Genomic DNA, 56553 nt, shown 5'->3' with positions numbered 1-56553 from the left:
GGTGAAGGCCATGGTGCGCGCCATGTCGCTGTCGACCACTTTGCCGTCGTTGGCGCCCCACGGATTGAATGGACCTTGATCGGAACCGCCGAAGCGCGCGTCGTCCAGTTCCAGATGCCCGCAGATGGTGCGCGAGCACGGATTGTCGTTGCGGTCGAGATAGACGTCGTGATGGTCGGCGATCATCTCTTTAGCGAGTTCGACGTCGATCTTGCCGTGATGCATTTCTTCGAGCTGCATGAAGCGCAAGCGGCGCGCGCCGTTCCTGCGCACGTCCGTATAGTCTTCGCCTTCGCCGATGCATTCCTGGTTGCGGATCTTCAGATCGGTCGCGGTGTTGTAACCGCTATAAAAACCGTTTTTCGTACTCTCAAAACCGGAATAGTGCAGCCCCAGTTCGTAGCGCGCGATCTCACCGGTCTTGGTGTCGCCGAGCAGCCAGCTGTTCGCATAGCCGCCGTTATTGGCGACCGCGAACATCTCGCACCACTCGCCGATATTGTTGGCGTACTGCGACGCGCGCCGCGAGCGATAGAACTCCGGCGCACCCGCTGCGTTATAGCCGGCAAAGTTGGAGATGGTCGTTTCAGTGACCATCAGGCCGGCTTGGGTGACCCAGAAATCGGTGAGGCTGGAGATGCAGCCCGGCAAGCCCTGCATCAGGATGCGGTTGCCGTGATCCGGCACGATGTCGAACACGACGTTGAACGCGTCGCCCGCGGCGTAGCGGTCCCACGAGTTGTGCGCCATCACGATGCGGCCGTCCCGGGTGGCATTGCCGGTGGCGATGAACGCGCTGCAGTGATGGCCGCGGCGTCCGCGCCACGGTTTCAGGCCGAGCTGCGGTTGCAGGGCCGCTGCGTGGCTCGGCCACCAGCTTTGCAGCAGATCCATGTAACCGTTCCAGGCCAGTACTTCGGCGAACGGCAGCTTCGCGCCGTCGGCGATGCCCTGGATTTCGTCGGCGAATTCAGTGTCGAGTTTGTTGGCGAACTGGGATACGGCGGTATCGACGAAGGTATCGAAGTCTTCGCCGGTGTCCCATTTCGCAAGGTAGCGGGCGGTGCGGATCGCGTTCTGGATTTCAGTGGCGAGCAATTGACCGTGCTGCTCGCCGCGATCGTACGGCTCGCCTTCGATATGCAGAAAAATCCAGCCCGCCTGGTCGCGGCGTACGGCATCGAGGGACGGTTCGCTCATCTTCGCTCCGATCGAAGGGCGGGCGTCTCGGTGCGCCCGTCTTGGCGTAACGCGCGCTGCTCGCAATCGCGGCAGTGGTTTCCTCATTGTAGAGAATCCTCTGCGCTTTGCACGGGCTGAGGCGCAGGCGTAGGTGAGGTGCCGCACGATGGCTGCTCGGGGTCGATAGAGGACTTTGCGTAGAGGCGCTTGACCGCCAGAAAACCTGGCTGCGCGAATACTTGTCAGCAAGCAGCAAGCAGCAAGCAGCAAGCAGCAAGCAGCAAGCAGCAAGCAGCAAGCAGCAAGCAGCAAGCAGCAAGCAGCAAGCACCCAGCCCGACCGCCAGCCTCAGCGCGTCGGATTCATGCGGAAGTACGCGTCGAGCAGCGATGTCTTGTAGACCACTCCCGCAAGCTTCGGATCCGCAGCGCTTTCGATTACCGGCAGCCGTTCACCCTGAAACGCCATGAAGTGCTGCAACGCAACGCCGAGCGGCATATCCGGCGTGAGCACGTCGAAATGCGGCTGCAGATAATCCGCAGCGGTTTTCGCGGCGGTGTCGCGCTTGTCGAGCAGATCGGAGGTGATGTCCTTGAGCGCGACCACGCCGAGAAACGCGCCGGACTCGTTGGCGACGTACAGATACTTCACCGGATATTCGAGGAACACGCGCGTCATGTCCTGCACGGTCGCGTTCGGCTGCACGACGGTTTCGGCGGGACGAATCAGCTCGCGCATCTGCGTCGCACGCAGACGGGTGCGCTCCTGTTCCTCCTGGTTGCGGTGCAGCGTGATTTCGTACATCGAGGTCTTGCCGATCGCGCGCGACACGAAATACGCGACCACGCACGACAGCATCAGCGGCAGCACCACCTGATAGCTGAGCGTCATTTCGAAGATCATCAGGATCGCCATCAGCGGCGCCTGGGTGGCGCCGGCCAGAAACGCGCCCATGCCGACCATCGCATAAGCGAACGGCGCCGAGGTGCCGTGCGGCCACAACGCGTGCATGCCGAGGCCGAACAGCGAGCCGACCACTGCGCCGACGAAGAGCGTCGGCGTGAACACCCCGCCGATCGCGCCGGAACCCACAGTTGCCGACGTCGCGACGATCTTGAACACCAGCACGAGTACGAGCGCGGTCCACGTCCACGGCGAATGCAGAATGGAATTGACCACGCTGTAGCCGTTGCCCCACACCTCGGGCGTCCACACCGACAGAATACCGACGACCAGACCGCCCAACGCCAGCCGGATGGGCAGGGGCACGGGCAGCTTGCGAAAGTTTGCTTTCGAGAAGTCCATCAGCCGCAGAAACTGCGGCGCCGCCGCACCGCACAGCAGCCCAAGCCCGACGAACAGCAGGACTTCGGCACCCGCCACCGGCGGAAATACCGGCATTTCGTACGGCGGCCTGTAGCTGGTGAACTCGCGCATCGTGATGTTGGCGACCACCGCCGAGACCACCACGGGGCCGAAGCTTTCCATCACGATCGAGCCGAGCACGATTTCAGTGACAAAGAACGCGCCGGCAATCGGCGCACTGTACGCAGCGGTAATCCCGGCCGCCGCGCCGCAGGCGACGAGCAGGCGCAGACGCGGCGGATCGAAATGCACCCAGCGGCCGATCAGCGACGCGGCCAGCGCCGCCAGTTGCACCATCGGACCTTCGCGGCCGATCGAGCCGCCGCTCGAAATCGTGAACAGCGACGACACACTGCGCCAGAAGCTCAGCTTGACCGGCACCACGCCGTCGCCGATCGCGACTGCTTCCATGTAGTCGATGTGATTGCACTTGTCGACGTGACGCTGCGCGATCAGCAGAAAGAAGCCGGCGATCAGCCCGCCCGCGGCCGGCAGCCACACACGCACCGTCCACGGCAAGCCGCGCGCCATTTCGACGAAACTGCCGGACTTGCCGACAACCGCCAACTGCAGCAACGCGATGCCTTCGCGAAAGGCAATCGTCGCGAACGCGCCCGCGACGCCGACCACCACCGACCAGACCAGCATCGTATGGGCGTCGGACAGACGGAACAGGGTTTGGGCGCGGGTGCGCAGCTTCAGCAGGAATGAAAGCACGTCGGCAGGAGAGGGCGTGATGGGTGGATGGAATGCGCGTACGGTAACAGCATCGCGCCCGCTGTCGGAAGCGGGCGCGAGGCGGAGGGTTCGCGAAGGAGGGCGGCGTGGCTCAAGTCGCCGCCTTGTCGAGTTCCGGGTAGTGCCGGAAGATGCAGGCCTCGTTGTGCTCGATGCGCCGGTCGGACTGGAGATAGGCGGCGATGTTCGGCCGCTCGATCACCGCATCGTGCAACGCCGCGAGACGCGGATAGTGTTCGCCGAAACGCTTGAGCGCGCGCGGAAACGCGTACAGCAGACCGTCGATCAGCTGGAACATCGACAAGTCGACGTAAGTGAGCGCGTCGCCCACCATGAACGTGTCGCCGGCCGGGTTCTGTTTCAGCACGCGCTCGAAGTACTTCATGAACTTCGGAATCCGGTTGTCGATGAAGTCGTGCGCGCGCACTTTGGCGGCGTCTTTCTGGTCTTCGTAATACAGCGCACTGGCGAGCGGATGATGCGTGTCGTGCGCTTCGGTCACCATATCGGCGATCGTCAGTTGCAGCCCGTTGGCGACGTAGCGCAGGCTTTCAACCGACGGCGCGAGTTTGAGCTTCGGCCCGAGGTAGAACAGGATGTTGGCGGTCTGCGCGATCACCAGATCGCCGTCTTTCAGAAACGGCGGCGCGAACGGCGGGTAGGGCTCGTCCTTACTCTTCATCACGGCCATCATCGCGTTCGTGCCGAGGCCCTCCGAGGGCGCGCCGCGCGCCACTTCCACGTAGTCCGCGCCGGCTTCTTCCAGTGCCAGCCGCACGAATTCGCCGCGGCCTTGCAGGCCGTCCCAATAGTAAAGTTCCAGGCTCATCGATCGGTCCTCATTCCGGTTGCATGAATGGGTTTGCATGAACGGGCAGCGTCAGCAACCAGTATGCCGCGCATGTGTGCCGGATGGTTCTCCTGAACGCACAAAACCCCGCACGCGGCGGGGTTGGTGGGGAGGCGAGGCGGCTTTAGCCGAACAGGTGCTGGACGGTCCATGTGATACCCAGTCCGCCGGCAATCAACCACACATACAGGATGAAGCCGGTGGTCAATGCGCGGGGTCCAGCCTGACGGATCTGCGCGATGCGAGTTTCGATACCGAGCGCGGTCATGGCCATGGTGAGCGCGAACGTGTCGAGCATGTTCAGCGTGCTGGTCGTGCTTTCCGGCAGGACGTGCAGCGAGTTGATCACGACGAAGGCAAGGAAGCCGAGCGCAAACCAGGGAATCGCCAGCTTGCGCGGAGCGTGGTGCTTGCCGTCTTCGGCCGTTGCTGTCGTGGCCGCGCTGCGTGCCGGGCGGTTCACCCACATACCGACGACCAGCAGCACCGGCACCAGCAGCATCACGCGGGTCATCTTGACGATGGTCGCGATGTGGGTCGCTTCCGGGCTCACGTTGCTGGCCGCGCCGACCACCTGCGCCACTTCATGAATCGTGCCGCCGAAGAACAGGCCCGCGCCAACCGTGTCGAGATGCAGCCAGCCCGCCTTGAAGAGCACCGGGTAAAGGAACATCGACAGCGTGCCGAACAGCACCACGCTGCCCACTGCCATTGCGCTTTTATGCGGCTTCGATTGCAGCGTCGACTCGAACGCGAGCACGGCTGCCGCACCGCAGATCGCGCTGCCCGCGGCTGTGAGGAGCGCCGTGTCACGGTCGAGTTTCATGATCTTCATGCCGGCCCACGTGCCGATCACCAGCGTGCTCACGACGATCAGCACCGATTCAGCGAGACCGGGCAAGCCGACCTGAGCGATTTCCTGCAGGCTGACGCGCAACCCGAAAAACGCCACGGCGATGCGCAGGAGCTTGCGCGCCGAGAAGTTGACGCCTGCCGCCCAGCTTTCGGGCATGCCGTCGCGCAGCGCGTTGCCGTAAATGGCGCCCGCCACGATGCCGACGATCAGCGGGCTCAAACCCAGACCGGCGATGGCCGGGATCGAAGCGATGCGGGTCACGGCAGCGGCAAACAGTGCAACGAAGAGAATGCCATTGAGCTGGCCGCGGGTGGATGATCCCGAAGACCCGGCGGGCGTGGCAGAAGCAGTGAGATGAGCGGTGGACATGGCGTAATGCCTTCCTATGACTGTCTTGATTCGATAGCCCTAATCCTAAATTAGATATATCGATATGAAAAATCATGATTTGGGATGTAAAGTATCAGTTACGCAGATACTTCAGTAGCCATGACCCCGGACCAACTTATAACGTTTGCCGCCGTCGCCGAACATCGCAACATCAGCCGGGCGGCTGTGGCGCTGCATTTATCGCAGCCGGCCGTGTCCGGACAATTGCGTCAGTTACAGGACGAATTCGGCGAGCCGCTTTACCTGCGCGACGGGCGCGGCGTGCGCCTCACGCCCGCCGGTGAGCAACTCGCCAGCTATGCCACCCGGCTGCGCGATACGTGGCGGCAGGCGCATGCGTACCGCGACGCGTTGCGCGGCCTCGAGCAAGGCACCTTGCGCATCGGCGCAAGCACCACGCCGGCGAGCTATCTGCTGCCGTACCTGATCGCTGACTTTCATCGCCGCTATCCCGACGTGACACTGCATACGGCCGACGGCAACACCACGGAAATCGTCGGCGCGCTGGGGTCCGTCGATATCGCGATGATCGAAGGGCCGGTCGGTGCGGATCTGCCGCCGGACACCGCGGTGCATGCGTGGCGCGAGGATGAGATCGTCGCGATTATGCCGCGCACGCATCCGTTGGCGCAGGCGGTCAGCGCGGGCGGGTCCGGCATCGAGAGCGGGTCGGGCATCAACGGCGGGCGGGCGGAGCTGGCGGCATTCGGCCCGCATCCGCTGGTATTGCGCGAAGCCGGGTCGGGCGTGCGGCAGATCGTCGAGCGGGCCTTTGCCCGGGCCGGCGTGCCGATGCGCGTGGCGCTGGAGATTGCAGGGGTCGAAGGCGTCAAGGAGGCGGTGCGGGCGGGCATGGGCATCGGTTTCGTCTCGGCGATGTCGATGCGGCATGAGGACGGCGCGCTGTGCCTGTTTTCGTTGAGTCCCGAGCCGCTGACGCGGCGGCTGTCGATTCTGGTGCCTCACGCGAGTGCGCCGTCGCGCGTGGTTGAGCAGTTCCTCGCGCTGTGCCTTGTGGATGGAGCTTGAACACTGAGTTTCCCGAGCACGCCTGTGCCAGGCTCGCCTGGGGAATTCCACTATGGTGCATGACGCCGCGCTCGGCGCACTATTCGGGTATCGCAAGCGCCTCGGCGCTTTTTTTCGAAACGTGTTTGGAACCGGTTCCAAATGCCGATCCTGAGACAGGTTTAAGTAAATTCGACATGACTGACGCAGTGGACGTGGTGATCGTCGCAAGCGCATTCGGGATGGACGCGGTCCGCAAGGCCGGTCATCTGAAGTGGGCCGATGCGAGCAAACAGGCCGGCGCGGCGGCGTTCGAAGTGCGCCGCGAACTGTTCGCGGACGAATCCGATGTGGCGCCGCGGGCACTGAGCGCGCTCGGCAAGTCGATCGCGGAATTGGGCTTGTGGTCGGTGTATTCGACGCCCGCGTCGCTGTACACGTCCGACGGACACCTCGATGCCGACGCGCTGCGCCTCGCGCTCGACGAAGCGACGGCGTTCGGTGCGCGCTTCGTGAAGCTGCAACTCGGCGGATTCACTTCCGAGGCCTACAGCGCTGCGATTGCCGATCGCCTGCGCGGCGCGAACGTGCGGCTTGTCGTCGAAAACGGCCAACTGGCCGAAGGCGGCTCGCTCGCGCAGTTCGTCGGCCTGTTCGACGCGTTGGCGCGCGAAGGCCACGCCGATGTCCTCGGTATGACCTTCGACATCGGCAACTGGGCATGGCGCGGTGTCGCGCCGCTCGATGCCGCCGGGCCGCTGGCTGCACACGTCGAATACATCCATTGCAAGACGACGGTGGGCGAGGGCGCACGACGCTTTCCCGCTGCGCCGGCCGCAGGCGACACGCAGTTCGCCGCGGTGCTCGACAGGCTGCCGCGGCACGTGCCGCGCGGCATTGAATTTCCGTTCGATGCGAACCGTATCGATGCGGACGCGGCGCACTACGTCGCGTGGCTGGCCGCCGCGTAAGCGGCGCGTAGGACCTAAAAAAGGAACACGCAGGAGCGAAGCATGAGCAACACACACGCAGCACTCGACGTCATCACCTACGGCGAAGCGATGGCCATGTTCGTGGCCGCCGAAACCGGCGCGCTCGCCGGCGTCGGGCAATTCACCAAGCGTGTCGCGGGCGCCGATCTGAATGTGGCGATCGGTCTGTCGCGATTGGGTTTCAAGGTGGGCTGGATGAGCCGGGTCGGCAACGATTCGTTCGGCCAGTACGTGCGCGATACACTGACGAAAGAAGGCATCGACCAGCGCTGCGTCACCACCGACGAGCGCTACCCGACCGGTTTCCAGCTGAAGTCGAAGAATGACGACGGCAGCGATCCGGCAGTCGAGTACTTCCGCAAAGGGTCGGCGGCGAGCCACCTATCATTGGCCGACTACGCCGCCGATTACGTGCTGCTCGCGCGTCACCTTCACCTGACGGGCGTGGCGCCGGCAATCTCGGCGAGTTCGCGCGAACTTGCATTCCATCTGGCACGTGAAATGCGTGCCGCAGGCAAGACCATTTCGTTCGACCCGAATCTGCGCCCCACGCTGTGGCCCTCGCGCGCCGCGATGGTTGAAGGATTGAATGCGCTCGCCGCATTGGCCGACTGGGTGCTGCCCGGCATCGGCGAAGGCGAGATCCTGACCGGCCATACGCAGCCGGACGACATTGCAAAGTTTTATCTCGATCGGGGCGCGCGCGGCGTGATCATCAAGCTCGGCTCGCAAGGCGCGTACTTCCGCACCGCCGACGATGCCGCCGTGATCGCCGGTCAGCCGGTCGCGAAGGTGGTGGATACAGTTGGCGCGGGCGATGGCTTTGCCGTCGGCGTGGTTAGCGCGTTGCTCGAAGGCAAGACACTGCCGCAAGCGGTTGCGCGCGGCAACCGCATCGGCGCATTGGCGATCCAGGTGATCGGCGATTCGGAAGGCCTGCCGAGCCGCGCCGAACTCGACGCGCTCGAACTTGCCGATGTGCCGCACGTCGCAACTGGGGGCTGAGCGCGGGTGAGCTACGCACGACGCCGCATCCAGCCCGTTCAGCATTAGCTAGCTCGATAACAGCAAGAGCGCTCGCACAGCGCCCCATGACCGCCCATCATTGCTTCGGGAAGCCGTTAGCAACTATCTTGCATGGGACCCGAGGAAGTGCTTTGCACCAACTCTGGTCGACAAAGGAGACTCCCATGACCTCATCGCTCGCGATTCGCCGTTGGTGGACGATCATGCCGATCGTATTCATCACGTACAGCCTTGCTTATCTCGACCGCGCGAACTTCGGTTTCGCATCGGCCGCCGGCATCAACCAGGACCTTGGCATCAGCAAAGGGCTGTCGTCGCTGATCGGCGCGTTGTTCTTTCTCGGCTATTTCTTCTTCCAGCTTCCCGGCGCGATTTACGCAGAACGACGCAGCGTGAAAAAGCTCGTGTTCTGGAGCCTGATCCTGTGGGGCGGCTGCGCGTCGCTAACCGGCATGGTCAGCAATATCCCCTCGCTGATGGTGATCCGCTTCGTGCTCGGCGTCGTCGAAGCCGCGGTGATGCCCGCCATGCTGATTTTTATCAGCAACTGGTTCACGAAGAGCGAGCGCTCGCGGGCCAACACCTTCCTGATTCTCGGCAATCCGGTGACGGTGCTGTGGATGTCGGTGGTATCCGGCTATCTGGTGCACTCGTTCGGTTGGCGCCATATGTTCATCGCCGAAGGCGCGCCCGCGATCATCTGGGCCATCTGCTGGTGGTTCATCGTGCGGGACAAGCCGCAGCAGGTGTCGTGGCTCACGCAACAGCAAAAGGACGACCTCGCCGAAACCCTGCGCGCCGAACAGGCCGCGATCAAGCCGGTGCGCAATTACAGCGAAGCGTTCCGCACGCCCGCGGTCATCAAGCTGTGCGCGCAGTATTTCTGCTGGAGCATCGGCGTGTATGGCTTCGTGTTGTGGCTGCCGTCGATTTTGAAGAACGGTTCGACGCTTGGCATGGTCGAAACCGGCTGGCTCTCGGCGCTGCCGTATCTGGCCGCCACGATCGCCATGCTTGCGGCTTCGTGGGCATCGGATAAACTCAACCGCCGCAAAGTATTCGTGTGGCCGTTCCTGCTGGTCGGCGCGGTGGCGTTCGCCGCGTCGTATGCGCTCGGCTCCACGCACTTCTGGATTTCGTACGCGTTGCTGGTGATTGCCGGTGGCGCGATGTATGCGCCGTATGGGCCGTTCTTCGCGATCGTGCCGGAACTGCTGCCCAAGAACGTCGCGGGCGGTGCGATGGCGCTGATCAACAGCATGGGGGCGCTTGGTTCGTTCGTCGGCTCGTACGTGGTCGGCTATCTGAATGGCGCGACCGGTTCGCCCGCGGCATCCTATGCGTTCATGAGCGTGGCGTTGGTCGCCGCGGTGATTCTGACGTTGATCGTCAAACCGCAGCCACAAGCGCAGCCGCAGACCAAGGCCGCCACGCTCGCTACACCGTTGCAAGGAAAATAAGTGATGAAGAAGATCGTCGCCTGGAAGTCGCTGCCCGAGGATGTGCTCGCGTATCTGCAACAGCATGCGGAAGTCGTGCAGGTCGACCCCGCGCAGCACGACGCATTCGTCGCCGCGTTGAAGGACGCGGACGGCGGCATCGGTTCGAGCGTGAAAATCACGTCGGCGATGCTCGAAGGCGCAAACCGGCTGAAAGCGCTGTCAACCATCTCGGTGGGCTTCGACCAGTTCGATGTGGCCGACCTCACGCGTCGCGGCATCGTGCTCGCGCACACACCGGACGTGCTGACCGAATCCACGGCGGATACGGTGTTCTCGCTGATCCTCGCGTCGGCGCGGCGCGTGGTCGAACTCGCGGAGTGGGTAAAGGCGGGGCAGTGGAAGCAAAGCCTCGGACCCGCGCATTTCGGCGTCGACGTGCAGGGCAAGACGCTTGGCATCGTCGGCATGGGACGGATCGGCGGCGCGGTCGCACGGCGCGCGGCGCTCGGCTTCAACATGAAGGTGCTGTACACGAACCGCAGTGCGAACGCGCAGGCGGAACAGGCCTACGGTGCGCGCCGCGTTGAGTTGGCGGAGTTGCTTGCCACAGCTGACTTCGTCTGTCTGCAGGTGCCGCTCACGCCGGAGACGAAGCACATGATCGGCGCGGCGCAACTCAAGTCGATGAAGAAGAGCGCGATCCTGATCAACGCATCGCGCGGCGCCACGGTCGATGAACAGGCGCTGATCGAAGCGCTGCAAAACGGCACGATTCACGGCGCGGGTCTGGACGTGTTCGAGACCGAACCGCTGCCGGCCGATTCGCCGCTGCTGAAAATGGCGAACGTGGTCGCGCTGCCGCATATCGGTTCGGCGACGCACGAGACCCGCCATGCGATGGCGCGCAATGCGGCGGAAAACCTCGTCGCCGTGCTCGAGGGGACGCTCGCGACCAATATCGTCAACCGCGAAGTGTTGAAGACATGAGCGCGACGCCGCTTGCCGTCACCCGTCGCGCGACGATTACCGATGTCGCGCGCGAAGCCGGCACGGGCAAGACCAGCATCTCGCGCTATTTGAATGGCGAGATGAGCGTGCTGTCGCCGGAATTGCGCGCACGCATCGAGGCGGCCATCGAGCGTCTCGACTATCAGCCGAACCAGATGGCGCGCGGCCTGAAGCGTGGCCGCAATCGCTTGATCGGCATGCTGCTCGCCGACCTGACGAACCCGTATTCCGTCGAAGTGCTGCAAGGCGTGGAGGCCGCTTGCCATGCGCTCGGGTTGATGCCGCTGATCTGCCACGCGGCCAATGAAGTCGAAATGGAGCGGCGCTATCTGCAACTGCTGACCACGTATCGCGTGGAAGGCGTGATCGTCAACGCGCTCGGCGTACGCGAGGAAACTCTGCGGCCGGTGGGCGGTGGGGGGATCCCGGCGGTGCTGGTCGACCGTTCGGTGGATGGGCTCGTCGCCGACATGGTTGGACTGGACAACCGGGCGGCCGCTGAACTCGGCACGCGACATCTGCTCGACAATGGTTTCGACGAGATCTGGTTTGTCGTGCAGCCCTTCGAGCAAGTCAGTTCGCGGCAATTGCGCGAGGCGGCGTTTCGCGAGGTGATGAGCGGCGAGGGCGGCCAGCGTGGCGAGGGCAGAGCCGGCGAGGGCAGAACTGGCGAGGCAGGCGCAGGCGGTAAGGGCGGTGCGCGTGGGCATACGCTGGTGCTGAACCTTGCGGAGCCAGCAGCCGTGGAGCACGCCCTCGCCGAGCTGGACCGCGCGATCGATGCCGCTGGCGGTTCTGGCGGAGCCTTGACCAGCACGGAAAACGCTGCGCGCAGCGCCACAGATAACGCGACAGAAAACGCCACACGCAGCGCCTCAGATAACGCGACAGGCAACTCCATAGCCAACGCCGCAGATAACGCCACTGGTAAAGCCACAGATAACGCCACCTGCAAAGCCACAGATGGCGCCACCGGTAAAGCCAAACGCATCGCCTTGTTCGCCGCCAACGCGCCGGTTGCGCTGTGCCTCGCTCTCCATCTGAAAGCGCGCTATGGCGCGGATTGGCAGGCACGCGTCGCGCTGTTGTCGATCGACGATCCCGAATGGGCCGAATTAACCGGCGTCACTACGATCCGCCAGCCGACCTACGAGATCGGCTACCGCGCGGTCGAGTTCCTCCATGAGCGCATCGAAGGGGTTCAAACCACCGCGCGCGATTGCCTCCTGCCAGGCGAATTGATCGTCCGCGCGTCAACTTCGCGCTGATCTGCGATCATTCGGGCTGCGGCGCGCAGCGGGTGCGCGCCGGTCATCGCAAGGAAACTCATGGTTGTTGCACCGCTTACCCTCTCGAGCCTCGCCGTCGCGACGCTGTTCGTCGCCGCCTTACCGTTCCTGATCTACCGCCGTCTGAGCCGGCCGCTCGCGCTGAACCCGCGCGACGCAATCACCGGCGTCGCTGTGTTCGCGCTGTTCGCGATGGTGATCGAGCGCGCGCTGAATGACTACGTGCTGCATCGGAATGAAGCGACCGCCGCCTTCCTGTCCAATCCGCTCGCCTTCGTGGTGTACGGCGCGCTGGCCGCGGGTATCTGCGAGGAAGTGGGGCGTTTCATCGGGATGCGCCTGTTGCTCAAGCGCGCGGCAGCGAAGTCAGCGTCCGCCGCGGGCACGGGTGACGGCACAGCGCTGACCTACGGCCTCGGCCACGGCGGCGCGGAGGCCTGGCTGGTCGGTGTGCTGGTGCAGCTTCAATGGATCCTGTTTGCCGTCTTCGAAAACCGTGGCGAGCTGGACGGCTACCTGAGCAATCTGCCGACCGACTCGATAATGCGCATCCACCTGATCCTCGCCAGCCTGACGCCGCAGACGGCCGGCATTTTCGCGCTCGAACGGGTGGCCGCGCTGGTGTTCCAGATCGGCTTGTCGGTGCTGATGTGGCGCGGCGTGCGGGCGGGCTGGCGTGGCATCCTGCCGCTCGCGATTGCGCTGCATGCGCTGGTCGACGTGCCGGCTGCGTTGTTCCAGGCGCAACTCGTGCCGCTCGCCGCGGTGGACGGCGTGTATGCACTGGGGGCGGTGATTGTCGCGGGCTTGCTGTTCAGGGCGTTCCGTCGCCCGGCGGTTGCCGTGTGAGTCTGTTGTGAGCCGCTCGTTACACAGACCATCCGTGATTCTCTAACTTTCGGCGTACCCTTTCGGTACACCGTTCAAGCTCATCTTTTCGGCACACCTCATGGAAGAAGCTTACCAATACGACTGCGCGAATCCCGAGTTCGAGGAATTGGCGCGCGTCATCAGCGATCTGTTTCCCGAGCAGACCCAGTTCATCCAGCGTGCGGGTGAAGACGGCACGCCGACCCTGGCGATTCACTGGGTTGCCATGCGTTTCGGTGCGGCTGCGCGCCGTATCGTGATGACCGTGGTGATTGCGCCGACGGCGTTGGCACGTTATCGCGCGTTGCCGGCACGGCTGCGTGGCCGGAGTTTCGCGGTGCTGAGGGCGTATGTCGAAGCGAGCATCGGCTCGCTCGAAGAGCAGTATGCGAACGGCGAAGCGGTGCCGCGCGATGTGACGGTGGATCTCGGCGACGAGTTTGCGTAAATCAGTCCGCGAGCCGATAGACCTTCGCGAAGCGTGCGGCCTGCACCACACCGTAGTCGCCAGGGGCGTACTGCATGATCCAGTCACCGGCGGCGCCGTGCAGCACGTCGCCGCCACCCGCTGAGCGGGCCAGTGAAAACGCTTCATTCATCTGTTTGGCCAGCACGACGGCGGGACGGTTGCGGTATGCGCCCGGTTCGCCGTGAGCGAGGGCAGTGTCTTCCGGCAGGTATTTGGCGTCGAAGCGTTCGCGCGAGACGACCCAGCGGTCGCCGGTCGAGCCGGTGATCAGCGCGTCCCCGCGGGCATAGCGATTCGGGCCTTCCAGACTCATCAGTTCGCCTTCGGCGGCGGCGAATTCAACGCTCACGGTTTCGTTTTTGACGACGCGCTGGGCGTTGGCATCGTTACTCAGATCGAGATTTTTGAGTTCGGTCATGAAGCGAGTGGGTGTAGAGAGATTGACCGCCGCGCCGGAACTTTGCGTCTCGACGCCACGTACTCGCAATCATGCCAGATGCATTTGAAGATCGGCTTCTTTTGCCATTGGCAGGGAAGGCGGAGAACATGTAAGGCTCGATCCGGCGCTCGCCGACCGAACGGCAAGAAGACCTGCTTGGGACCGAGCGGTCTGGGTCGTTCGCCTGCGAAGCGCGCATCCAGACATAAAGCGCGGCGTGGCACGCTGATTAGCCGAAGACCGGCGCCATAAGCACCCGGACATATCCACCGCCAAAGGCAAAAGAACCGTGTGCGCAGCGCGGAAACCCGCGCCGCGCGCCGTCAACCGTGTAACTAATCTCTTACGGCTTCACAGTCGCATCACTCGGCAGCGGCCGGCGCCTTCTTGCCGCCGCTCTTACCATGGTGACGATGGCCGCCGTCAGGGCCGCCCTGATGGAACGTCACGTCGGCCAGCTTCTTCTGTTCCGGCGAGAAGCTGCTATACAGCGGATCGAATGCGTCGACCAGTTTCTTCATGCCGTCCGCATGCGCTTGCGCGATCGTCGCGTATTGCTTCATGTCGTCGAGCGCCGACAGATTCGTGTCGGCCTTGCGCTGCTGGAACAACTGCCCCATCGTCTGGCCATTGTTGCGCATGACATCCGCGAACGCGTTCCATTGCGATTCCTGCGCCGACGTGATCTTCAACTGCGTGTGCAGGTAGGCGATGCGGTCTTCGACATTGCGCTCGTGGCCAGCTTTCGCGGCGGGTGCCGAGGCCGAGGTGCCGGGCGCCGAAGCCGGAGCGGAAGTTTGTGCGAACGCGCCGCTCATGGTGACTGCGGTGGCCAGCATTACGAGTGCTTTTTTCATCGAAACTCCTGATGTCTGTTCGAATTAGGACGAGGCGAGCATGGCGAGCGGCCCAACACGCGTCGCCATAGCGACGCAAGGTGGCCGGCTGCCCACTACGCCGTCGCGCTATTTGTATCACGATATCCCTACAATGCGGCTCTTGTGCGACAAACGCTTACAACCGAAACGAACAGGAAATAGCGGGTGGACAAATTCGTCAGCATGGAAATCTTCGTCGCAGTGGTCGAGGCGGGCAGTCTCACGGCGGCGGCCGAGCGATTTGACATTTCGTCGGCGATGGTGGGCAAGCATATCCGCTCGCTCGAAACCCGGCTCGCAACGCGGCTGCTGACGCGCACCACGCGCCGTCAGAGCCTGACTGAAATCGGCCGGCACTATTACGAGCAGTGCAAGCGCATTCTGGCGGACGTCAGGCAGGCGGAGTCTCTGGCCGAAGCAATGGCCGCCACGCCGCGCGGGGTGCTGAAGGTGACGGTGCCGCTGACGTACGGCGTCGAAGTCTTTGCGCCGGCGATGACCGACTACCTGAGCACCTGGCCGGACGTGAGCCTCGAACTGGATCTGTCGAATCGCGTGATCGATCTGGTGGAAGAGGGCTTCGATGCGTCGGTGCGAATCGGCCATTTGCCGGATTCCAGTTTCGTGGCGCGGCCGTTGAAGCCTTACCGGATGCGCGCATGCGCGTCGCCGGCCTATCTGGAGCGGGCCGGCACACCGCGCACGCCGGCCGATCTCATGGAGCACGAATGCCTGGGTTTTCTGCATTGGGGTCGCGAAGGCTTGTGGCGGCTAGGCGGCGAGACCGCGGACGAAAACCAGTTGCGCGCCGGACGGTTCCGGGCGAACAACGGCCAGGCGCTCAAGGTTGCCGCATTGCGCGGCTTCGGGCTGGTGCTGCAGCCGGAGGCGCTGCTTGCGAGAGAGATCGCCAGCGGCGAACTCGTGTCGGTGCTGGAGGACTATTTGCCAGAAGGCGCGCCCGTCCATCTGGTCTACCCACGCGACCGCCGCGCCACACCGAAGCTCACTAGCTTCATCGATTTCGTGATCGAGCGGTTCGGGGTGTGATCTTGCCGCTTGCCTTCTTGTCTTGTCTGGTTCTGCTGCGTTTGCCGCTTCCCGATCGCTGTTAGCCGCTCACCATTGCGTTGCCGGTGATTCGGGGTTCTTCTGTTTGCCGCCCGATGCCCAAGACGCGCGATAATCGGCTCCACTGCTGACCAACTTCTTTCGCCCTCGATGAGACCTCCGCGCCTCGACCAACTCGACGACCTCGACCGCAACCTCGTTGCGCTGCTGCAAGCCAACGCCCGTGAGAGCGTTGCCAATCTCGCGCGTCAACTGGATGTGGCGCGCACCACCGTGATCGCCCGGATCGCCCGGCTCGAACGGAGCAACGTGATCGGCGGCTATAGCGTGCGGCTCGGCCAGGACGTACTCGACTCGAGTATCCAGGCGTACGTCGGCATCATCATCGCGCCGAAGTATGGGCCGTCCGTGCAGAAACGTCTCGGCAAGATGCCCGAGGTGCAACTGCTATGCGCCGTGAGCGGCGAGTTCGACTACGTTGCGTGGCTGCGCGCCGATTCGCCTGATCGCCTCAACGATCTGCTCGACGAGATCGGCGGCCTGGAAGGGGTGGAGCGAACCACCACGTCGATCATTCTTGCGCGCAAGATCGACCGCGGCATGGTGTGATCCCGCTGCTCAATTTTTACGCCGTTTTGACATGTTTTCGACATATCGACTGATCGTATCGTCATAACGTCGAAGTTCATGGTCATAGCGCAGCATTTTGCGCGTATGAACTGTTTTTGCTTCTCCCTAAACTGTGTCTCAAGGGTTCAGCCCGCCGGGCGCAGCGCCAAAGCGCCGCGCACTTCCAAGCTGGAGACAGCACACACAGAACAAGGAGAAGCGCATGAAAGTAGCCATCGTTGGCGCAGGTTTGATCGGTCACACCATCGCCCACATGTTGCGCGAAACTGGGGACTACGACGTCGTCGCGTTCGACCGCGATCAGCATGCGCTCGATAAGCTCGCTGCCCAGGGCATCCCGACCCGCCGCGTCGATTCCGCTGACGCCGCCGTGCTGCGCGCAGCCATTCAAGGCTTCGACGCGCTCATCAACGCGCTGCCGTATTACCTGGCGGTGAACGTGGCCTCGGCCGCCAAGGGCGCGGGCGTCCATTACTTCGATTTGACCGAAGACGTGCGCGCGACCAGCGCGATTCGTGCGATCGCCGACGACGCCGATCACGCCTTCATGCCGCAGTGCGGTCTGGCGCCGGGTTTCATCGGTATCGCCGCGCATGAACTGGCGAACCGTTTCACCGAAATCCGCGACGTCAAGATGCGCGTCGGCGCGCTGCCGGAGTTCCCGACCAACGCGCTGAAGTACAACCTGACATGGAGCGTCGACGGCCTGATCAACGAGTACTGCCAGCCGTGCGAAGCGATCCGCGACAGCCGCACGCAGTGGGTGCAGCCGCTCGAAGGCCTCGAACACTTCTCGCTCGACGGTACCGAATACGAAGCCTTCAATACGTCCGGCGGGTTGGGTACCCTATGCGAGACGCTGTCGGGCCGGGTCGAATCGCTCGACTATAAGTCGGTGCGCTATCCAGGCCACCGCAACCTGATGCAGTTCCTGCTGGAAGACCTGCGTCTTGCGAGCGACCGCGATACGCTCAAGACCATCATGCGCCGTTCGGTGCCCTCGACCGCGCAAGACGTTGTGCTGGTGTTCATCACGGTGAGCGGCATGCGCGACGGTCAACTGGTGCAGGAGGTATTTACCCGCAAGATATTCGCGAAGACGGTGTGCGGCGTGCCGATGAGCGCGATCCAGATCACCACGGCCGGCGCGATGTGCGCGGTGCTCGATCTGTTCCGCGAGCAGAAGCTGCCGCAAAGCGGTTTCGTGCGTCAGGAACAGGTGTCGCTGCGCGATTTTCTCGCGAACCGCTTTGGCCAGTTGTACGAAGGGCAGTCGCTGGACGCGATGGCAACCGTGTAAGCCGCGACTTTCGCGTTGAGGCTCAAAACCGAGGGCCGTGCGACGACGCGGCAGTGACTGCCGCGAGCAACGAAGAAAGCCTCGTAGAAGGCCGCCTTATGAACGCCCCGTCATGCGCGGGGCGTTTTGCGTTTGAAACGCCGGTGCTATGCAGGCAGTTGCACTGGCTGTGACATAGCCTGCTACACAGGCAGCGGCGGCAGCATCGCAGACGACGCATGCGGCTTGCCCACGATCCGTGCGAGCAACGCTTCGTAGTCGGCAGTAGTTGGCGCGGTGTTGTCGAACATCAACAGATCTTCACAAATCTCGCCACTCGGCACGAAGCGGCGCTGCCGATACTCGTCCCAATGCGCGAGTTTGTAGGCGTCGTTCGGATTGCCGCGATCGACGATACGCTGGCGCGCCGTCTCTTCCGATGTGTAGACCCACACCACCCGCAGCGCCACGTCCGCGCCGACGCCCAGCCAGGCGCGATCGAAGAGGCGCCGCTCGCGCACTTCACGTGACAGCGGCCCGACCACCAGCGCACTGATGCCGAGTTCGAGATTGTCGCGGGCGGTATCGAGCAGGCCGCGATACTCGGGATCGCGCAGGTGCTGCAGGAAAAGCGGGCTGTCGCGGTCGTCTGGATCGCCGGTCAGCATGGCCATGGCGGCCGCGCTGTAGCCGCCGAACAGCGTATCTTTATCGAGCAGGCAGAAGGGCGAGGCGCTTGCCTGCATGAGCGGGCCGATCAGTTTCTTCGCCAGGGTGGTCTTGCCGGTGCCTGCGTGACCGCAGAAGAAAACCAGATGCGTCACGAAGACGTGTCCTCGGGGGCGGCGGGCGGGGTGGCGGCGTGCTGCGGGTCGCGCGCGAACTTGCCGCCGGCTTCCAGCCACATCACATTGATGATGCCGAAGCCCAATGCCACGCCGATGCCGAGAATCCAGGTGAAATACCACATTGCAGTCTCCTTGATCGTATGTCCGGCGAGGCAGGCGATGAACCATTGCGCATAGCCGGTACGGGGAAGCAAACCTGCTGGCAGATAAAGGTAGCGCGCGGCGGCTCTGAGGGTAAATCCGCAGCGCGCGGCGCCCACAACGCGGCGCTTTGCAGCGATCATGAAGAAGAACGCGGTCCGGTGCAAGAGGGGCACGGACTCTGGCCGTTCGGGCAGGATGGCGCAATGCGCCTATAACAAGAGCAACACCACCAACCACACCGGAGACCCAGCATGCCGATGCGCCAGCACTTCCACTGCAAAGCCGCGCTGCTTGCGCTGGCGATCGCGTCGCTCGCCGGTTGCGCCTCGACACCTGCTGAACCCGTCCCGTTCAAGGAGGTGCCGCAAGCGCGCATCGTCCAGCCCGGTTACACGCAGCCGGGCACCGGCCTCGTTGCCGTGGACGTGCGGCGCGAACGTTCCCGCGACGTGATCGTCCGGCTCCGCGATGCCTTGGTGTATATCGACGGCGAGCAGGTCACCGATCTGATGAACGGCGAACATGTGGTCTTCTATCTGAGCCCGGGCGTGCATCGCATCGGTGTCTCCACGCAATTCGACCCGGTCGTGGAGATGCGCTTTACGGTCACGGCCGATACGCGTTATACGAACCGCGCGTCGGTCACCTTCGGCGACGATCGCAGCATCGCTTTGCGCAGAGTTGCCCGATAGCGCGGGGCAGAGCCTGACAAAGCCTGACAAAGCCCGATTGCGGCGGGCAGTCTTGAACTGCGCGGGACTGTGCGGGCCGCCGCCGCGCGCAAGCTTTAACAATTGGATACATGACGCTCACGCATAGCCCTTAACATGGCGGCTGTCGCGCATTCGTTTATGCAGATCCGCCACCGGGCTTACGCACAGTGCAACGCCGGCCGGTCTGTTCCGTTTTCAAGGTAATCCAACATGCTGATCAATTGCGCCGCCTATCAGGACGGCCGGAAGCTGGCTGACATCGATATCGATAGCATCAGCGACTACGTGGCGCGGCCCGAGTGCTTCGTCTGGGTCGCGCTGAAAGACCCGGGGCCGGACGAACTTGCCGTGATGAAGCACGAGTTCGGTCTGCACGAACTCGCGATCGAGGATGCGCAAAACGGCCATCAGCGCCCGAAAATCGAGGAGTACGGCGAGTCGTTATTCGCCGTCATGCATACCGTGGAAATGGACGAAGAGGGCGAACTGCTGATCGGCGAGGTCGACGTGTTCGTGGGGCACAACTATGTGTTGTCGGTGCGCCGCGGCACGCGCGCCGGCTTCCAGAACGTTCGCGCCCGTTGCGAGCGCGAGCCGCAATTGCTCAAGGAGGGCTCGGCGTTTGTGCTGTACGCGCTGGCCGACGACATCGTCGATCGTTATTTTCCGATCGTCGAGGCGATGAACACCGAGATCGAAGCGCTCGAAGACCGCATCTTCGAGCGCAATAATTCGGCCGCGTCGCGCGCGATCATCGAGGATCTGTACTCGTTGAAACGCCGTCTCGTGATCCTGCAGCACCATATAGCACCACTGCAGGAAGCGATCGGCAAATTGACCGGCGGCCGCATTCCGAGCATCTGCGAAGGCATGCAGGCTTACTTTCGCGACGTCTACGACCATCTCGAGCGGATCGTCAGAACCATCGACGGCCGGCGCGAAATGATCGTTACCGCGGTGCAGGTCAATCTGGGGATGATCTCGCTCGCCGAAAGCGAGGTGACCAAGCGGCTTGGCTCGTTCGCCGCATTGTTCGCGGTGCCGACCATGATCGCCGGCATCTACGGGATGAACTTCCAGAGCATCCCCGAGCTGCACTACAAGTTCGGCTATCCAATCTGTCTGGCCGTGATGCTGACCGTGGATCTGGTCCTGTACTGGCGCTTCCGCAAGGCCGGCTGGCTTTAACAGACCGTTAGCCGCCGAATAGCCGGAGAGGCGCATGCAGCACGTTCGGCGCGCCACGCCCCCATCGCCACGCGTTGTTCCCGCTTGCACCGTGCGCAATAAAAGTCCAGCATAGACGGCCCGCCGGCCGCTGAGCTTGCAGCTGGCGGCAAATCTGCCAACCGGTGCACCGCAACACCGCGAATCGTTGACAGTCCGAACCGGGCACGCTGAGAATAGGCCCCGCAAACGTTTGCTCACAACTAAAAATACGGCTCGACCGCGAGCCCGACAGACCCTGGAGATGTGCATGAGCCATCGCATTCGCCGCCGCATGCTGGCGGCCGCAGTTTTCGTCACCGCCGCCGCTTTGCCGTTTTCTTCCGCTTATGCGCAAAGCGGGGCCGCCCATAAGCCGAAGGTTGCGCTGGTCATGAAGTCGCTCGCGAACGAGTTCTTCCTCACCATGGAAACCGGTGCGAAGGACTACCAGAAACACAATTCCTCCCAGTTCGACCTGATCACCAACGGCATCAAGGACGAGACCGACACCGCGAACCAGATCCGTATCGTCGAACAGATGATCGTTTCGAAGGTCGATGCGATCGTGCTGGCCCCAGCTGATTCGAAGGCGCTGGTGCCGGTCGTCAAGAAGGCCGTCGACGCGGGCATCATTGTCGTGAACATCGACAACCGCCTCGACCCGGACGTGCTCAAGTCGAAAGACCTGAACGTGCCGTTCGTCGGCCCGGATAACCGCAAGGGCGCCCAGAAGGTCGGCGACTATCTGGCCAAAAAGCTGAAGGCGGGCGATGAAGTCGGCATCATCGAAGGCGTGTCGACTACCACCAACGCGCAACAACGCACCGCGGGCTTCAAGGATGCCATGCAGACCGTCGGCGCCAAGGTCGTGTCGGTGCAATCGGGCGAATGGGAAATCGACAAGGGCAACGCAGTGGCGTCGGCCATGCTCAATGAGTATCCGAACCTGAAGGCGCTTCTGGCCGGCAACGACAATATGGCAATCGGCGCGGTCTCGGCCGTGCGGGCGGCAGGCAAACAGGGCAAGGTGCTGGTGGTCGGCTACGACAACATCGGCGCAATCAGGCCGATGCTGAAGGATGGCCGTGTCCTCGCCACCGCCGACCAGTACGCCGCCAAGCAGGCTGTGTTCGGTATCGACACCGCGCTGAAGGCGATCAACGAGCACAAGAAGCAGTCGCAGTTGTCTGGCGTGGTGGAAACGCCGTGCGACCTCGTGACCAAGTAAGCGTCGGGCAGTCAGTACCGGAACACGCAAAGCAAGAAGCACTGCCAGAAGCACCGTAACAAGCCCAGGCACGCGGGTTCGCGCTCACGCCATTGCATGCTGAATGCGTGGAAAAAACACGCGAATCCGCGCCAATTCAATAAACGCTCAAGAAACCTGCTGCGCCGCCGTTAATTCCAGAGGTAAGCGCCATGCGATGGCGCAAGTCGGGCTCGATGCGATCGATCCGGCTACGCTGGGTCGGCGAACTCGGCATCGGGCATCGGGCATCAGCAGAGGGTGGAGATCGCGCGCAATCTGATCGACGACTGCCGGGTGCTGATCCTCGACGAGCCGACGCGCGGCATCGACGTCGGCGCGAAGTTCGACGTGTATGGATTGATGGGTGCGTTGGCTCGTGAAGGGCGCGCTTGTCGTGGTGTCGAGCGACCTGCGTAAGCTGATGCTGATCTGCGACCGGACGGCGTGATGTCCGCGGGAAGCATGACGGGTGTGTTCGAGCGCGACAACGGGGCGCAGGATGCGTTGCTGGCCGCGGCTTTCGCCAGCTACCGCAGCCGCGAAGCGCTGCTGCATCTCCCCGACACCCATGAAGCAGGGAGTCTGTCATGACCGATCAATCGGTGCGTGAAGGATCGAGTGGCACACCAGATGCAGCGCCGGCAGGGGCGACAGTCATGCCGCCCGCCGACCCGTCCGCGCCGCTGCTGCCGCAGGCAAGCGGCAAGCCGGCCGGCACGCGGCTCGGCTTTTCGAACTACCTGGGCCTCGCCGGTGCGTTGCTGGCGATGATCGTGCTGTTCTCGCTGCTGGCGCCAGGCGGCTCGCCGGCGTTCCTGATCGTGGTTGCGGTGGTGCTGGATACCTATCGCAGCCGCCGTAAGCGCGCAATGATGGCGGCGCCGGTCGCCGGTACTTTCGCGTATCAAGAGCAGTTGCAGCGGGAAGTGCGGTAAAAGCGGGAAGTGCGGTAAAGCGTAAGTATTCATGGGTTTGGTCTGTCTTCGATGAAGACGTCCGGTGGGTCGCCAGATGGCGTGGCCGGCGGGAACAACAGGCAGGAGAGCAACAGGTTATGGCGACGATCAAAGATGTAGCGGCCGTGGCAGGCGTGTCGTTCACGACGGTATCGCACGTGGTGAACAACTCACGGCCGGTGTCGGCCGACGTGCGCGCGAAGGTCGAACACGCGATCCGTCAGCTTCACTATGTGCCGTCGGCGGTGGCCCGCTCGCTCAAGGCGCGGGCGACGGCGACGATCGGTCTGGTGGTGCCGAACAGCACGAACCCGTATTTCGCGGAAATGGCGCGCGGTATCGAGGACGGTTGCTCGCGCAACGGCTACTGCCTGTTCTTCTGCAATTCTGACGACGATCCGGCCAAGCAGCGTAACTATCTGCGCGTACTGCAGGAAAAGCGTATCGACGGACTGATCGTCGCCTCCGCAGGCGATGACGCGGTGCTGGCGCAGACACTCGCTGACGCCCGCGAGCCGCTGGTCGTCGTGGATCGCAATATCGAAGGTATTAACGCGGATCTGGTGCAGATCGACCACGAGAAGGGCGGCTACCTCGCAACGCGTCATCTGCTCGAATTGGGGCACGTGCGGATCGGCTGCATCACCGGGCCGGTGAAGACGGCGGTGAGCGCCATGCGGGTACACGGCTTTATTCGCGCCATGACGGAGCGCGGCATCGAGATTCCGGCCGGTGCGATTGTCGAAAGCGACGCTTCGGGGACGGGCGGCCATCGCGCGGCTGGGCAACTGTTCGATACCGTAAAGCCGTCAGCGATATTTGCCGGCAACGACATGATGGGCATCGGCGCGCTGCGCGCCGCGGCGGAGCGCAATATCAGCGTGCCGCGCGATTGCTCGATCATCGGTTTCGACGATATCGAACTGGGACGATTCACTTATCCGTCGCTCTCGACCGTGGGGCAGTCGGTCCGCGCGCTCGGCGATATGGCTGCGCAGACGCTGATCGAACGCATCGCCGGGACGTCGTCGGGCAATCCGCGCGCGCCGGGGCGCCGGCGCGTTGTGTCGCCGCGCCTGATCGTGCGCGAATCGACCGCGACATGGGCCGGTGTGGCCAGGCGCGATCTGGCGGCCTGAGATCGGGCACTGCGTTGCCGGACGCGAGGCGAAAGGCTTCGCGTCCGGTTTTTCGTGCCGCCTGAAATCACTTCCCTGACTACCAAAAGCGCTGCGTGAGCTCCGCACACGCGCGGCCTGTCAGTTGTTTGTAATTTCTTCCAATTGCTTACAACGGTTTTCTTCATACCATATAAATCCTTCAAGTATGCATATGGAATGCCGTAAACGTGAGTATTAGAGCGCGGCTTCAAATCAGCGCCACGTAGGCAGACGCCACACGCTACCTCGCGCTGCGCACGCAGCCTCTCATTTGCTAAGTACAGGAACAAGCATGTTGAACAAAGGCATCACGATCAAGGCGCGGATTGGCCTCACGATGGCTTTTCTCGCCGCGCTGCTAGTCGCCATTGGCGTTTTCGGGTTGTTCGGCATGAGCCGTTCGAACGACGCTTATCAGGACACTTTCACCAATGCCATGCCGAGCGCTGTCGATATCGGCAACGCCGAGCTGTATGCCGCGCGCGAGCGGCTGACACTCGACCGGGCCGTGTTCATGATCGGCACGCCGGAAGCGGCGCCAACGATCGAGCGCGCGCGTGCGATGCGCGTCACATCCGACATGTGGTGGAAAAAGTATATGGACCTGCCGCGCGACGCCGAGGAAGACCGTCTCGCACAGGACGTCATCGCCAAACGCGATGCGCTGCATCAGCAGCTGGACGCTTTTGCGGCGATCGTTACGGCGAGCGACCAGAGCAAGATCGTCGACGGCGCCACGCGCTTGTCGGCGAAGTACAACGAGCTCGTCGACTCGGACGACGCGCTGCGCAAGTTCCAGTTCGTCTCGGCCAAGCAAGGCTACGACTCCGCGCAAAGCAATTTCGAATTGTTCCGCATGGTGAGCGCCGTTGCGCTGCTGGTTGGCGTGCTTGCCGCCGTGCTGTCCTATCTGACGCTCAGCCGTGCGATTGCCCGCCCGCTGGGCGAAGCCCTCGGTCATTTCGACGCGATCTCCGCAGGCGATCTGCGCCGCCCGGTCATGGTCACCTCGCGTGACGAAATGGGGCAGTTGCTTGAAGGCATCGCCAAAATGCAGCGCAGTCTCACCGAAACGGTGCGTACGGTGCGCGGCGGAAGTGAATCGATCGCGACGGCCACGCGCCAGATCGCGGCGGGCAATATCGACCTGTCCTCGCGCACGGAAGAGCAGGCGTCGGCACTGCAGGAAACCGCGTCGAGCATGGAAGAGCTGACCGGCACGGTCAAGCAGAACGCCGACAATGCCCGCCAGGCGAGCTCGCTCGCGGCCAATGCGTCGGAGATCGCCAACCGGGGCAGCGCGGTGGTCAGTCAGGTGGTCGGCACAATGGGCGACATCAATCAGAGCTCGGCGAAGATTGCCGACATCATTTCGATCATCGAAGGGATTGCGTTCCAGACCAACATCCTGGCCCTGAATGCGGCCGTGGAAGCGGCGCGGGCCGGCGAAGAAGGGCGCGGGTTCGCGGTGGTGGCAGGCGAAGTGCGCAGCCTCGCGCAGCGTTCGTCGGCGGCGGCCAAGGAAATCAAGGAGCTGATCGACACCTCGGTGGAGCGCGTACAGTCCGGCTCGGCGCTGGTCGACGATGCGGGCCGCACGATGACCGAGATCATCGGCGCGGTGCAGCGCGTGACCGACATCATGGGCGAGATCGCCGCGGCCTCGGAAGAGCAAAGCAGCGGCATCGACCAGGTGGCGCGCGCGGTCACCCAGATGGACGAGGTGACGCAGCAGAACGCCGCGCTGGTCGAAGAAGCCGCCGCGGCAGCATCTTCGCTCGAAGATCAGGCCGGCAAGCTGCGTGCCGCGGTCGCGGTGTTCCAGCTTGAAGAAAGCGGCTACAAGGCGCCGGTGAACGCTGCGCCGAAGCGCGCGGCCGCGCCGGTTCGCTCGGCGGCGGCACGCAAAGTGTCACACTCCATGTCACAAACTGGTGCGCAGCCCGTCACAGTAGCCAGGGCACCTGCCGTACCCGCAGCAGCGCCGACTGCCGCCGCGCCGACGAGGGCGCCGGCCAGGGCCGTGGCGAGCGCCGGCAGCGATCAGGATTGGGAAACTTTCTGATCGGGAACAAATGACTGGCGCGGCATGGGAGCGCGCGGCAATGTGCCAGGTCGTGCGCCGTCAGCGCCGCGTTTTGAACGCGACGCCAGGCGCTACGACCGGTCATGCGACGGCCACCGTGTTGCAACATTCGTTCCCGATGAAACATTAGACGGAATCACGCTTGTGCGGATCGGCCGCATGACGATAAAGACCGCGATTGCGCATGCAACCGCGGTCTTTTTTCATGGTCTGCGGACTAAGTAACGTTCACAAGCGTTGTCCACGCCCTGGCGAGCGTCGCGATCCGGTACATTGACGGGCGCGACTACGGCTTGCATCGGCAACATCGCCGTTTCAGGGAGTCAGCGCGCGGACCGTGAGCCCGCTATCCCAACTGCTGCAACTCAGCGCCGCAGCCCACCGCTCAACGCGCCAGCCCACCGCTCAACGCGCCAGCCATAAAGGACCGACATGACGCCACACGACCTCGCGCACCGCCTCGTCGAAGCTCGCAGGCAGCATCGCCCGATCGATGCGCCTCCACCCGACAGCCTGCCGCCTGACGCGGCAACCGCATACGCGATCCAGCAGGCTGTCATCGCAGGCCTCGGCGATTCGACGGGAGCGTGGAAGATCGGCGCCAGAGTGCCGGGCGGGGCTGCCGCCGGCGCGCCGATTCCGGCTTCGCTGGTGCTGCCGTCGCCCGCGCGGGTGGCCCACGCCGGCTTCTTCCGCGTGCTGGTGGAGCTGGAGATTGCCTTTCGTTTCGCCGAGGCCATCGAGCCGCGCGGCCGGGCTTATGCGCGTGACGAGGTGCTCTCGAAGGTCGGTGTCGTGCTGCCGGCCATCGAGATCGTCGATAGCCGCTTTGCCGACTGGCCCAACGTCGCGCCGCTCGCGCAACTGGCCGATGCACAGAACAACGGCGCATTGGTCACCGGTCATCCGGTCGCCTATGCAGGCCTCGCACGCGGCTTCGATTTCGTATCGCCCGAACTGGAGCTGAGTTTCGACGGCGACTCGCTGGTGCCGGACGCCACCGGTAATCCGGCTGGCGATCCGCGCGAACTGCTGGTGTGGTTCGTCAACCATTGCGCCGCCATGGGCATCACCATCGAGCCAGAATGGACGATCACGACCGGTTCGTACGTCGGCGCGCACAGTGTGGACAAGGCGGGCATTGTGCGCGGCCATATCGACGGTCTCGGGGAAGTGGAGATTGAACTGACCTGAGCGTGGCGGTGTACCGGGTGTACATGTAACGGTCCGCTTGTAACCGTCGGCTTGTAACTCTCCGCTTGTAATCTTCGCTTGTAATCTTCGCTTGTAACCCCGCTTGTAACCTCCGCTTGTAACCCTCATTACGAAGCATCAAGCAAACGGCTGCCCGCGGGCGGCCGTTTTACATTTGCCGCATCCGCACGGGGTGCTTTGCCGTATACACCTATGAAGCGACCCGTAGTGCGGCCGTGATCCAGTTATACGTTCGGCTAACCATGTTACTGACGCGGTTAATACGAGGGCCAGCATGAGCGGCTAGCGCGCGGCGATCTACTGCGCTCCATGTGAAATCTCATGGAACAAAACGGCCTGCGCGTTGACGAACCGCTAGACGATGCGCCGGTGAGCAGCGCTTCTGGTCAGCATGGCGAAGGAACATGTAACACAGCGCCTGTCGCTGTAGACCAAATGGCGATGCCGCGCGTTGATGAAACAAGTACGGGGGCACAGGAAAGCGCGTGACGTCCGCGTTCGATGCAACAAAGTGTGCGGGTGCAGACACGGTGTCCGGTGCAGCAGTGAGATCGTTCGATGAATGAGACGATTCGTGTAACGGAGCATAGCGAACTGTGCTGAGCAGCACGGCGAGCAGGCGGCTTTGGAGAGGCGGCAACGTGCGCCGGCGCAGTCGCTCCGCATTGGCTGCGCATTTGCTGTGATGCGAGCGCAAGATTGTATGTGAGCGAATCTGTGTTTCCAAGTGAGGAATGTCGGGATTCGGGTACGGCGCGATTTTCGCAACGTAGTTCGTGAAAAAAAATTTAAAAGGGTTTAGGATGAATTCGAGCGATGTCGTTTCCGAATAGCGCGCCGCGCACGACATCGGTCTAGACTTCGGCGAGGAGGTAGCATGGATATCTACAGCAGTTTCGCGACCCGCTTCGAGAAAACGCGAGAAGATGAACTCTCGCTCGAGGAGTATCTCGCGCTCTGCAAAGACAATCCCGCCGCGTACGCTACGGCTGGCGAACGCATGTTGACGGCAATCGGTGAACCAGAACAGATCGACACTCGCAACGATCCGCGCATGTCGCGTATCTTTGCGAACAAGGTCATCAAGGTATACCCCGCATTCCGTGAGTTCTACGGAATGGAAGAGGTGATCGAGCAGGTGGTCGCCTACTTCCGGCACTCGGCCCAGGGGCTCGAAGAAAAGAAACAGATTCTGTATCTGTTGGGACCGGTCGGCGGCGGTAAATCGTCGATCGCGGAACGTCTTAAGCAACTCATGGAACGCGTGCCGTTCTACTCGATCAAGGGCTCGCCCGTGAACGAGTCGCCACTCGGTCTGTTCGATTACGACGAGGACGGTCCGATCCTCGAAGAGCAGTACGGTATTCCACGCCGCTACCTGAAAAACATACTTAGCCCGTGGGCGGTAAAGCGCCTGCACGAATACAACGGCGACATCCGCAAGTTTCGCGTGGTGCGCCGCTACCCGTCGATCCTTCGTCAGATCGGTATCGCCAAGACCGAACCGGGTGACGAAAACAATCAGGACATTTCGTCGCTGGTCGGTAAGGTCGACATCCGCAAGCTCGAACAGTACGCACAAGACGATGCGGACGCATACAGCTACTCCGGTGGCCTGTGCCTCGCGAATCAGGGCTTGCTCGAGTTCGTCGAAATGTTCAAGGCGCCGATCAAAGTCTTGCACCCGCTGCTTACCGCGACTCAGGAAGGCAACTTCAAGGGCACGGAAGGCTTCGGCGCGATCCCGTTCGACGGCGTGATTCTCGCTCACTCGAACGAGTCGGAATGGAAGGCGTTCCGCAATAACCGCAACAACGAAGCACTGCTCGACCGGATCTTCGTGGTGAAGGTGCCGTACTGCCTGCGCTACGGCGAAGAGGTCAAGATCTACGAGAAGCTGCTGCGTAATTCGTCGCTGGCCAGTGCGATATGCGCGCCAGGTACGTTGAAGATGATGGCGCAGATGTCGGTGCTTACGCGCTTGCAGGAGCCGGAAAACTCCAGTCTTTTCTCGAAGATGCAGGTGTACGACGGCGAGAATCTCAAGGACACCGATCCGAAGGCCAAGTCGTATCAGGAGTATCGTGATTTCGCGGGCGTGGATGAAGGGATGACCGGCGTGTCGACCCGCTTCGCGTTCAAGATCCTGTCGCGCGTATTCAACTTCGATTCGACGGAAGTCGCGGCGAACCCGGTACACCTGATGTACGTGCTTGAACAACAGATCGAGCGCGAGCAGTTCCCACCGGAAACCGAACAGAAGTATCTGTCGTTCATTAAGGACGTGCTCGCCTCGCGCTATGCCGAGTTCATCGGCAAAGAGATTCAGACCGCGTACCTGGAGTCGTATTCCGAGTATGGTCAGAATATTTTTGATCGCTACGTGACGTATGCGGACTTCTGGATTCAGGATCAGGAGTTCCGCGACCACGACACCGGCGAGAGCTTCGACCGCGCGGCGCTGAACGCCGAACTGGAGAAGATCGAGAAACCTGCGGGCATCAGCAACCCGAAGGACTTCCGCAACGAGATCGTCAACTTCGTGCTGCGTGCGCGTGCTGCGAATGCGGGGAAGAATCCCGCGTGGATCAGCTACGAGAAGCTGCGCGTGGTGATCGAAAAGAAAATGTTCTCGAACACGGAAGAACTGCTGCCGGTGATCTCGTTCAACGCCAAGGGCTCGGCGGAAGAGCAACGCAAGCACGAAGACTTCGTCAACCGGATGGTAACGAAGGGCTATACGCCGAAGCAGGTGCGCTTGCTGTGTGACTGGTATCTGCGCGTGCGCAAGTCATCATGACACGCACTGCGTGCCGCCCGCGCGGTCCGACCGCGCGGGCACCTTGCGAGGCGCAAGTTGCATGGACATAGCGTTGGGTTGGCAGCCATGCCTATGCAACGTGCGTCTCGCGCAGCGGAAATTCGTGCAGTTGCACGGGGTCCAGGTAAGCGCTAAAGCGCCAACTCGGACCGACATGCGATGCATGGGACCAGGGTAAGTGCTAAAGCGCCAATTCGATCGACATGCGAGTGCATGGGGTCCGAGTAAGCGCTAAAGCGCTAACTCGGACCGACACGGGAGACCGGGCGTGCTTCATCAAATCATCGACCGCAGGTTAGCTGGTAAGAACAAGAGCATTGCGAATCGCGAGCGCTTTTTGCGCCGCGTTAAGAACTATATTCGTCGCGCCGTCTCGGAAGCGGTGCGCGACCGCAGCATTAAAGACATCCAGAACACCCAGAGCATCACGATTCCGCGCAAGGACATCGCGGAACCGTCGTTCCGGCATGGTCCCGGCGGCAAGCGGGAAATGGTGCATCCGGGCAACTCGGACTACATCCGCGGCGACAAGATCCAGCGCCCGCAAGGGGGCGGCGGCGGAGGTGGGGGCAACCAGGCCAGCAACGAGGGCGACGGTCAGGACGACTTTGTGTTCGAACTGAGCCGCGAAGAATTCATGCAGTATTTCTTCGACGACCTCGAACTCCCGCGTCTCGTCAAAACCCATCTGATGGCCGTGCCTACGTGGAAAAGTATCCGCGCCGGCTGGGCGGCCGAAGGCACGCCGAACAATATCGACGTGGTCCGTTCGCTGAGGAGCGCGCTCGGCCGCCGCATCGCCCTTGGTGCGCCGCTCGTCAATCAGCTGCACGAGATGGAACGGCAACTGGAATTGATGAAAGCCGATCCGGACGACCGTCGCGACGAAATCAAACTGCTCGAAGAGGAAATCCACCATTTGCGCGGGCGCATCTGGCGCATTCCGTTTATCGATCCTTTCGACCTGCGCTACGTGAACCGGGTGAAGCAACCCACGCCGTCCAGCCAGGCGGTGATGTTCTGTCTGATGGATGTGTCCGGTTCCATGGACGAGCAGCGCAAGGATCTCGCCAAGCGCTTCTTCATCCTGCTGTATCTGTTCCTCAAGCGTAACTACGAAAAGATCGAAGTGGTGTTCATCCGCCACCATACGCGCGCTGAAGAAGTCGACGAAGACACGTTCTTTCATTCGACGGAAAGCGGCGGCACGGTGGTGTCGAGCGCGCTGGAGCTGATGCGGAAGGTGATGGACGAGCGTTATTCGCCGACTGAATGGAATATTTACGGCGCTCAGGCTTCCGACGGCGACAATTGGACCGACGATTCGCCCAAGTGCCGCAAGATACTTTCAGATGACATCCTGGAGAAGGTGCGCTATTTTGCGTATATCCAGGTCACGCCGGAAGAGCAGAACCTGTGGCTCGAATATGCACAGTTGGCGCTGAGCCAGCCGCACATGGCGATGAAGAAGGTCGAAACCGCGGCTGACATTTATCCGGTGTTTCGGGAATTGTTTGAAAAGCAGGTGGCGTCTTCATGACAAAACACCTGCCCAACGAAGCGCGCGGCGATCAGCCTGCGCGTGGGAAAGGCGTGCCGCAGCAGCAACAGTCGGGGCATGCCGAGGCGAAGGCGGACGATACAGGAGCCGCCGCAGCCGGAGCAGTCGACACCGCTGCAGCACGGGGACACACCGGAACGCCCACTGAGGGGCAAAGGGAAGTCCGTATGAACGTAGCCGATAGACGGCCTTTGCCGTGCCCGTCCGACTGGACCTTCGAATTGATCGAAGAGTACGACTCGCATATTGCCCTTGTTGCAGAGCAATATGAACTCGACGTGTATCCGATCCAGCTCGAACTCATCAGCGCCGAACAGATGATGGACGCTTACGCGTCCGTCGGCATGCCGGTGAACTACCGTCACTGGTCGTTCGGCAAACACTTTCTCTCCACCGAAAAAAGCTACCGTCGCGGGCAGATGGGGCTGGCGTATGAGATCGTCATCAATTCGAACCCTTGCATCGCGTACCTGATGGAAGAGAACACGATGACGATGCAGGCGCTCGTCATTGCGCACGCGGCCTATGGCCACAACTCGTTCTTCAAGGGCAACTATCTGTTCAAACTGTGGACGGATGCGCATGCGATCATCGATTACCTCGTCTACGCGAAGAATTACATTGCGGAGTGCGAGGAGCGCTTCGGGCTCGACCGGGTGGAGGAACTGCTCGACTCGTGCCACGCGTTGATGAACTACGGCGTTGACCGTTACAAACGTCCGCAGAAACTCTCGCTGGAAAAGGAGTTTGCAGCGCGCCGCGAACGTGAGGCTTATCTGCAATCGCAGGTGAACGAACTCTGGCGCACCTTGCCGACCCGGCATACGCCGTTGCCGGAGGAAATCGAGGAGCGTTATCCGCCGGAGCCCCAGGAAAATCTGCTGTATTTCGCGGAGAAGAACGCACCGCTGCTCGAGCCGTGGGAGCGGGAAGTGATCCGCATCGTGCGCAAGGTCGGGCAGTATTTCTATCCGCAGCGGCAAACCCAGGTCATGAACGAGGGCTGGGCCACGTTCTGGCACTACACCTTGCTCAACACGCTGTACGCCCAGGGCAAGCTGGAAGACGGCTTCATGATGGAGTTTCTCCATTCGCACAGCAATGTGGTCTACCAGCCGCCGGTCACGAAGCCTTACTACAGCGGCATCAACCCCTACGCGCTCGGTTTTTCGATGATGAGCGATATCCGCCGGATCTGCGAAGCGCCGACGGAGGAAGACCGCAAGTGGTTCCCCGAGCTGGCAGGCAGCCCGTGGCTACCGGCGATGCACTACGCGATGCGCAACTTCAAGGACGAAAGTTTCGTCGCGCAGTATCTGTCGCCGCATCTGATCCGCGAGATGCGTCTATTCTCGGTGCTCGATGACGACATGCGCGATGCGCTCGAGGTGTCCGCGATTCACGATGACAGCGGGTATCAGTACGTGCGTCAGGCGTTGTCGCGGCAGTACGACATGCATCACCGGGAGCCGAATATTCAGGTGTGGGCGGTGAATACGCGCGGCGACCGGAGTCTGACGCTGCGGCATTTCATGAGCGACAACCGGCATCTGTCCGGCGATAGCGATGAAGTGCTCAAGCACATGGCACGCTTGTGGCAGTTCGATGTCTACCTGGAAAGCGTCGATGAGAATGGCACCGTGCGGAAGCGGTATGAGTGTAAGTATGTGCCGCCGATTATAAGAGTTTGAGGCGGTAAGCCCGCGATGTAGAAGTCAGATTCGATCTGCCAGAAGCCCCCGTATGTCGGCGACGTACGGGGGCTTCTGCTATTGGACGTGCCGCAGACAGTGTCCATGTTTTCAGTAATTTGTGAAAAATGACTAAAAAATGCGCTCACCTTTCGCTTGTGCGCCGGTCGCTCCCTAACAAACTCCCATCTTCTCCTTGCGATTCTGTAAAATTCGCGCACGCGTGCTATGGGGGCCACTGCGGCACCTCGATGCGCGTGTTGTGAAGGCGGCGCCACGACCGCTACCTCCGTTTAAAGACAAGGAAAGACAACAGTATGACCGACCTATCCGACCAACCCGTGGCCACGGCTCACGATCCACACGACACCCGGCGCCGCATCTTCGCGATCGTTGGCGCTTCATCGGGCAATCTAGTCGAGTGGTTCGACTTTTACGTGTACTCGTTCTGCGCGCTGTATTTCGCGCCGGCCTTCTTCCCGAGCGGCAACACCACCACGCAGTTGCTCAACACCGCCGGCGTCTTCGCCGCCGGCTTCCTGATGCGCCCGATCGGCGGCTGGTTCTTCGGCCGGCTCGCCGACAAGCACGGGCGCAAGACCGCGATGATGGTGTCGGTGTTCATGATGTGCGGCGGCTCGCTCGTGATCGCGGTGCTCCCCACGTATGCGCAGATCGGCGCCTTGGCGCCGGCGCTGCTGCTGGTCGCGCGCCTGTTCCAGGGCTTGTCGGTGGGCGGTGAGTACGGCACCAGCGCCACCTATATGAGTGAAGTTGCGCTTAAGGGGCGCCGCGGTTTCTTCGCGTCGTTCCAGTACGTCACGCTGATCGGCGGCCAGCTGTGCGCGCTGCTGGTGCTGGTGATTCTGCAACAAACCCTCTCCACGGAAGAACTGAAAGCGTGGGGTTGGCGCGTGCCGTTCGTGATCGGTGCGTTGGCGGCGCTGGTCGCGCTGTATCTGCGTAAATCGCTCGAAGAAACCACCACGGCTGCAACGCGTCAACGAAAGGAAGCTGGCACGTTGCGCGGCTTGTGGTTGCACAAGGGCGCATTCGTGACGGTGCTTGGTTTTACGGCCGGCGGCTCGCTGATTTTCTACACGTTCACCACGTACATGCAGAAGTACCTGGTCAACACGGCCGGTATGCATGCGAAGACGGCGAGCAGCGTGATGACCGCGGCATTGTTCGTTTACATGGTGATGCAGCCGGTGTTCGGCGCCTTGTCGGATCGTATCGGCCGCCGTCGTTCGATGCTGTTCTTCGGCTTCTTCGCGACCATCGGCACCGTGCCGCTGCTGCACGCCTTGAAGGACGTGACGAGCCCGTATGCAGCCTTCGGCCTCGTGGTCGTGGCGCTGGCGATTGTTAGCTTCTATACGTCGATCAGCGGCCTGATCAAGGCCGAAATGTTCCCGCCGGAAGTGCGTGCGCTCGGCGTGGGTCTGTCATATGCGGTGGCCAATGCGATCTTCGGCGGCTCGGCGGAATATGTCGCGCTGTGGCTGAAGTCGGTGGGTAACGAGTCGATGTTCTACTGGTACGTCACTGCGCTGTGCGCGATCGCCGGTCTCGTGTCGCTGCGTATGCGCGATCCTTCGAAAGAAGGGTATCTGCGTCACGAGCCTTGAGCGTGGGCAATACGCTCGAACAGAGCGCATGAGAACGGCGGCCAGGGGAACCCGGCCGCCGTTTTTTTATCCGGTCGGCAAGCACGGCAAGCACGGCAAGCACGGCAAGCACGGCAAGCACGGCAAGCACGGCAAGCACGGCAAGCACGGCAAGCACGGCAAGCACGGCAAGCACGGCAAGCACGGCGCCGAGCCCATGCTCAAGCCACCACGATCTCCGTTCCCAGCACATGCAGCAGATCGCGCAGCGCCTCGGCTTGCGCCATCTTCGCATCGCTGCGCAAATGAATCTGCACGGCTCGCCCCGCAATGCCGTCGACCGGATGCGCAAGCCACAACTCCACTGCAAGCCCCAATCCTTCCGGCTGATTGACGACGACCGGCTCGATTACACGCGGCTTGAAACAGGCACTGTCGGACATGGCGAATCACCTCGGGGCTGATGACGGTTCGAGGTCCATCCTAATCAGCCGAACGCGCAAGACCAAACGACAAATACACGTTTGCTAATAAGCCGATGCTTAGCAGAAAACGCGCTTATTACAGGAGCATTTCTTGGTTCGGTACGCGCTGCGCCGCTGCTAATGTGACGCCCATGCGTAGCCGTCGGTTGCACCTTGCGGTTGCGACCGTTTTACGACGGATATCGCCGACACGCATCCGTTTCTGAAACGCCGCACACGCGTCGCATACAAACAAAGAGATCCATAAAAATGAAATCGAAAATATTCGCTGCCTGGTTAGTGACAATCACGGGACTGACGATGACGGCATCGGGGCTCGCCCACGCCGATCGTCTCGATGACATCAAGAAGGCCGGCGTATTGCGCGTCGCGACCTTCGACAGCAACCCGCCGTTCGGCTACCTCGACGCAACGAGCAATCACATTGTCGGCCTCGACGTCGACTACGCGAAGGCGCTCGCCGACAAGCTCGGCGTGAAACTCGAACTGCAACCGACCAACCCGGCCAACCGCATTCCGTTCCTCACGTCGAAGAAAGTGGACCTGGTGCTCGCCAACTTCACGATCACCGACGAGCGCGCCAAACAGGTCGATTTCAGCATTCCGTATTTCTCCTCGGGCCAGCAGTTTCTGGCGAAGAAAGGCGTGCTGAAGTCGGCGGATCAGATCAACAGCCTGCGGGTGGGCGCCGACAAGGGCACCACCAACGAGATCACGCTGCGCGAGAAATTCCCGCAAGCCACGATCGTCGCGTACGACGACACGCCGTTCGCGTTTGCGGCTTTGCGCGCGGGCAACGTGCAGGCGATCACGCAGGACGGTCCGAAGCTGGTCGGCCTGCTCGCCAACGTGCCGGACAAGCAGAACTACGAGATTCCGGCGTTCACGATTTCGAACGACTACATGGGCGTCGGAATCCCGAAGGGCGAGACGCGCCTCGTCGGCTTCGTGAACGACACGCTGAAGGGACTGGAAGCCGACGGCTCGGCCGCGAAGATCTACAACCGCTGGTTCGGTCCGCAAACGAAGACGCCGCTCGCGCGCATCTTCAAGATCGGCGACAAGACCTGATCTCCGTGTCGCAGTAGCAGCCAGGAATGAACGGGCACGTTGGCAACGTGCCCGTCGGCGTTTTCGCAAGAAGCGGGTCTAAAGAAGCAGGTTTATAGAAGCAGGTTTAAAGATGCAAGCGTGGCTCGCTCCAAAGTATCTGACGTGGCTATGGCAAGGCTTCGGCGTAACCGTCGGTCTCTCGTTGACGGTGGCGCTTGCGGCCACCTTGTTCGGCTTCGTGCTGGCGATCGCGCGTCATGCCCGGTACGGCTGGCTGCGTCGTACAACAGCCACGTACGTGCTGGTGTTTCGCAACACGCCGTTGCTGGTGCAACTGTTCTTCTGGTACTTCGGCGCGGCCACGCTGATGCCTGACACATTGATGCAATGGCTGAACACGCCGCATAGCGTGCACATCGGCGCGTACGCGTTGCGCTGGCCGACGTTCGAATTTGTCGCCGGGTGGGTCGGACTCACGTGTTATACGGCGGCTTTCATCGCCGAGGAGTTCCAGGCGGGTTTGCGCGGCGTGCCGGGTGGTCAGCATGCCGCGGCCGCGGCCCTTGGTCTCACGCCATTGCAGGCGTTCCGTTACGTCGTTTTGCCGCAAGCCGTGCGCATTTCGCTGCCGCCGCTCTTCGGCCAATACATGAACCTCGTGAAAAATTCAGCGCTGACCATGGCGATCGGTCTTGCCGAACTGTCGTATGCGTCGCGTCAGGTCGAGACGGAGACCTTTAAAACTTTCGAGGCATTCGGTGTGGCAACCGTGTTGTATATCGCCGCTGTCGCGTTGATCGAAGCCGTCTCGCATACGGTGGCGCATGCCCGCGACCGCTCATTCGCGAGGCGCTGAGCATGACATGGACGCTATTCGCCAATAACCTGCCGTATCTGCTGGTCGGCGCTTTTCCGCAAGGACCGCTCGGCGGCGCGGCGCTCACGCTGGTGCTGGCATTGTGTTCCGCGCTTGCTTCGGCGGTGCTCGGTGTCGCGGGTGGGATTGCGCTGACGATGGCGGGGCGCATCGCCCGCGTGCCGTTGCTACTCGTGATCGGGTTCTTCCGCGCGATTCCTGTGTTGATGCTGATCTTCTGGACATATTTCCTGCTGCCGATGGTCTTCCATGTCGATGTGCCCGGACTCGCGACGGTGGTCTGCGCGCTTTCGCTGATCGGCGGCGCGTATCTCGCGCACTCGGTGCACGCGGGCATTCGCGCGGTCGGCGACGGTCAGTGGCAAGCCGGGCTGTCGCTCGGCCTTACACGGATGCAAACGCTGCGCTACGTGTTGTTGCCTCAAGCGATGCGCATCATGGCGCCTTCGTTTGTGAATCAATGGGTGTCGCTGGTGAAGGACACCTCGCTCGCGTATATCGTTGGCGTCGGCGAGTTGTCGTTCGTCGCGACGCAGGTTAGCAATCGGCTGATGGTGTATCCCGCGCAGATCTTTTTGTTCGTCGGCTTCATCTATCTCGTGCTGTGCACGGCGCTTGACCGCATCGCCACTTATGCGCTGACGCGGCGCAGGCGCAACGTGCGGCCGCTCGCGCCAGCCGCCACTCAGGCGTTGTCTGGCGACTAACCGGCTAACCGACTTGCCTGAACCGCTGCGGCATGCTCACGACCGCACGTGAGAGCATGAGCAGGTGGTAATAGAGCCGCATGCTGAAACCGTAGTCGTATGCGAACAGATGCGTGAGCGCGATCTTCAAGCCGAGCAGCGGCTCGCGATTCTTTGCATAGACCGAAACGACGATCGGCGCGAGCCGGCGCAATGCCAGCTTGCGTGACGGTTCCAGTTGCGACGGCAGCTTCAGTGCTTTCACAAAGGCGTAAGCGTTAACGGTCGCCGCGACCGTAGTGCCGCGCGTGCTTTGCGAGATCGAGGCCGCCGTCTTGCGATAGACCGAGACGTATTCGTGCAGATAAAACACCTCGCGCGCGGCGAGACAGAGTTCGGTGCCGAATACGAAATCGCAACACATGCCGTACTGTTCCTTGTAGCCGATCCGTTTCACGAGTTCCGCGTTGGCCATCCAGCCGTTGTTGGGGAACATCTGGATCAAGCCGGTTCTGCCCGGCAGCGGCTGCAGGCCTTGCGCGTCCCGGGTGCGTCGAAACGCAGTGTTCAGGCGCGTGCTGGCCTCGAAGTCGACGGCGCCGGTGTGATCGGCCTCGTACTGATCGGCGAATGCCACTTCGAGTTGCGGATGAAGCTTCCATAGCGACACCAGCTTTTCGATGCCGTCGGTCGTGAGGAGGTCGTCATCGTGAATCAGCAGGATCTTGTCGCCGTGCGCCCGCTCAAAAAGGCTCGCGACATTGCGCGCCTGGCCAAGCGGCGGCTGGTTCATCGCATAGCGGATGCGCGGCTCGTTCGGATAGCGCTGTGCGATCAACTGCTGGGTGCGCTCGTCCTTTGAATCGTCTCCGATCACAATCTCCAGATTGCCGTACGTCTGCGCGAGGCACGAATCGATACACTCCGCGATCAGTTCAGGCCGGTTGCAGGTCGGCAGGCAAATGGAAACCTGGGGAGAGGAATGGGATTGAGAGGAGGGGAAGGTGAACACAGGCGTCTCCTTTCTTTGTTAAGGGGCAGCCGGTTCGCTTTGCGCACACATTGCTGCATGCAGCAAAATAGTTCATTACAAGAAAAAAATAATCGGTAATAAATCGGAAAAAATGTCCGCGTTTTGAAAGGGGTTCGAAGGGGAAAATTTGTGCGGCTTTGCCGCAAAAACGCAGCAAAGCCGCTTGTGGTTGGTACTTAATAATTCAACTGACTGACGGCTCACCCTCTCCGGGTTTCTTGCCGGGATGGTCCGCCGGCGACTGATTGCGCCCCTCGTCGTCGCGTTCCGGCAGCTTGCTTTTCTCATTGTCACTGTGGACCGTGGGCTGCGGATGTTCGATATCGGCCGGCGTGGTGGGTTTGCCTTCTTTCGTTTCGCTCATGGCGTGCTCCTGGTTTGAGAACATCTATAAAGCAGCAAGGCGTGGGCCCGAGCGTGCTGTTCTCACTCTTCGCCCAGCGCCGGCGAGCGCCAAAAACGCACAGGATGCACCCGCGCGGTGCTGAGACGTTACGCGTGAGTGCAAGACCCCGGCGCCGCGGCCGAGGTGCGACACGTCAAAGCCTTGAATCGCCGCATCATCGGGCGCTTCGCGCCAACTGGCACGACATTCGCTTAACAGGAAATCAGAGTAGAAGCGGCTAGCGAGCCGGCATGTATAGGCCGGTCATCGTGGGGCATTGCTCTTGGGGCGCATCGTGCGCCCACGTCGAAGCAATTCGGCGTTTGAACGGAACCGTCCGGTTCCGCCAACAAGGAGCGTGCGATGCAGTTGCCCCAATTTTTCACACGACTGTTGTGCGTCCTCGATTGCGTCTTCGCTTTCGCGAGTTTTGCTGTCTCGCGAGGCCGCCCTCGTGCGTCCGTACGTCACGTCCGTCGCACACCTCACGTGCATAGCATGGATCGTGTCGACGCTCCCTGTCGTTTTGCCTTTCCACTACCCCCCACGTTCACACGGAGTTCAGTCATGTGCGTTCTGCGTCTCCTTTCCCGCATTACCCGAATGGCTCTTTGCGGCCGCTCGCTTCGCTCCTCGTCTCGCTCACTAGTCGCACGCGCCGCAAGCGCTGCAAGCGCCGCAGCGCTCGCCGGTGTCACGCTCGCCGCGCCGTTGGTCCACGCCGAAGATCACGTGACGCTGCTGACCAGTTGGTATGCACAAGCTGAGCACGGCGGTTTCTATCAGGCCGTCGCGACAGGTATCTATAAGAAGTACGGCCTGGATGTCACGATCAAAATGGGCGGTCCGCAAGTCAACGGCATGCAATTGCTCGCCGGAGGCCAGGCGGATTTCCTGATGGGCTACGACTTCCAGGTCCTCTCCAGCGTCGAAGAAGGCATTCCCGTGACGACGGTCGCCGCGGCGTTCCAGTTCGACCCGCAAGGCATGATGACCCACGCCGACGTGACGAGTCTCGCGGGTCTGAAGAACAAGACGATTCTGGTCGCGGGCTCGGGCCGCACGACCTGGTGGCCGTGGCTCAAAGCGAAGTACGGCTACACCGAAGCGCAAGCACGTCCGTACACCTTCAACCTGCAACCGTTCTTCGCCGATCCGAATGTGGCGATGCAGGCGTATCCGTCGTCGGAAACGTTTCAGGCCGAACAGGCGCACGCGAACGCGCACTTCTTCCTGTTCGCCGACGACGGCTATCCGCCGTACAACTCGACGATCGTGACGATGCGCGACACGCTGAAGAACAAGCCGGACATGGTGGCGCGTTTCGTGAAGGCATCGATGGAAGGCTGGAAAAGCTATCTGAACGATCCGGCGCCGGCAAACGTGCTGATCAAGAAAGACAACCCGCAGATGAGCGACGCGCAACTCGCGTACGGCGTCGCGCAACTGAAGAAGCTCAAGCTCGTGACGGGCGGCGATGCAGCTACGCAAGGCATCGGCACGATGACCGACGCGCGCTGGAAGAAGACCTTCGATTACATGGTCGAAGCGAAACTGCTCAAGCCCTCGACCGACTATCGCGCGGCCTACACGCTGCAATACATCCAGAACACGAAGGTCATGCCCTAAGGGTTCCTTAACGCATGCGCCGCATATACGCCTGAACGCTTAAAGAAGGAGTTTCACCATGCTGGTCACCCGTCAAAAAGTCTTGCGCCGCTTCTGGTACGCAATCATGCCGATGACGCAACTCGATGCCGGTCCGCAGCCGTTCACCTTGCTCGGTGAGCCGATCGTGTTATGGAAGGGCGCAGGCGGCAAGCCGCACGCGCTGCGCGATCGGTGCTGCCATCGCACAGCGAAACTGTCGAAGGGTTTCGTCGACAGCGACGGCAATATCGCCTGCGGTTATCACGGCTGGACCTACGACTGCACGGGTCAATGCGTGAAGATTCCGCAGAACAATGGCAGTGCGATCCCGTCGCGCGCGATCGTGCCGTCGTATCACTGCGAAGAACGCTACGGCTACGCGTGGGTCGCCCTGGAAGATCCGCTACAGCCGATTCCCGAGTTTCCAGAAGAAGGCGCGCCCGGCTACCGCCGCATCCTGCAGTTCTACGAGCGCTGGGAAACGAGCCCGCTGCGCATGATGGAAAATTCGTTCGATAACTCGCACTTCAGTTTCGTGCACAAAGGCAACTTCGGTCTGTTCGACAACCCGAAGCCGTCGAAGTACGAATTCCGGCCAAACGAGTGGGGCTTTGAGGCCGAGACGCATGTACCTGTGCGCAATCCGCCGGCGAGCTATCGCATCACGGGCACGACCGAGGAAGTTACCGAGCGCCATCTGATCAACCGCTGGTACATGCCGTTCGCGCGCCGCTTCGGCTGCGTGTATCCGGCGAGCGGCATCCATCACATCATCTATAACTGCGCGACGCCGATCGACGACCGCACGCTGATGCTGTCGCAATGGCTCTATCGAAACGATACCGAAGACGCGTGCTCGACGCAGGAACTGATCGACTGGGACCGTCCGATCACCGACGAAGACCGCGACATTCTCGAAGCCACCGACTACGACGCGTGCATCGACGTACGCCGTCAGCAGGAATGTCACATGGAGTCGGACCAGCCCGGTTTGCTGATGCGCCGCATGTTGCTGAAGCTGCTGGACGATAACGGCGAGTCCGAAGTATTTCGCGAAGTGTTCCCCATCAACGTGGAGCAATGATCATGGCGTCGACAGAACCCTATTCCCCGAAGCCGCCTGCGCCGTTGCTGTCGGTGCAGCGCGTCGACAAGCGCTATCCGAACGGTACGGTCGCGCTCGAAGATGTGCGGCTGTCGATCGAACCCGGCGAGTTCATCTCCTTGCTCGGGCCGTCCGGTTGCGGCAAGAGCACCTTGCTGAAAATGTTTGCCGGCATCGAAACGCCGACGCACGGGCATATGCGCTGGTGGGGACAACCGTTCGACACGGTCGGCTCGACAGGGCGGCGCATGTCGATGGTATTTCAGGAAGCGACCTTGATGCCATGGGCGAGCGTCGCCGATAACGTGCGCCTGCCGCTCGATCTCGCGCACGTGCCGCGCCGTGAAGCCGATGTGCGTGTGGCCGAGGCACTCGATGGCGTGGGGCTCGCGAAGTTCGGCAAGGTGCTGCCGCGCGAGTTGTCGGGCGGCATGCAGATGCGCGCGTCGCTGGCGCGAGCGCTCGTCACCGAGCCGGATCTGCTGCTGCTCGACGAACCCTTCGGCGCGCTCGACGAATTCACCCGCAACCGCCTTGACAGCGATTTGCGCGCGCTGTGGCAACGGCGCGGCATGACGGTGGTGTTCGTCACGCACAGCATTTACGAAGCCGTGTATCTATCGAGCCGCGTGGTGGTGATGCAGGCGCGGCCGGGCCGCATCATCGCGGAAGTGCCGATTGACGGTCCGCCCGAACGCGACGACGCATTCCGCGTCAGCGAGCCGTTCATGCAGCACTGCAAGGCGCTCTCCGAGCTGATTACCGATGCGCATCGCGCGTCGTTCGCGAACGAAGAAACAGGAGTGCAATCATGACGGGCGAAGTGCTTGCGGGTCATCCGGCCAACCCCAACGCCACGCGGAGCCCGGCGGCTGCGAAGCCCGCGCGTCGACCGTGGTTGCAACGTCCAGGTGTGACGAAGGCGATCGCGCCTTGGGTTGTCGGGATCGTGGTGCTGGCGTTGTGGCAGGGCTGGTGCGTGCTGATGAAGGTGCCGGCCTATCTGGTGCCGTCGCCGTCGGCGATCGTGACCGAGTTGGTGCAGGACGCGCCCTTGCTGTTCAGCAGCTTGCTGGCGACGTTGAAAATTACGCTGCTGGCGTTTGCGCTTGCCACCGTGCTGGGCGTCGTCATCGCCTTGCTGTTCGTGCAGAGTCCACTGATCGAAGCAAGCCTGTTTCCCTATGCGATTCTGTTGCAGGTAACGCCGGTCGTGGCGATTGCACCGTTGATCATCATCTGGGTCAAGGACATGAATGTGGCGCTGGTGCTGTGCGCAACGTTGGTGGCCCTGTTCCCGATCATCTCGAACACGGCGCTCGGCTTGCGCAGTGTGAATCCGGGATTGATCAACCTCTTCAAGATCAATCGCGCGACCCGTTGGCAGACTTTGGTGCGCCTGCGCATTCCGAGCGCGTTGCCGTATTTCTTCGGCGGCCTGCGGATTTCGAGCGGGTTGTCGTTGATCGGCGCGGTGGTCGCCGAGTTCGTTGCAGGAACGGGCGGCAGTGGCGCGGGGCTTGCCTATCAGATTCTGCAAGCGGGTTTTCAGCTGAATATTCCCCGGCTCTTTGCGGCGCTGCTGCTGATCACCGTGACGGGGGTCGTGCTGTTCGCCATCACGGCATGGGTGTCGCGCATCGGTTTGCGTGGCTGGCACGATAGCCAACTTTGATATCTCACGCTCAGGCTTATGACGACATACGACACCAAACCTTCCACGCTGATCCGCAACGCGGCCGCGATCATGACAGGCGGACGTGGTACGGCAGATGATCCATCGCGTGTGCCTGGTCCCGACATTCGCATCGTCGGCGATACGATCGACGCGATCGGCGCGCTCACTCCGCGGCCCGGCGAGACGATAGTGGACGCCACCGATTGCGTGATTTACCCGGCGTGGGTCAACACGCATCACCATCTGTTCCAGTCGCTGCTCAAGGGTGACACGGCCGGACTTGATGCCACGCTCACGCCGTGGCTTGCCGCTACGCCGTATCGCTTTCGCGCGCTATTCGACGAGCGGCGCTTCCGGCTCGCGGCGCGCATCGGCCTGATCGAACTTGCGCGTTCGGGCTGTGCGACGGTGGCCGATCACAACTACATGTACTACCCTGGCATGCCGTTCGACAGTTCGGCGATTCTGTTCGAAGAAGCGGAGAAGCTCGGTCTGCGTTTCGTGTTGCTGCGCGGCGGCGCGACGCAAACCCGGCAACTCGAGGCCGAATTGCCGACGGCGCTACGACCGGAGACGCTGGACGCCTACATCGCCGATATCGAACGGCTTGCGGCTCAATACCATGACGCCTCACCGCGCGCGATGCAACGGGTTGTGATGGCGCCGACCACGGTGTTGTATTCGATTTCTCCTGCGCAGATGCGTGAGACGGCGGCGGTTGCGCGCCGGTTGGGTTTGCGTTTGCACAGCCACTTGTCGGAGACGGTCGGCTATCAAGACAGTGCGCATTCGATGTACCGGCAGTCGCCGGTCGCGTTCTGCGGTGAGCACGACTGGCTCGGCAGCGATGTGTGGTACGCGCATCTCGTCAAGGTCGACGCCGACGAGATTGCGCTGCTTGCGCAGACGGGCACGGGTGTCGCGCATTGTCCGCAGAGCAATGGGCGGCTGGGCAGCGGCATTTGTCCGGTACGGGAGATGGCGGACGCGGGCGTGCCGGTGTCGATCGGCGTCGACGGTGCGGCTTCGAACGAAGCGGCCGATATGATTTCCGAAGTGCACATGACGTGGCTTGCGCAGCGCGCGCGGCGCGGCATGCTGGCGCAGCCGACGTATCGGGGTGGAAGCTTCGAAGGCGGCGCGGATGCGGCGAGTGTGGCCGATGTGATTCATTGGGGGACGGCGGGTGGCGCCCAGATTATGGGCCTGGATGAGGTCGGGAAGATTGCGGTTGGGTATGCCGCGGATATCGCGGTTTATCGGCTCGATGATCCACGGTATTTCGGGTTGCACGATCCGGCGATTGGGCCGGTCGCCTCCGGTGGGAGGCCTTCGCTGGCGGCGCTTTTTTCTGCTGGGAGGCCGGTTGTTGTTAATGATCAGATCGAGGGCGTTGATCTCAAAGAGCTGGGCCGTGAGGCGAGGGATGTTGTTCGGGAGTTGCTGGATGAAGTGAGCGGCTAGCTTCTACGCGAGATGACATTGACGATGATTCCGTACGACAGCGCACGGTATATCGTGGCGTGGCGGTGCGTCGCAGGGCGAGCGCGAACGGTGGTAATCGTTATACTTGAACCGACCGGCGCGTAACGTTTCATTGCGTACTGCTTTCATCCGTGCTGGTCAGGCAATGCATTTCGTGCCGAACAATCGACGTATTTCTTATGCGAGAGTGCGTTGAATACAGTTCGGTATCCATATTGATTAATCATGGTAAGCGCTTCTTTCAGGCCGTTTTTGACACCATGTCGTCTTGGAGAATAGTATGGATTTGGCTCAACTTGTTGAAGATAAGATCAACGAGAGTGCTGCGAGGATAGTCAAGGGAGGAAGCGGGACTGACGACGTAGCCTTCGGGAAGCTGACGTTTTATCTTGCCCTGAGGCGAGTTCAGCAGAAGAAGGCGACTGCGGAGGACGTTGGTTTGCTGGACGCCATTAACGATACTTTGCAGGCGCTCGCGATCCTTGAACAAGGGAAGACTTTTTACAGGGCTTAGAGAAGCGGAGTTGTTGGGCGTAGGACACTTACAAACTACACCTTGACCACGCCTCACATTCGGCGCACCGTGAAGAAGGAAAACACCACGGGAGCGTGACATGTCCCTCAACTTCCCGAACCCAAGCCGCAGCTACGACGCCTTCCGTCATTGCGTCAATTTCTGGGGCTATGACAACGCGCGCGAAATCGCCTTCACTGTCAACAATTCGGTCATTTCGAACCTGAGCCCAAGCGCAGGTTCCGACGAACCGGCGGTGCTGGCGGCCTTCGACCGTCATCGCGAGCAAATCCTCACACTTGCTCGCGGTCTGTATGTCGGCGGCCCGCAAAACCGCTACACGATTTCTTGATACAGCGCGGCGCGGCACGTCCAACCGGACCTGCCGTGCGCCGCCTTGTTCCACAGCCGAAGCAGCGCGGCGCCCACCGGCGCCACGCGTTGTTTTGTCGCGGGAGTTCCAGCATGGATGATGACCAGGTCAATCTAGAAGAAATCGCCGACAGCAAACGGCGGCGTGAAGCAGCACGCCTCGCGGAAAGCGATAAGGCGGTCGCACCGCCGGCAAACGAGCTGCAGCAGGGCCAAGGCAATGAAGCCGCACCGAAGCAATGGGTCAAGCACGTCACGAAGTGGCTGGGCGCGAAGAGCACGCTGATGCAAACGCGCCGCGTCCTGGCGCTCAAAAAGAAACCCGCCACGCTTTAGGCATTCGGAACGAAAATAACCGGCGTAAAGCCGGTTTTTCTATTTATGCCGTGCCCATTAAAGCTTTCAGTGGCGGCAGAGCGGGTGCTTTACACGACTGCGTGCATCCGGCGCGCGGTTCATAATCACTTTTGCAGCGGGACCGGGGCTTGCGCCGTTTCCGCCGATCAATGCGTAGCCGCGCCGCTGGCGCGTTCGGAACCCAGCAAGGAGCCACCGATGCCCAAGGGTGACCCAAAAGCGAATCAGCTGTTAGCGGTGTTGCCCACGGCGGAATGGGCACGCATCGAGCCGTATCTGGTCGAAGTCGATTTGCCGCTAGGCCAGGTCATCTACGAATCCGGCGGTCAGCTCGAACACGTTTATTTCCCCACCACGTCGATTATTTCATTGCTCTATGTGATGGAAGACGGCGCGTCGGCGGAAATCGCTATCGTGGGACACGAGGGCATCGTCGGTGTGTCGTTGTTCATGGGAGGCGAGACCACGCCGAGCCGCGCGATCGTGCAAAGCGCGGGCCGCGCGTGGCGCCTGAATGCTCGCATGCTGAAAGACGAATTCAATCGCGCGGGTCCGATGCAACGCCTTTTGTTGCGCTATACGCAGGCACTCATCACTCAGATGGCGCAGACGGCGGTATGCAATCGCCATCATTCGATCGATCAACAATTGTGTCGCTGGCTACTGCTCAGCGTCGACCGCCTGCCGTCGAACGAGTTGCGCATGACCCAGGAATTGATCGCCAATATGCTCGGCGTGCGCCGGTCCGGCGTCACCGCAGCGGCGCTGAAACTGCAAAACGCCGGTTTGATTCGCTATAGCCATGGCCATATCACCGTGCTGGACCGGCCCGGTCTGGAAGGTCATGTGTGTGAATGCTACGCGGTGGTCAAACGCGAGTTCGACCGGCTATTGCCGGCGTTGCAGGCTATCTAGCGAACGCTCCCTGGCGAAGCGAGGTAACGCGCTACCGATCCGGTTCGCCGCGAGCGCGCTTACCGTGCCGTTGCTGTGGTTGCAGCGTCCGGTGACGCCTTGCGTTCGATCTTTTCGAATACGTCCATCAACCTGCCGATACGTTGGACGCTGCCAGCCGGCAATCGTCCTTCAATGGGGGACAACGAGAGAATCCGCCGTCGCCAATAGGGCCAGCCCAGCGGCGGGGCAGACACGAGAAAGGGAATAATCTGTTCGAGATGAGCGAGATCGCTCTCGAATGGGTAATTCGACATAGGTTATCCGTATGGCTGTGAGTGCCTTTACACAGCCTGCGCGCAGCGCGGGACGATGTCTGCCCGTTACCGTACAGTATGCGAAGTCGCGCTTTCCATGCCGATAAACGCTTGGCTGCCGCTCGATGATTTTCGGCAGAGGATTGCCCAGGTCGAGCCGCGACTCAAGCGGCCGGCTCGCGTGTCGAGCCCCCCGTCAGCGAAACAATGAAGTCGAAGAATGCCCGCACCTTGGCTGGCGGATGGTGCCGCGAAGGATAGAGCGCATACAGCGGATAAACCTCGTCGGCCCAGTCGGGAAACAGTTCAACCAGTTTGCCATTGGCGAGCAACGACTCCGCGCCGAGCGCGAGAATCTGCGCAACGCCCTGGCCCGCGGTGCACACACTATGCAAGGTGCCGACGTCGTTCACGGTCAAGCGGCCTCGTGGCGTAGTCACGATCTTCTTGCGTCCGCGGTGAAACTCCCAGCTGAACGGGTAACCCGTCAGCGGGTCACGGAACTTGATGCATACATGCTTATCACTTTCGAGTTCGGCGGGGCTCGCGGGATGGCCATGTTTCTTCAGATATGACGGCGCGGCGACGGTCAGAATCCGCGTGTCCAGCAGCTTGCGTGCAATCAGCGTCGAAACCGGCGGGTCGCCGAAACGGATCGCCAGGTCGAAACCGTCGGCGACCATATCGCCTAGCTGGTCGCGCGTGATCAACTCGAGTTGCAGATCGGGATGCTTATCGATGAAGCCGCCGAGCCTCGGCCCCAGCACGAGACGCGAAAAGAACGGGTCCATGTTCACGCGCAAACGTCCGCGAACCGCCGTGGCGCCCTGAGCCGCGGAGGCGGCCGCTTCCTCGAGTCCACCGAGCAGCGGCACGATCTGTTCGTAAAAGCGCCGGCCTTCGTCAGTCAGCGTGACCGAGCGGGTGGTGCGGTCGAATAGCCGGATGCCGAGGCGTGCTTCAAGCCGTGCAACCGAACGGCTGACCCCGGATTGCGACATGTCGAGTGCTTCGCCCGCCGCCGCAAAACTGCCGCAGTCGACGATCGCCGTCAGCACGCCCATGCCGTTCAGCATGCGCTCGTCAAATGGCATGTGATATTCCCTTGTTATGCTTTAATGCGTGACATGCTAACGCGAAACACCGTTTGAAATCATGCATCAGTGTCGGGAAACGCCACCTGTCCGAACGAATCGATGACGCAGCATCATGAGTGGAATGACAGCCGCGCTATCGCGTCAGGCGCCCGGTTGGGGCCAATCTGGGTGAGTTCGCCTGATGCACAATGGAATGCGGTTCTCGTCATGCGTCAGGCATATTTGCGCTGATCAACCGGAGAACGGCATCATGTCGCACGTTTTTATTTGATTGAAGTGTGCGAGGGATTCTCCGGCATCTGTTTGCCGGGTTGAGGGACGCGGCGGCTTTGCGCTGAATTTCTGCGATCAAGCCCAACTCAGCGCAACCACGACCAGGACCAGGACCAGGCGCGTCTGCGAATCCACCACGCGGGCCTTCAGCGTCCCGCGCCCTGAGACGCCTGGCCCCGCACCTCGCGGGTGACAGGCGCTTCGTCCAGATGACGAAACACCCAAGCCGACACCAGCGTGATGACGCCCACGCAGACGAAGCTTAGGCGAAACCCGAGCGCCGCCGATCCCCATTGCGCCGAGAACAGATTCACCAGCCCGCCGCCGATCGAGACGCCCAGCCCGATCGCCAGCATCTGCACCATCGAAAAGAGGCTGTTGCCGCTGCCGGCATCTTCGCGCGAGAGGCCTTTGAGCGTGACGCTGTTCATCGCCGCGAACTGCATGGAGTTGGCCGCGCCGAACACGGCCAGAATGACGATCCCGACGATGAGCGGTGTATCACGCGTAATCAATGCAAACGCAACGATCGCCGACCCCACGATCACCGTGTTGACGAGCAGGAACGTGTCATAGCCATAGCGGCGCACGAGCGGTGCAATCCAGCGTTTGGCGACGGTGCCGGCAAGCGCGGCGGGCAGCATCATCAGACCGGAACGCAGCGGTGAGTAACCCAGTTGCAGTTGCAGCAGCAACGGCACGAGGAACGGCACGGCGCTCGAGCCGATACGGCATATCAGGTTGCCGATCAGACCGACGCTGAAATTCGGTTCGCTGAAGAGCGAGAGTTTGAAGAGCGGGTTGTTGCGGCGCTTTGCGTGTGGAATGTAGGCGAGCGCGCTGACCAGAGCGAGCGCGAAGAGCCCCGCTGACCATGCCGCACGGTGCGTGTGGACCGGCGCGTCGACGGCCAGCGAAAACGCGATCATGCACAGCGACAGCAGCCCACAACCGACGAAGTCGAACGGCGGCGCCTGGGTTTCGCCATGCGCCGGCAAATACCGCTGCACCGCGTAGAGGCCCAGCGCGCCGATCGGCACATTGATCAGAAAGATCCAGTGCCACGTGATGGCCTGAACGAACCAGCCGCCGAGCGTTGGGCCGGCGATCGGCCCTAATTGACCGGCAATCGAAATGAACGCGAGCGCCGACACGTATTGCTCGCTCGAGACGCTGCGCAGGACGGCGAGCCGTCCGATCGGCAGCAGCATCGAGCCGCCCAGCCCTTGCAGGACCCTCGCCATCACCAGTTGGCCGAGCGTATGCGCGCTCGCACAGCAGATCGACCCGAGCACGAAGACGAGAATCGCCACGAAATAGACGCGCCGCGTGCCGAAGCGGTCGGCGAGCCAGCCCGACGCGGGGGTGAGCATCGCCATTGTCAGCGTGTAAGCGACCACAATCGGCTGCATCGCGAGGGGCGCGACGTGCAGGCTGTGCGCGATCGACGGCAACGCGGTGTTGACGATCGTGGTGTCGAGCGACTGCATGAAAAAGCCGGCGGCGACGATCCAGAGTAGCGCGGTCTGGGCGGAATCCTTGTTCATGTTCAATTGAGCTGCTGCTGCGGGGGCGGCGGGGCGGACGGACCGGCGGGCCGTGCCTGGAGCAATCGTTGGGGGGATTCCGTCATGATATTGACATCGGCGTCAATCGGGAACCCCACTAGGGGCGTTGACTGTTATCGACTTTGCCGATAACCAGGACCACAATGGCGCATGCTCAATCCCATCTGGCTCAAGACCTTCACAACCGTCGCAGCCTGCCACAGCTTCACCGAGGCGGGGCGGCAACTCGATCTCACGCAGTCGAGCGTCAGCGAACATATCCGCCGGCTCGAACAGAGCGTCGGGCGGCGCCTGTTCGTGCGCGACACCCATTCGCTCGCGGTGACCCCGGACGGCGAGGCCATGCTCGCCCACGCCAGCGTGATCCTGAAAGCGCTCGCACGGGCCGAGTCGCAGTTCCGTGCGCCGCGCCTGAAAGGGCGCGTGCGGCTCGGTTCATCGGACGACGTCGCGCTCGGACCGCTGCCCACGGTGCTGGCGGCGTTTCGCGACGCCCATCCCGATGTCGAACTGGAAATCACGATCGGCATGACCGGCAAGTTGTATGAGTTGCTGGACGCCGGCTCGATCGATCTGCTGGTCGGTAAGCGGCGTCTGGGCGATCGCCGCGGTGTGCCGCTTTTCACGGGCCGGCTGGAGTGGCTGGCACGCACCGGCACGCTGGTCGACCTCAGCCAGCCGTTGCCGCTGATTCTGGTCGCCGAGCCGAGCGTGACGCGGGCCGTGGTGCTCGATGCGCTCGCCGAAGCCGGTTTCAGCTGGCAGGTGGTCTGCACGAGCAGCAGTCACGCGGGCTGTATTGCAGCCGCGCGCGGTGGGCTCGGCATCACGGTTCGTCCGCAGTATCTGGCCGCGCGCGGCCTCGCGTCGCCGCTCAACGCGGCCAATCTGCCGACCCTGCCTTCGGTGGAATTTATCGCGCTGGCCGCCAAACGGCTGAGCCGTCCGGCGGGCACGTTGCTGCAATTGCTGCACGACAGCGATTTACGCGGTTCGTGGATTGGTGAATGACGCCGCGCGGCCGGCGCCTGAGTGGGTGGCGTGACCCGAGGCGCTGTTCCGCTTAAGCGGGCAAGGCCGCTGCCAACGCATCGAACTCCGCGCCCCACGCCGCGCGCCATGCGTGGCGCGTCGCTTCGTCGATCCAGGCGCCGTCGATGCCGTTCAGCATGAATTGCCGCAACTCGGCGATGCTGAAGCCGAAGTGGCTATGCATCAATTGCCAGGCTTCGCTTGGCGTCACTTTGTGCAGCGTGGGGTCGTCGGTATTCGGGTGAATTTTCAGGCCCAGGCCCGGCATGCGCCGCATCGGATGCTGTTCGGCCCAGACTTCGGGGGCGAGCGTGCGCAAATAGTAGGAGTTGGTCGGCACCACGGTGAACACGATGCCGCGCTCCGCGTATTGAGCAGCCAACTGCGGGTTGTCGACGATCGTATAGCCGTGATCGATCCGGTCGCATTGCAGCAGGTCGACGGCCGTCTCGACATTGCGCCACGGCATGCCGAATTCGCCCGCATGCGCGGTGGTTTTGAAGCCGGCGTTACGCGCATTGCGATACGCCTTCCAGAACAACTCAGGCGGCCGGTCATTCTCGCGGTAGTCGATGCCGAGGCCCGCCACTTCCTCCGCGCGATGCGCGCACATCCAGTCGACCAGCGCGACCGCTTCGTCGGGATCGGCTTCGCGGTCGATGCTCGGGATCAGTCGCGCGCTGATGCCGAAGTCGCGCGCGGCGTCGCGAATCGCGGTGACGATGGCTGCTTGCGCATCGGCATAGGGAATCTTCGAGACGCGTACCGTGCCGGTAGGATTCCAGAAGAATTCGCTATGACGCACCTGGTGCGCGGCGGCATCGGCGAGATATTCGTAGGTGATGCGACGCAGGTCGTCTGCGTGCGTGAGCAGATGCTCATCGAGCGCGCGCAGCACACGCAGCACGCCGACGGGTTTTTCGCCGCGCGTATAGAAGCCGTCGATCTCCTGGCGGTCGATCGGCGCATTGCTTTTTTCGGCGAGCGCGATAAAGGTCTCGTGACGCACCGCGCCCAGCAGGTGGCAATGCAACTCGACCTTCGGCAGGGCGGTGAAGAAGGCGCGATGGGCGTCGGTCAACGTAATGCCGAGGCGCGATGCGGGCACATTGCCCAATGTCTCTTTCATGTCGGTATGTTTTTCGGTAGTGCGTAAAACTCGACCCAAACTCAGTTTAGTGCGAATGCAGGATGAAAACGTGCAGCTACGCTAGATAGCTGAAGCGAAGAACTCAATGCGGCTTGACGACGGTATAGAAGTAATAGCCGAGCGGTACGGCCAGTACATAGAGGCCCCACGGTACTTCACGGAAACGTCCGGCGAGCAGTTTGACGAGGACATAGCACAGCAGGCCGCCCGCGATACCGGTGCCGAAACTGTTCGACATCAGCGTGAGCAGCACCATCGAAAGAACGGGCAGCGAGTCGCTGAAGTCGTCGAAATGCGTATGGCGAATCGTGCTGAACATCGACAGCCCGATCAGGATCAGCGCCGGGGCAGTTGCTTCTTTCGGAATGGCCAAAGCGACCGGTACGAACAACAGCATCAGTGCGAACATCGCGGCCGCGGCGAGTGAGGAGAGGCCGGTACGGCCACCCGCTTCAACGCCTGCCGCGGATTCCACCAGCGCGGTGAGCGCCGGAATGCCGAACACCGGACCGAGCGTCGCGGCAATCGAATCGACGAGAAACGGGCGGTTGATGTTCGGCAGATTGGCGTTCTCGTCGAGCAGATCCGCTTTCGCGCCGACCGCGAGTGTGGTGCCAAGCGTCGAGAAAAACTCCGCCGCGAAGAATACGAACAGATACGGAATCGCGGCCACACTCAATGCGCTCGCAATGTCGAGCTTGAATGCGATCGGCGCGATGCTATGCGGCCACGACAGAAACGACGCTGGCATATGCGTGACGCCAAGCGGCACACCGGCGCCGGCCGCAATCAGGATCGCCCACAGAATCGCGCCGGGCACGCGGCGGCCTTGCAGCACGACAGCCGCGCCGAGGCCGATCAATGCCACCAGTGTGCCGGGCCGCGAGAAATCGCCGAGCGCAAGCGCATTGGTCTTCGCGTTGGCGATCACCATCCCGGCGTTACGGAAGCCGAGCACCGCGATGAACAAACCAATCGATGCCCCGAGACCGAGCTTGATCTGCGCCGGAATCAAGCGCACCACGAGGCTGCGCGCGCCCACCAGGGTCAGGATCAGAAACAGCACACCGGACACGAACGCAATGCCCAGGCCCGTTTGCCACGCGACGTGCTCGCCCGCGAGCGTAATGCCGAGAATCACCGAGCCGCCGATGCCGGGGCCCACCAGAAACGGCAGATTCGCATATAGCGCCATCAGCACCGTGCTCAGCACGAACACGAGAATCGTCGCGGTGGTGGCGGCGCCACGATCCATGCCGCCCGCCGACAGCAGCGACGGAATCACGACCAGCAAATAGGCGGCCGCGAGAAACGACGTGATGCCGGCGATCGTTTCGATACGCACGCTGGTCTTGCGCTCGGCGAGCGTGAAACGCCGTTCGAGCCAGCCGCCGCGCGTGACGTGTGCGGGGTTGTTTGTCTTCGGCATTGAAGATTCGTTATTAATCAATTGATTCATCCTGTAACCACGCCATTTATACTGCTGCGCATTGCGTCGATGCATTGCTCTCCATGACCGACCGTTCGTCCCTGCTGCCCGCGCTCACGCTGCGCCAAATCCAGTACTTCGTTACGCTCGCGCATGCGCGCAGCTTCACGCAGGCCGCGCAGTCGCTCGCCTTGACGCAGCCTGCGCTGACGGCGGCGATCCGGCAGATCGAGTTCCTGCTCGGCGGCCCGCTGTTCGCGCGCTCCGCGCATCGGCTGACGCTCACGCACGCGGGCGCCAGCGTCCTGCCGCTCGCTGAGCGCCTGCTCAATCAGGCGCGCGGCACCTTCGACGATATGGCGAGCACCTTCGCCGAGCGCGTGCAGACGGTGCGCATCGGGCTGATTCCGTCGGCGGCGGCGCGCCTGTTGCCCGCGCTTATCTCGTTGCGCGCACAACAACCGTCGCTGCGCTTCACGCTGAACGATATGCCGAATACCGCCTTGATCGACGCCGTGCGCCAGGGCGCGGCCGATTTCGGCGTCGGTGTGCACGAGCCCGATGCGGCCGCGGCGGACAACGATGGCGAAGCCGCGTTGCGCTACCAGGATCTGTTCGAGGATCAGATCGTGGTGGTGGTGCGGCGCGACGATCCGCTTGCGCAGAAGAAGAGTCTTGCGTGGGCAAAGCTGGTGGGCCGCGACCTGGCGGTGTTCGTGCGCGGCAGCGTCAGCGATGCGCTGCAGCGCACCGGTGGGGCCGAAGGTCTGCAACTGACGGTCGCGTACCGCGTCGAGTACACGGAGCCGTTGTACGAACTCGTGCGCCACCGTCTGGCGATTGCGGTGCTGCCCAGTCTCTACACCATGCATCTGCACGATACGGAGCTGGTCGCGTTGCGCCTCGACAAGCCGCGCGTCACCCGTTCGATCGCACTGATTTCGCTCGCCGGCGACGATCGCGGCCCGCACGTGCGTGCTTGCCGCGAGTGGATCGCCGCACATATCTGACGCAAAGCGCTCAGAATGCGTGACCGTTGTCGAGCCTTTCACGAGTTCACTCACGGGGTGGCCTGGTCACGGCAGCGTGGCAAGCCGGGCGCGCAAGGCGGCATAAAAACCGTCCGCGTCGACTTCGGTGATCCAGGTCGCGTTCGGCTTACGGCCGCTGTGTCCGCTCCAGTCCACCACGGTTTCACCGAGCGTCCATTCGCCGACTGTCTCGATCATCACGTTGACCTCGCGTCCTTTGAATAGAGACGGCTCGATCAGGTAGCCGGTCGCGCAGGGGTCGTACATCGGCGCTTCTTCAACGCCCCGGCGTCCCTTCTGATACGCGACTTCCGCAGCCATGATGTCGGCGGCCATCGTGCCGCAGCGATTGCCGAGTGCGCGAATCGGCGCGATCCGCGCCGGCGTGATCGGCGCTTTTACGGCGACGTCGCGCGGCAGCACGACGATCGGCACGCCGCTGGCAAAGACGACTTGCGCGGCTTGCGGGTCGACGTAGATATTGAACTCGGCCGCGGGCGTGATGTTGCCGCGTTCGAAGAAGGCGCCACCCATCAGCACGATTTCGCGGATGCCGTTGCGGATCTCCGGCGCTTCGGTGAACGCGGTGGCGAGGTTGGTCAACGGCCCGAGCGCGCACAGCGTCACGCTATGCGGCGCCGCGGCGCGCAGGGTGTCGATCAGAAAGGCAACCGCGTGCTGCGGCGCGAGAGGCGCGAGCGGTTCATGCAGCGGCACGCCTTCGAGGCCGGTCTTACCGTGCACGTTGGCGGCTGTGATCAGTTCGCGCGTGAGCGGGCGCGGACAGCCCGCATATACCGGCAGCGATTGCGACCGCTCGGCCCAGTCACGCACGATGCGCGCGTTGCGCTCGGTGAGATTGAGCGGCACGTTGCCCGCGACCGTCGTGATTGCGCGCACATCGAGCCGGTCGCTCGCACCGAGGGCGAACAGGATCGCAATCGCGTCATCCTGACCGGGATCGCAATCGATGATCACGCTGCGGCGCGCGCCGCTTTGCAAAGCGGCGTAGCTCGAAGAGGAGGTGCCACTTGCCG

General features: G+C 62.1%; 51 protein-coding genes and 3 pseudogenes (2 of these 54 cut by a window edge). 37 read left to right on the top strand and 17 right to left on the bottom strand.

The window, feature by feature from the left end:
• The 4 genes from HHL24_RS05245 to HHL24_RS05230 all read right to left on the bottom strand — a co-directional run.
• Positions 1-1200, bottom strand: partial view of a C45 family autoproteolytic acyltransferase/hydolase gene (locus tag HHL24_RS05245; RefSeq protein ID WP_169484399.1) — the 5' portion only. 138 nt of this gene lie to the left of the window's left edge; only the first 1200 of its 1338 coding nucleotides appear in the window; its start codon is at positions 1198-1200; its stop codon lies beyond the left edge, outside the window.
• A gap of 330 nt (positions 1201-1530) precedes the next feature.
• A complete protein-coding gene (locus tag HHL24_RS05240; RefSeq protein WP_169484398.1) occupies positions 1531-3264 on the bottom strand; it encodes a ClcB-like voltage-gated chloride channel protein in 1734 nt (577 codons plus the stop codon).
• Positions 3265-3376: 112 nt separating this feature from the next.
• Complete coding sequence (locus HHL24_RS05235) at positions 3377-4114, bottom strand: glutathione S-transferase (protein WP_169484396.1); 738 nt, start codon at positions 4112-4114, stop codon at positions 3377-3379.
• Positions 4115-4259: 145 nt separating this feature from the next.
• Positions 4260-5360: a YeiH family protein gene (locus HHL24_RS05230; protein ID WP_169484395.1), complete on the bottom strand. Its 1101-nt coding sequence runs from the start codon at positions 5358-5360 to the stop codon at positions 4260-4262.
• A 120-nt stretch (positions 5361-5480) separates the two neighbouring features.
• Here HHL24_RS05230 and HHL24_RS05225 point away from each other — a divergent pair, with 120 nt between their 5' ends.
• From HHL24_RS05225 to HHL24_RS05190, 8 genes are all read left to right on the top strand, one after another.
• Positions 5481-6410 (top strand): LysR family transcriptional regulator, encoded by a 930-nt coding sequence (locus HHL24_RS05225; RefSeq protein WP_169484394.1) that lies wholly within the window; start codon positions 5481-5483, stop codon positions 6408-6410.
• 176 nt (positions 6411-6586) lie between these two features.
• Positions 6587-7360, top strand: a complete 774-nt coding sequence (locus HHL24_RS05220) for a sugar phosphate isomerase/epimerase family protein (RefSeq protein ID WP_169484393.1) — start codon at positions 6587-6589, stop codon at positions 7358-7360.
• A 42-nt stretch (positions 7361-7402) separates the two neighbouring features.
• On the top strand, positions 7403-8386 hold the full coding sequence (locus tag HHL24_RS05215; protein WP_169484392.1) for a sugar kinase: 984 nt from the start codon (positions 7403-7405) through the stop codon (positions 8384-8386).
• Between the two features lie 185 nt (positions 8387-8571).
• Complete coding sequence (locus HHL24_RS05210; protein ID WP_169484390.1) at positions 8572-9867, top strand: MFS transporter; 1296 nt, start codon at positions 8572-8574, stop codon at positions 9865-9867.
• A 3-nt stretch (positions 9868-9870) separates the two neighbouring features.
• Entirely contained in the window at positions 9871-10836 is a 966-nt protein-coding gene (locus HHL24_RS05205; RefSeq protein WP_169484388.1) for a 2-hydroxyacid dehydrogenase, read from the top strand.
• Positions 10833-12125, top strand: a complete 1293-nt coding sequence (locus tag HHL24_RS05200; protein WP_169484387.1) for a LacI family DNA-binding transcriptional regulator — start codon at positions 10833-10835, stop codon at positions 12123-12125. Before HHL24_RS05205 ends, HHL24_RS05200 begins: the two co-directional genes overlap by 4 nt.
• Positions 12126-12185: 60 nt before the next feature.
• On the top strand, positions 12186-12995 hold the full coding sequence (locus HHL24_RS05195; protein WP_169484385.1) for a YhfC family intramembrane metalloprotease: 810 nt from the start codon (positions 12186-12188) through the stop codon (positions 12993-12995).
• Between the two features lie 100 nt (positions 12996-13095).
• The gene (locus tag HHL24_RS05190; RefSeq protein WP_169484384.1) at positions 13096-13464 is read left to right on the top strand and encodes a DUF3022 domain-containing protein; all 369 of its coding nucleotides are present in this window, start codon (positions 13096-13098) and stop codon (positions 13462-13464) included.
• Between the two features lies 1 nt (position 13465).
• Here HHL24_RS05190 and HHL24_RS05185 read toward each other — a convergent pair whose 3' ends face one another.
• A complete protein-coding gene (locus tag HHL24_RS05185; protein ID WP_169484383.1) occupies positions 13466-13903 on the bottom strand; it encodes a PGDYG domain-containing protein in 438 nt (145 codons plus the stop codon).
• 364 nt (positions 13904-14267) lie between these two features.
• A pseudogene (locus HHL24_RS05180) lies at positions 14268-14781 on the bottom strand (Spy/CpxP family protein refolding chaperone).
• A gap of 186 nt (positions 14782-14967) precedes the next feature.
• On the opposite strand from HHL24_RS05180, the gene HHL24_RS05175 reads away from it, so the two are divergent.
• The 3 genes from HHL24_RS05175 (at position 14968) to HHL24_RS05165 (ending at position 17803) form a co-directional block, all read left to right on the top strand.
• Positions 14968-15852: a LysR substrate-binding domain-containing protein gene (locus HHL24_RS05175; RefSeq protein WP_169484381.1), complete on the top strand. Its 885-nt coding sequence runs from the start codon at positions 14968-14970 to the stop codon at positions 15850-15852.
• A 171-nt stretch (positions 15853-16023) separates the two neighbouring features.
• Positions 16024-16482, top strand: coding sequence for an Lrp/AsnC family transcriptional regulator (locus tag HHL24_RS05170; RefSeq protein ID WP_169484379.1), 459 nt, complete (start codon positions 16024-16026; stop codon positions 16480-16482).
• Between the two features lie 223 nt (positions 16483-16705).
• Positions 16706-17803 carry a saccharopine dehydrogenase family protein gene (locus HHL24_RS05165; protein ID WP_169484377.1) on the top strand — a complete coding sequence of 366 codons (1098 nt, stop codon included), beginning with the start codon at positions 16706-16708 and terminating at the stop codon, positions 17801-17803.
• Positions 17804-17985: 182 nt separating this feature from the next.
• Here HHL24_RS05165 and HHL24_RS05160 read toward each other — a convergent pair whose 3' ends face one another.
• Entirely contained in the window at positions 17986-18606 is a 621-nt protein-coding gene (locus HHL24_RS05160; protein WP_169484376.1) for an AAA family ATPase, read from the bottom strand.
• A complete protein-coding gene (cydX, locus tag HHL24_RS05155; RefSeq protein ID WP_169484445.1) occupies positions 18603-18752 on the bottom strand; it encodes a cytochrome bd-I oxidase subunit CydX in 150 nt (49 codons plus the stop codon). Before cydX ends, HHL24_RS05160 begins: the two co-directional genes overlap by 4 nt.
• A gap of 273 nt (positions 18753-19025) precedes the next feature.
• On the opposite strand from cydX, the gene HHL24_RS05150 reads away from it, so the two are divergent.
• The 12 genes and pseudogenes from HHL24_RS05150 to HHL24_RS05095 all read left to right on the top strand — a co-directional run bounded on the left by HHL24_RS05150 (position 19026) and on the right by HHL24_RS05095 (position 35066).
• Complete coding sequence (locus HHL24_RS05150) at positions 19026-19466, top strand: hypothetical protein (protein ID WP_169484374.1); 441 nt, start codon at positions 19026-19028, stop codon at positions 19464-19466.
• Between the two features lie 231 nt (positions 19467-19697).
• Complete coding sequence (gene corA, locus HHL24_RS05145; RefSeq protein ID WP_169484372.1) at positions 19698-20675, top strand: magnesium/cobalt transporter CorA; 978 nt, start codon at positions 19698-19700, stop codon at positions 20673-20675.
• A gap of 289 nt (positions 20676-20964) precedes the next feature.
• Positions 20965-21924 carry a sugar ABC transporter substrate-binding protein gene (locus tag HHL24_RS05140; protein ID WP_169484371.1) on the top strand — a complete coding sequence of 320 codons (960 nt, stop codon included), beginning with the start codon at positions 20965-20967 and terminating at the stop codon, positions 21922-21924.
• 228 nt (positions 21925-22152) lie between these two features.
• Positions 22153-22536 (top strand): annotated as a pseudogene (locus HHL24_RS05135) (ATP-binding cassette domain-containing protein); the annotation flags it as partial.
• Positions 22533-22739 (top strand): annotated as a pseudogene (locus tag HHL24_RS05130) (ABC transporter permease); the annotation flags it as partial. The pseudogenes HHL24_RS05135 and HHL24_RS05130, both read left to right, overlap by 4 nt.
• 260 nt (positions 22740-22999) lie before the next feature.
• Entirely contained in the window at positions 23000-24040 is a 1041-nt protein-coding gene (locus HHL24_RS05125) for a LacI family DNA-binding transcriptional regulator (RefSeq protein WP_169484370.1), read from the top strand.
• Positions 24041-24353: 313 nt separating this feature from the next.
• Positions 24354-26126, top strand: coding sequence for a methyl-accepting chemotaxis protein (locus tag HHL24_RS05120; RefSeq protein ID WP_169484369.1), 1773 nt, complete (start codon positions 24354-24356; stop codon positions 26124-26126).
• A gap of 453 nt (positions 26127-26579) precedes the next feature.
• Entirely contained in the window at positions 26580-27341 is a 762-nt protein-coding gene (locus tag HHL24_RS05115) for a 2-keto-4-pentenoate hydratase (protein ID WP_169484368.1), read from the top strand.
• A gap of 898 nt (positions 27342-28239) precedes the next feature.
• Positions 28240-30162: a PrkA family serine protein kinase gene (locus HHL24_RS05110; RefSeq protein ID WP_054039598.1), complete on the top strand. Its 1923-nt coding sequence runs from the start codon at positions 28240-28242 to the stop codon at positions 30160-30162.
• A gap of 289 nt (positions 30163-30451) precedes the next feature.
• The gene (locus HHL24_RS05105) at positions 30452-31723 is read left to right on the top strand and encodes a YeaH/YhbH family protein (RefSeq protein WP_169484367.1); all 1272 of its coding nucleotides are present in this window, start codon (positions 30452-30454) and stop codon (positions 31721-31723) included.
• Positions 31720-33435, top strand: a complete 1716-nt coding sequence (locus HHL24_RS05100) for a SpoVR family protein (protein WP_206002720.1) — start codon at positions 31720-31722, stop codon at positions 33433-33435. Before HHL24_RS05105 ends, HHL24_RS05100 begins: the two co-directional genes overlap by 4 nt.
• A gap of 317 nt (positions 33436-33752) precedes the next feature.
• Entirely contained in the window at positions 33753-35066 is a 1314-nt protein-coding gene (locus HHL24_RS05095) for an MFS family transporter (RefSeq protein WP_169484365.1), read from the top strand.
• Between the two features lie 200 nt (positions 35067-35266).
• Here the strand turns inward: HHL24_RS05095 and HHL24_RS05090 are convergent, their stop codons facing one another.
• Positions 35267-35488 (bottom strand): hypothetical protein, encoded by a 222-nt coding sequence (locus tag HHL24_RS05090; protein ID WP_063495933.1) that lies wholly within the window; start codon positions 35486-35488, stop codon positions 35267-35269.
• 291 nt (positions 35489-35779) lie between these two features.
• Here HHL24_RS05090 and HHL24_RS05085 point away from each other — a divergent pair, with 291 nt between their 5' ends.
• The 3 genes from HHL24_RS05085 (at position 35780) to HHL24_RS05075 (ending at position 38167) form a co-directional block, all read left to right on the top strand.
• The gene (locus tag HHL24_RS05085; RefSeq protein WP_169484364.1) at positions 35780-36601 is read left to right on the top strand and encodes an ABC transporter substrate-binding protein; all 822 of its coding nucleotides are present in this window, start codon (positions 35780-35782) and stop codon (positions 36599-36601) included.
• A gap of 112 nt (positions 36602-36713) precedes the next feature.
• Entirely contained in the window at positions 36714-37439 is a 726-nt protein-coding gene (locus HHL24_RS05080; RefSeq protein ID WP_169484363.1) for an amino acid ABC transporter permease, read from the top strand.
• A 2-nt stretch (positions 37440-37441) separates the two neighbouring features.
• Positions 37442-38167: an amino acid ABC transporter permease gene (locus HHL24_RS05075; protein WP_169484362.1), complete on the top strand. Its 726-nt coding sequence runs from the start codon at positions 37442-37444 to the stop codon at positions 38165-38167.
• Positions 38168-38171: 4 nt separating this feature from the next.
• Here HHL24_RS05075 and HHL24_RS05070 read toward each other — a convergent pair whose 3' ends face one another.
• Together HHL24_RS05070 and HHL24_RS05065 are read right to left on the bottom strand one after the other, a co-directional pair.
• Positions 38172-39158, bottom strand: coding sequence for a glycosyltransferase family 2 protein (locus HHL24_RS05070; protein ID WP_169484361.1), 987 nt, complete (start codon positions 39156-39158; stop codon positions 38172-38174).
• A gap of 205 nt (positions 39159-39363) precedes the next feature.
• The gene (locus HHL24_RS05065) at positions 39364-39543 is read right to left on the bottom strand and encodes a hypothetical protein (RefSeq protein ID WP_169484360.1); all 180 of its coding nucleotides are present in this window, start codon (positions 39541-39543) and stop codon (positions 39364-39366) included.
• Between the two features lie 624 nt (positions 39544-40167).
• Between HHL24_RS05065 and HHL24_RS05060 the strand changes: the two genes are divergently transcribed.
• The 9 genes from HHL24_RS05060 (at position 40168) to HHL24_RS05020 (ending at position 47640) form a co-directional block, all read left to right on the top strand.
• Positions 40168-41193 carry an ABC transporter substrate-binding protein gene (locus HHL24_RS05060; protein ID WP_169484442.1) on the top strand — a complete coding sequence of 342 codons (1026 nt, stop codon included), beginning with the start codon at positions 40168-40170 and terminating at the stop codon, positions 41191-41193.
• 58 nt (positions 41194-41251) lie between these two features.
• The gene (locus HHL24_RS05055) at positions 41252-42298 is read left to right on the top strand and encodes an aromatic ring-hydroxylating dioxygenase subunit alpha (RefSeq protein ID WP_169484359.1); all 1047 of its coding nucleotides are present in this window, start codon (positions 41252-41254) and stop codon (positions 42296-42298) included.
• A 2-nt stretch (positions 42299-42300) separates the two neighbouring features.
• Positions 42301-43134, top strand: coding sequence for an ABC transporter ATP-binding protein (locus HHL24_RS05050; RefSeq protein ID WP_169484358.1), 834 nt, complete (start codon positions 42301-42303; stop codon positions 43132-43134).
• On the top strand, positions 43131-43994 hold the full coding sequence (locus tag HHL24_RS05045; RefSeq protein ID WP_230417332.1) for an ABC transporter permease: 864 nt from the start codon (positions 43131-43133) through the stop codon (positions 43992-43994). Before HHL24_RS05050 ends, HHL24_RS05045 begins: the two co-directional genes overlap by 4 nt.
• Positions 43995-44012: 18 nt before the next feature.
• Complete coding sequence (locus HHL24_RS05040) at positions 44013-45461, top strand: amidohydrolase family protein (RefSeq protein WP_169484356.1); 1449 nt, start codon at positions 44013-44015, stop codon at positions 45459-45461.
• A gap of 301 nt (positions 45462-45762) precedes the next feature.
• A complete protein-coding gene (locus HHL24_RS05035; RefSeq protein ID WP_169484354.1) occupies positions 45763-45996 on the top strand; it encodes a hypothetical protein in 234 nt (77 codons plus the stop codon).
• 100 nt (positions 45997-46096) lie between these two features.
• Positions 46097-46348 carry a DUF1488 family protein gene (locus HHL24_RS05030; protein ID WP_093644935.1) on the top strand — a complete coding sequence of 84 codons (252 nt, stop codon included), beginning with the start codon at positions 46097-46099 and terminating at the stop codon, positions 46346-46348.
• A gap of 113 nt (positions 46349-46461) precedes the next feature.
• Positions 46462-46704 carry a hypothetical protein gene (locus HHL24_RS05025; protein ID WP_169484352.1) on the top strand — a complete coding sequence of 81 codons (243 nt, stop codon included), beginning with the start codon at positions 46462-46464 and terminating at the stop codon, positions 46702-46704.
• 219 nt (positions 46705-46923) lie between these two features.
• Entirely contained in the window at positions 46924-47640 is a 717-nt protein-coding gene (locus HHL24_RS05020; RefSeq protein ID WP_169484350.1) for a Crp/Fnr family transcriptional regulator, read from the top strand.
• A gap of 59 nt (positions 47641-47699) precedes the next feature.
• On the opposite strand, the gene HHL24_RS05015 is transcribed toward HHL24_RS05020, so the two are convergent.
• The 3 genes from HHL24_RS05015 to HHL24_RS05005 all read right to left on the bottom strand — a co-directional run bounded on the left by HHL24_RS05015 (position 47700) and on the right by HHL24_RS05005 (position 50853).
• Positions 47700-47936 (bottom strand): hypothetical protein, encoded by a 237-nt coding sequence (locus HHL24_RS05015; RefSeq protein ID WP_169484348.1) that lies wholly within the window; start codon positions 47934-47936, stop codon positions 47700-47702.
• A gap of 164 nt (positions 47937-48100) precedes the next feature.
• The gene (locus HHL24_RS05010; protein WP_169484346.1) at positions 48101-49030 is read right to left on the bottom strand and encodes a LysR family transcriptional regulator; all 930 of its coding nucleotides are present in this window, start codon (positions 49028-49030) and stop codon (positions 48101-48103) included.
• A 422-nt stretch (positions 49031-49452) separates the two neighbouring features.
• On the bottom strand, positions 49453-50853 hold the full coding sequence (locus tag HHL24_RS05005) for a DHA2 family efflux MFS transporter permease subunit (RefSeq protein WP_169484344.1): 1401 nt from the start codon (positions 50851-50853) through the stop codon (positions 49453-49455).
• A 171-nt stretch (positions 50854-51024) separates the two neighbouring features.
• Between HHL24_RS05005 and HHL24_RS05000 the strand changes: the two genes are divergently transcribed.
• Positions 51025-51885 carry a LysR family transcriptional regulator gene (locus tag HHL24_RS05000; protein WP_169484342.1) on the top strand — a complete coding sequence of 287 codons (861 nt, stop codon included), beginning with the start codon at positions 51025-51027 and terminating at the stop codon, positions 51883-51885.
• Positions 51886-51937: 52 nt separating this feature from the next.
• Here HHL24_RS05000 and add read toward each other — a convergent pair whose 3' ends face one another.
• Positions 51938-53035: an adenosine deaminase gene (gene add, locus HHL24_RS04995; RefSeq protein ID WP_169484340.1), complete on the bottom strand. Its 1098-nt coding sequence runs from the start codon at positions 53033-53035 to the stop codon at positions 51938-51940.
• Positions 53036-53138: 103 nt separating this feature from the next.
• Positions 53139-54485, bottom strand: a complete 1347-nt coding sequence (locus HHL24_RS04990) for an NCS2 family permease (RefSeq protein ID WP_169484338.1) — start codon at positions 54483-54485, stop codon at positions 53139-53141.
• Positions 54486-54568: 83 nt separating this feature from the next.
• Between HHL24_RS04990 and HHL24_RS04985 the strand changes: the two genes are divergently transcribed.
• Complete coding sequence (locus HHL24_RS04985) at positions 54569-55495, top strand: LysR family transcriptional regulator (protein WP_169484336.1); 927 nt, start codon at positions 54569-54571, stop codon at positions 55493-55495.
• 66 nt (positions 55496-55561) lie between these two features.
• Here HHL24_RS04985 and HHL24_RS04980 read toward each other — a convergent pair whose 3' ends face one another.
• Positions 55562-56553: the 3' portion of a nucleoside hydrolase gene (locus HHL24_RS04980; RefSeq protein WP_230417331.1), read on the bottom strand. It continues 130 nt past the right edge of the window; the window shows 992 of its 1122 coding nt (coding positions 131-1122); its start codon lies off the right edge, out of view — the gene reads right to left on this strand; it ends in the stop codon at positions 55562-55564.

The organism is Paraburkholderia polaris (assembly GCF_012927345.1).
GTDB lineage: Bacteria > Pseudomonadota > Gammaproteobacteria > Burkholderiales > Burkholderiaceae > Paraburkholderia > Paraburkholderia polaris.
Note: the sequence above shows the minus strand (reverse complement) of the source record. Positions and strands in the feature narration are given on the sequence as shown.

Excerpts from the sequence above, each read along its gene's own strand:
- HHL24_RS05235 (WP_169484396.1), bottom strand. The coding sequence starts at position 4,114 with ATGAGCCTGGAACTTTACTATTGGGACGGCCTGCAAGGCCGCGGCGAA.
- HHL24_RS05230 (WP_169484395.1), bottom strand. The coding sequence starts at position 5,360 with ATGTCCACCGCTCATCTCACTGCTTCTGCCACGCCCGCCGGGTCTTCG.
- HHL24_RS05225 (WP_169484394.1), top strand. The coding sequence starts at position 5,481 with ATGACCCCGGACCAACTTATAACGTTTGCCGCCGTCGCCGAACATCGC.
- HHL24_RS05220 (WP_169484393.1), top strand. The coding sequence starts at position 6,587 with ATGACTGACGCAGTGGACGTGGTGATCGTCGCAAGCGCATTCGGGATG.
- HHL24_RS05215 (WP_169484392.1), top strand. The coding sequence starts at position 7,403 with ATGAGCAACACACACGCAGCACTCGACGTCATCACCTACGGCGAAGCG.
- HHL24_RS05210 (WP_169484390.1), top strand. The coding sequence starts at position 8,572 with ATGACCTCATCGCTCGCGATTCGCCGTTGGTGGACGATCATGCCGATC.
- HHL24_RS05205 (WP_169484388.1), top strand. The coding sequence starts at position 9,871 with ATGAAGAAGATCGTCGCCTGGAAGTCGCTGCCCGAGGATGTGCTCGCG.
- HHL24_RS05200 (WP_169484387.1), top strand. The coding sequence starts at position 10,833 with ATGAGCGCGACGCCGCTTGCCGTCACCCGTCGCGCGACGATTACCGAT.
- HHL24_RS05195 (WP_169484385.1), top strand. The coding sequence starts at position 12,186 with ATGGTTGTTGCACCGCTTACCCTCTCGAGCCTCGCCGTCGCGACGCTG.
- HHL24_RS05190 (WP_169484384.1), top strand. The coding sequence starts at position 13,096 with ATGGAAGAAGCTTACCAATACGACTGCGCGAATCCCGAGTTCGAGGAA.
- HHL24_RS05185 (WP_169484383.1), bottom strand. The coding sequence starts at position 13,903 with ATGACCGAACTCAAAAATCTCGATCTGAGTAACGATGCCAACGCCCAG.
- HHL24_RS05170 (WP_169484379.1), top strand. The coding sequence starts at position 16,024 with ATGAGACCTCCGCGCCTCGACCAACTCGACGACCTCGACCGCAACCTC.
- HHL24_RS05165 (WP_169484377.1), top strand. The coding sequence starts at position 16,706 with ATGAAAGTAGCCATCGTTGGCGCAGGTTTGATCGGTCACACCATCGCC.
- cydX (WP_169484445.1), bottom strand. The coding sequence starts at position 18,752 with ATGTGGTATTTCACCTGGATTCTCGGCATCGGCGTGGCATTGGGCTTC.
- HHL24_RS05150 (WP_169484374.1), top strand. The coding sequence starts at position 19,026 with ATGCCGATGCGCCAGCACTTCCACTGCAAAGCCGCGCTGCTTGCGCTG.
- corA (WP_169484372.1), top strand. The coding sequence starts at position 19,698 with ATGCTGATCAATTGCGCCGCCTATCAGGACGGCCGGAAGCTGGCTGAC.
- HHL24_RS05140 (WP_169484371.1), top strand. The coding sequence starts at position 20,965 with ATGAGCCATCGCATTCGCCGCCGCATGCTGGCGGCCGCAGTTTTCGTC.
- HHL24_RS05125 (WP_169484370.1), top strand. The coding sequence starts at position 23,000 with ATGGCGACGATCAAAGATGTAGCGGCCGTGGCAGGCGTGTCGTTCACG.
- HHL24_RS05120 (WP_169484369.1), top strand. The coding sequence starts at position 24,354 with ATGTTGAACAAAGGCATCACGATCAAGGCGCGGATTGGCCTCACGATG.
- HHL24_RS05115 (WP_169484368.1), top strand. The coding sequence starts at position 26,580 with ATGACGCCACACGACCTCGCGCACCGCCTCGTCGAAGCTCGCAGGCAG.
- HHL24_RS05110 (WP_054039598.1), top strand. The coding sequence starts at position 28,240 with ATGGATATCTACAGCAGTTTCGCGACCCGCTTCGAGAAAACGCGAGAA.
- HHL24_RS05100 (WP_206002720.1), top strand. The coding sequence starts at position 31,720 with ATGACAAAACACCTGCCCAACGAAGCGCGCGGCGATCAGCCTGCGCGT.
- HHL24_RS05095 (WP_169484365.1), top strand. The coding sequence starts at position 33,753 with ATGACCGACCTATCCGACCAACCCGTGGCCACGGCTCACGATCCACAC.
- HHL24_RS05090 (WP_063495933.1), bottom strand. The coding sequence starts at position 35,488 with ATGTCCGACAGTGCCTGTTTCAAGCCGCGTGTAATCGAGCCGGTCGTC.
- HHL24_RS05085 (WP_169484364.1), top strand. The coding sequence starts at position 35,780 with ATGAAATCGAAAATATTCGCTGCCTGGTTAGTGACAATCACGGGACTG.
- HHL24_RS05080 (WP_169484363.1), top strand. The coding sequence starts at position 36,714 with ATGCAAGCGTGGCTCGCTCCAAAGTATCTGACGTGGCTATGGCAAGGC.
- HHL24_RS05075 (WP_169484362.1), top strand. The coding sequence starts at position 37,442 with ATGACATGGACGCTATTCGCCAATAACCTGCCGTATCTGCTGGTCGGC.
- HHL24_RS05065 (WP_169484360.1), bottom strand. The coding sequence starts at position 39,543 with ATGAGCGAAACGAAAGAAGGCAAACCCACCACGCCGGCCGATATCGAA.
- HHL24_RS05060 (WP_169484442.1), top strand. The coding sequence starts at position 40,168 with ATGGCTCTTTGCGGCCGCTCGCTTCGCTCCTCGTCTCGCTCACTAGTC.
- HHL24_RS05055 (WP_169484359.1), top strand. The coding sequence starts at position 41,252 with ATGCTGGTCACCCGTCAAAAAGTCTTGCGCCGCTTCTGGTACGCAATC.
- HHL24_RS05050 (WP_169484358.1), top strand. The coding sequence starts at position 42,301 with ATGGCGTCGACAGAACCCTATTCCCCGAAGCCGCCTGCGCCGTTGCTG.
- HHL24_RS05045 (WP_230417332.1), top strand. The coding sequence starts at position 43,131 with ATGACGGGCGAAGTGCTTGCGGGTCATCCGGCCAACCCCAACGCCACG.
- HHL24_RS05040 (WP_169484356.1), top strand. The coding sequence starts at position 44,013 with ATGACGACATACGACACCAAACCTTCCACGCTGATCCGCAACGCGGCC.
- HHL24_RS05035 (WP_169484354.1), top strand. The coding sequence starts at position 45,763 with ATGGATTTGGCTCAACTTGTTGAAGATAAGATCAACGAGAGTGCTGCG.
- HHL24_RS05030 (WP_093644935.1), top strand. The coding sequence starts at position 46,097 with ATGTCCCTCAACTTCCCGAACCCAAGCCGCAGCTACGACGCCTTCCGT.
- HHL24_RS05025 (WP_169484352.1), top strand. The coding sequence starts at position 46,462 with ATGGATGATGACCAGGTCAATCTAGAAGAAATCGCCGACAGCAAACGG.
- HHL24_RS05020 (WP_169484350.1), top strand. The coding sequence starts at position 46,924 with ATGCCCAAGGGTGACCCAAAAGCGAATCAGCTGTTAGCGGTGTTGCCC.
- HHL24_RS05015 (WP_169484348.1), bottom strand. The coding sequence starts at position 47,936 with ATGTCGAATTACCCATTCGAGAGCGATCTCGCTCATCTCGAACAGATT.
- HHL24_RS05010 (WP_169484346.1), bottom strand. The coding sequence starts at position 49,030 with ATGCCATTTGACGAGCGCATGCTGAACGGCATGGGCGTGCTGACGGCG.
- HHL24_RS05005 (WP_169484344.1), bottom strand. The coding sequence starts at position 50,853 with ATGAACAAGGATTCCGCCCAGACCGCGCTACTCTGGATCGTCGCCGCC.
- HHL24_RS05000 (WP_169484342.1), top strand. The coding sequence starts at position 51,025 with ATGCTCAATCCCATCTGGCTCAAGACCTTCACAACCGTCGCAGCCTGC.
- add (WP_169484340.1), bottom strand. The coding sequence starts at position 53,035 with ATGAAAGAGACATTGGGCAATGTGCCCGCATCGCGCCTCGGCATTACG.
- HHL24_RS04990 (WP_169484338.1), bottom strand. The coding sequence starts at position 54,485 with ATGCCGAAGACAAACAACCCCGCACACGTCACGCGCGGCGGCTGGCTC.
- HHL24_RS04985 (WP_169484336.1), top strand. The coding sequence starts at position 54,569 with ATGACCGACCGTTCGTCCCTGCTGCCCGCGCTCACGCTGCGCCAAATC.